Consider the following 57,671-nt stretch of genomic DNA (forward strand, 5'->3'; position numbering starts at 1 on the left):
ATTACGTAGCTTATTTATCTGTAATAAAAAAGCATGTTGTATGAGCTCATAGTTAGTATTTTATGACTGTATGAGTATAATGCACGCGGTATTATTTAATTTATACACTGAATTTTCTAACCAAATAGTTGTTACCGAGGAGGACACTAGATGCAAGTTGCATTAGTAGGGTTAGGCGTTATGGGAAAAAATCTTGCCCTAAACTTGATTGAAAAAGGGATAACGCTAGTCGCTTATGATAAAAACCCACATGCGGGTGAAGAGTTACTAAGTTGTGCCAAATCACAAGGCATGGCTGATAGGCTTCACATTGTCTCTGATTTAAGTGACATGGTAAGGCGTTTAGAGGCACCTCGTTCTATTTTATTACTTGTTCCTGCTGGTGAGTTAGTTGATACAGTTTGTAATGAACTTGTAGAGGCCGGCGTTAATTGTGACGATATGATAGTCGATTGCGGTAATAGTAATTATAAAGATGGTATAACGCGTAAACTCAAATACCAAAATAAATTTGAATTTGCCACTATGGGAATTTCTGGCGGTGCAGAAGGCGCTCGTCATGGTCCTGCAATGATGGCAAGTGGTTCTGAAGGTGGTTGGGAACGTATTGAGCCATGGTTTGAAAAAGTAGCTGCTAGCTATAATGGCGACTCATGTTTTGCACGTGTTGGCCAATCAGCAAGTGGTCATTTTGTAAAAATGGTTCACAACGGTATTGAATACGCACTGATGCAACTTATTGCAGAAGTGTACCAATTACTTCGTTTAGGTACTAATCGTTCTCCACAAGAAGTAGCTGAGATATTTAATGACTGGTCAGAAGGTCAATTAAATAGTTACTTACTGTCTATTTCTAGCCATATATTGTCACTTGAAAATCATAATAATGTACCGCTTGCGGACTTAATTGATAATAAAGTTGGCGCTAAAGGTACTGGTCTTTGGACTGCGCAAAATGCACTAGAGCTTGGTATTGCTGTCCCTTCACTTGTTGCTGCTGTTCAAGCTCGTCATTTAACTAATGCATGTAACACAACGGCTGCACAAGAGATGACATATGCATCTAAATCAACGAACAATGTTGAAATTGATTTAGAAGAGCTAAAAGACGCGTTCTTACTTGCAAGCTTACTTGCGTATCGTCAAGGTTTAGCGCTAATTAAAGGTGCATCACGTACTCATCAGTGGAAAGTAGATTTATCTAAAACGCTTCAAACATGGCGCGCTGGTTGTATAATCCGTGCTGATTACCTTGATAGCGTTGCACAAGGTGTTGAATTTATTGACACTCTTGAAAAAGAGTCTAACTCTTTGCGAAAAATTACCGGTCAAGCAATAATGACTGGTTTAGCATTCCCTGTATTGGGAGCTACACAAACGTATTTAGCAACATTAACTACACCGAGTAATGGGCATTTAGTTCAAGCCCAGCGTGATTACTTTGGTGAGCACGGCATAAAAACCCACAGTGGTGAAATGTGTCATTTAACTGATTTAGTAGATATAGACGCTAAAGTTAGATAAAAAACAGTTGTTTAAAACGATAAAGGCACGCTATTTAGCGTGCCTTTTGTATTTTTAGCCCGTAAAAATTAACGGCTTAACTCACCACGTAAGTTATCTTGCATTAAATGACGAATCGTTTCGACTTCAAGATTTTGGCTAAATAAATAATGTAACTTAGTTAAACATGCTTCAAGGGTCATATCATACCCACTTATTACACCAATATTTAATAGCGCATTACCTGTTGCATAGCCACCCATGTTTACATGACCTTTTAAACACTGAGTTAAGTTAACAATTACGACGCCACGTTTACTTGCTTCTTCGAGTATTGACAAAAAGCTCGGATCTTGTGGTGCATTACCTACACCAAAGCTCAGTAGCACCAGTGATTTAATATTGCCATTGACCAAGCTTTTAACTACCTCTTGGCTAATGCCAGGATACAAATAAAGCACCCCGATAGGTTGAGGTGTAATTGGTGTAACTTGCAGCTCATTTTCAACATATGGGCTAAGCTGACCCTTAATAAGTTGAATATTAATACCTGATAACGCTAAGGGGTCTAGATTAGGCGAGGCAAAAGCATTAAACCCATCCGCGTGTGCTTTAGTTGCTCTATTACCTCTAAACAGTTGGTTATTAAAGAAGAGACTTACTTCAGCAATAGGATAATTTGCAGCTAAATACATGGCATTAAGTAAGTTTACTTGGCCATCAGAACGTAATTGTGAGAGCGGAATTTGTGAGCCGGTTATAATCACAGGTTTAGTCAAATTTTCGAACATAAATGACAGCGCTGAGGCTGTATACGCCATAGTATCAGTGCCATGGAGCACCACAAAACCATCATAATCTTGGTATTTATCTTTGATATCATTAGCAATAAGTTGCCAATGCTCTGGAGACATGTCTGAAGAATCTATAAGAGGGCAGTATTCGTGAATATCAAACAAAGGCATTTCATCACGATTAAATTCTGCGTTATTAACTACGGTTTCTGTTAAAAAACCTTCAGCCGGAATATAGCCTCGACTCGATTTTTTCATACCTATAGTACCGCCAGTATAAGCGATATAAATGCGTTTACGTTTCATAAAAAAAGCCCAGTAAAAAAACTGGGCCTAGTATAACGTTAAGCAGCTTTAAATACAGCTGATTAGGTGAAGCTATGCACTTTTATTGTGCAACGTTACACACTAAACAGCGTGCGTATACACCTTGTGGATCGTTGTAATCCTTAAGGTTTTCAACTTCAGTACTTAATTGGTTAATAACACTTTGTAAATTAGCTTGTGTTGCTAACACAGATGTTTTTTGTGTTTGCAAACCAAGCATAGATTTAATAGACGCATTACCAAAAATGTTTTGAATCATTTTTTCTTGCGAGCTTAAATCTTGTTTAATAGTTTTAACTTCATAATGATTAAGCTTGGCAAGTGCAGCCGCGGCTTCAATCGCACCTTGTTTGTCGCCTAGCTTATCAACCAAACCTAGTTCAAGTGCTTGAGATGCAATCCATACACGGCCTTGGGCAATTTTGTCAACCTGCTCAGGCGTCATATTACGCGCATCAGCAACAACATTTAAAAAGCGACCGTATGCTTCCTCAACGTTCATTTGAATTACTTGACCCATCTTTTCATTTAGTGGACGAGTGATAGAAAAGCCAGCCATTTCGGTTGTTGCAACGCCATCTGAATAAACACCAATTTTCGATAAGGTTTTCTCAAATGTCATAAACGTACCAAATACACCAATTGAGCCTGTAATTGTACTTGGTGCTGCCCAAATTTCGTTTGCAGCAGAGGCAATCCAATAACCACCTGATGCAGCCACAGAACTCATTGAAGCAATAACAGGTTTACCAGCAGCCTTAAGGGCTAATACTTCAGCACGAATAACTTCAGAGGCAAACATACTACCGCCACCAGAGTCTATACGTAGTACAACCGCTTTAACTTTATCATCCAGGCGTGCTTTACGAAGTAGGGCAGCTGTAGAGTCACCCCCAATTTCGCCCGCTTTACGCTCACCATCAACAATCGTACCTTTAGCAACAACTACCGCTACTTTTTCGGTAATAGGGTTATCAATTTCAATAGGCGGTTTAATTAAGCTTAAGTATTCACGAAATGAAACTTGCTTAAATGTCTTACCATCTTCTTGTGTGCCCACTAAATCAATTAATTGTTTGCGAACTTGCTGATTTGTTTTTAAAGAGTCAACCCACTGGTGATCAAGTGCATATTTACCTGCATCGCCATCGGCAGCTTTCATTTTTTCTAGATATACGTCCATTGTTTCGTCAAAATTTGACTCATCAAACGGGCGAACAGCGGCAACATCTTGTTTGTATTCGCTCCAAAGAGCGCCTAACCAAACGCGGTTAGCTTCTTTAGCTGCATCGGACATGTCGTTACGAATAAAAGGTTCTACTGCTGACTTAAATGTACCAACACGGAAAATATGCTGCGTTACTTCAAGCTTTTCAAGTGCATCTTTAAAGTAAAGCGGGTACATGCCATAACCTTCAATACCTACGCTGCCGTATGGGTGCATAGCTATTTCGTCAGCATGCGATGCAATATAGTATTGTGCTTGAGTATAGTAATAACCCGATGCAATTACTTTTTTGCCAGCTTGCTTGAAGGCATCAATAGCCTTTGTAATTTGCTTAAGTTTATTTAAATGTGCTTTAGGCATCTCTTGTAAATCAAGCAATATCACCGTGATACGATCGTCTTTAGTCGCTTCGTTTATTACTTCAACAATATCGTCGAGTAATATTTCGCTTGGTGCTTCAGAACCAGAAGTTGCATCACTAATTGCGGCTTCAACTGGGTCTATATATGTTTTCTCTTCAACAATAGGGCCATTTAAGTTAAGCCTAAGTACAGAGCCATTTTCAACTATTATTTGATCATCGTCACTTGAGAGTGACACAAAGAAAACAATTACCAGTAATAAAAACAAAATGTTTAGTATTAAGCGACGAGAAAAATTAATTCCAGCCCAAATACCTTTAAATACCTTTGCTATCAAAATAGCTCCTTAATTTGGTACAGTTAATACATTAGTCCCATCTTAGCCTAGAATAAAAATAAATTTAACTGCTAAATCGTAACGAAGTGTTTATGAACCTATATAAACGTAAGTTTTTACTGCTATTTTTAATTAAATGCATGCACATATTGCTTATTACTTGCCATTAAAGCAGAATTAGCTAATGTATACAGGTTAGACCAGTTAACGGGGCACAAGATGTTAGAACAACAATTACAACTAAAACACACACAATTACGTAACCGCTTGGTTATGGGCTCAATGCATACAGGTCTTGAAGAGGGCTGGCATAATCGCAAACGCTTACGCGCATTTTATGAAGCACGTGCAAAAGGTGGCACCGCAATGTTAATTACAGGCGGATACAGCCCTAATTTACGTGGCAAGCTAACACCTATTTCTTCCTCATTTAATAGCTATTACGATGTGTTTAAGCATCGGGCTTACACAGATGCTGTGCATAAACACGGTGGAAAAATTTGTTTGCAATTATTACATGCTGGACGTTATGCATACCATCCTTTCAATCAAGCACCAAGTGCAATAAAAGCACCTATTAATCCTTATAAACCTAAAGCGATGTCGCTTGGCTCGATTAAAAAAACAATTAAAGACTTTGCGCATTCTGCCTATATGGCTGAAAAAGCCGGCTACGATGGCGTAGAAGTCATGGGTTCTGAAGGGTATTTGATTAATGAGTTTATGGCGCCGCACACCAATAAACGTGATGATGAGTTTGGTGGCAGCTTAGAAAATAGAATGCGACTTGCACTTGAAATAGTTAAAGCTGTAAGAGCAAAAGTATCTGAAAAATTCTTAATTATTTTTAGATTGTCGGTCATTGATTTGATTCCAAACGGTTCAACACCAGAGGAAGTTGTTATTCAAGCTACCGAACTTGAAAAAGCGGGTGTTGATATATTTAACACTGGTATTGGTTGGCACGAAGCGCGTGTACCGACTATTGCGAGTATGGTGCCACCGGGTGCATTTAAAGAAGCATCAAAGCGTTTAAAAGACGTAGTTAATGCCCCTGTGATTGCTGTTAACCGAATTAATACTCCAGAAATTGCTAACGATATTTTAAATGCAGGCGAGGCTGATTTAATTTCGATGGCACGTCCATTATTAGCTGATCCTGAGTTTTTTAATAAGTACGTAAACAATCAATCTAAACAAATCAATATTTGTATTGGCTGTAACCAGGGTTGTCTAGATCACGTATTTAAAAATAAACGTGCTACGTGTTTAGTTAATCCACAAGCTGCATTTGAGCTAGATTACCCGCTAGAGCAAGCAGCTAAAGCTAAAAATGTATTAGTTGTCGGTGCAGGTCCTGCTGGTTTATCAGCAAGTTGTTACTTGGCTCAAAAAGGGCATAACGTCACGTTAATTGATCAAAAATCGCAAATGGGCGGCCAATTTAATTTAGCCATGCAGATACCGGGTAAAGAAGACTTTAACCATACACTTACTTACTTCACTAATGAGCTCGAGCGATTAAAAGTAACTGTGGAGCTTAGTAAAGCTTACGACGATTCAATGCTTAAAGATTATGATGATATTGTTTTTGCAACAGGCGTTAGGCCGCGTGAAGCCTCTATTAAATGTAGTGATGATAAGCGTGTGTTTGCTTATGACGAAGTCATACGCGGCGAAGTTGAATTGGGCAAATCAATCGCTATTTTAGGTGCTGGCGGTATTGGTTTTGATATGGTTGCTTTTTTAAGTGAACATAAATCACAATCTATTAGCGAGTTTAAAACGCAATGGGGGATTGAGTGTGAAGCACAACCTCATAAAGATGAGCGCCAATTGTATATGTTAAAACGCAGTTCGGGTCGTTTTGGTAGTGAGCTTGGTAAAACCACTGGTTGGATACATCGCCAAGTTGCTAAACAGCATGGTGTTAAACAAATTGCTGAGTGCCAATATCAAAGTTTTGATAAAAATGGGTTAACAATTAATGTTGCTGGAGAAGTTCAAGTACTGCCGGTAGATACTGTTATTGCGTGTATTGGTCAGGTTTCCAATAGCGAAGTGCTAGAAGGTTACACAGATATCGCAAAAGTGCATGTGATAGGCGGAGCCAAATTGGCTGCTGCAATTGATGCTAAACGCGCTATTTTTGAAGCCCTACAAGTGGCGAGAAGTATTTAACCTTTGTAAATAAATTGAAATGGTTTATCAATTTATACGGTCTTTGTTGTTTGTAGTCTATAACTTAATAAACATTGAACACACAGGATACGCATGAATAAACTAATCAGTTTTTATAACATAATATTGGGTAAACTATCGTTTTTAGATGGTTTACCTGCTTTACTATTTCGCTTGATTTTAGCTCCTGTTATGATCATCGCAGGTTATAACAAACTTGCTATAAGCACTGAAACAGAAGGCTTTCTAAATAATTTTTTAGCATCGCCTGATGTCGTTCAATGGTTTGGTAATAGTGAATGGGGTTTAGGCTTACCGTTTCCTGATTTACTAGCTTTCTTAGCTGGATGGAGTGAATTTTTAGGTGGTTGGTTGTTATTATTTGGCCTTTTAACTCGCTTAGTCAGTATCCCGCTTATGTTCACAATGGTTGTAGCGGCTACTTCAGTACATTGGCATAACGGGTGGTTTGCAATAGCGCCGACTAATCCAGAAACAAGTGCTGCGCAAGTACTTGATTGGCTATCTATCCCTGGTGCAAAAGAAAGCCTCGAAAACTCATTAGAAGTACAAGACAGGATAGGGAAAATTCGAGGCTTAGTTGAAGAGCACGGCTTTCCTGATTACCTATACGAAAAAGGTAAACCATCTATTTTAAATAATGGCATAGAATTTTCGGCAATTTATTTTGCTATGCTCCTAAGTTTATTTTTTATGGGCGGTGGGCGTTTTGTTAGTATTGATTACTGGTTAAAGCGAAACGTTATAAAAAAATAACGCATTAAATGTATTTTATTAACGGCTGCATAGTTGACCCTTTGCGGCCGTTTTGCATTTTTAATTTCTCGGTATTTATTATTTAAGGTTTTAAATGTTACTCTATCGTTTTGAATTTTGAGGAATCGTTATGAACGCTATCGAGCTTTTACTTACCCGCCAATCAGACTCTAAACTAACAGAGCCGGGTCCTACGCCTGAGCAGCTCGACATAATTAAGCAAGCAGCATTACGTGTTCCTGATCATGGATGTATAGCACCGTGGCAGTTCATCATTGCTCAAGGTGATGCACGCAATAAACTGGGTGAAATTTACCATCAAAGTGCAGTGGCAGAGCAACAGACAGAAAAAGTAATTAACCGTGCTAAAGAGCTTCCCCTTCGTGCGCCTATGATTGTAATAGCAATCGCTAAATATCAAGAACACCCAAAAGTTCCTCGTATCGAGCAAGTACAAAGTGCAGGCTGTAGTGTATTAGCAATGCAACAAGCTGCATTTGCTCAAGGTTTAGGTGGTGTTTGGCGCACAGGTTACTTTGCACAAAGTAGAGCAGTCAAAAAAGCGCTTAACTTACATGAGCAAGATGAAATTGTAGGGTACTTATACATAGGTACTCCTCAAGTCGAGTGTAAAAAGTCACCTCGCCATAAACCAGAACATTATTTTAGTAATTTGTGAATAGTATGAACTTTATGCAATTTGTATAGTCATAATTCATTAAGGTTACCAAGAGTAATATAAAAGAGTTAGTGGTTTGGCTGTGAGAAGCGCTTGGAAGCACAAAAGTTAATAATTCTTCTTCAGTTTGTTTTTTAATCGGTTGTTTTTTGATACATTATGGAAAGTCTTAATAAAAATAACGATAAAGAAGACGAAAACAATGGGAAATTTATTTTTACAGGAAAAAGAAAACTGGCTTGCGTGGTCAATTTGGGGAATTGTTGGTGCTTTTGTAACCTTGTATGTTGCAATGAGTACAAATGCAGCGCATTTTATAGCAGGCTCTGCAATAGGAATGCTAATACTGTTAACTTTGTGGATGCAACAGTCTAAACGTTTTGACTTTGGACGGGCATTTAAAGTGTGTTGTTATGTTCTAGCGCTAAGTGTACTCCCCGCTTTTATGTTTGTAATAGTGCCAAGTGATGATTTAAATCGGTTTGACTTAATTTTTCAAAGTGTAACATTCACGGCACTGAGTTTATTGGCTTGTTTGATTTGTTCTTGGATTGCTCGCAGGCCCAAACAATATTACTGAGTATTGAATTAATAAGCGTGTTGCAGTAAATAGCTTAACAAAAGAGCAATGTGACTTGTTTTTAATCGTTTAATTATTATTTATGATTAATTTATATTTAGCTCTTTACAAGTAACACGTTTAACCATATTATTCGCGCCGTACGGAGAGATGGCAGAGTGGTCGAATGCACCGGTCTTGAAAACCGGCATGGGTTTATAGCCCATCTAGGGTTCAAATCCCTATCTCTCCACCATTATTTAAAAAAACCGCCTTATAGGCGGTTTTTTGCTTTGTGGAGTTTAATTAATGACTAAAGCAACGAACCTATCAACCTCACAGCAATTAATAAAACATCTTTTATTATGGGTGGTATTTGGTTACTGCTATCAAAGTGCTATTAGCTTGTTGGCAAAAATGGCGGTCGACGCACAACCAGAATATCCATTAATTACCGCTTTTGCTTATGGTCTTGGTTTTAATATTTTGGCTGCCCATCTTATTACTAAATATGATAAACATTGGCCAGTAATTGGCTCTGCTTTTATTGGTTTAGTAGGCTTAGTTGCAGTGCCATTTTTATTGTCTGGTGAATCTGGATTATTAGCTATTCCTTTACTTGTTGGAATTTTATTCACTTTACCGCTTTGTAGTTATATTGTTGGCCTAATTAAGCTAAAACTCAGCAAAAACTAGCCCCAAACGGGGTTTATTTTGTGATAGCATATACGTGTCTTTTAACTAACAAAACGTGAAAAACACATTATGTCAGATAATTTTACTACAGATGCTGAAAAAGCAAGTTACGGTATTGGCTTACAAATGGGTGAGCAACTTAAGTCTAATCCTTTTGAAGGCTTAAACCTAAATTCAGTATTTGAAGGCATGAAAGATGCGTACGCTGGTAGCGCATTTCAAGTTGAGATCCCTGAGATTCAAGCTGCATTCGAAAAGATTAACGAAGAGATCCAAGCTCGTCGTGAAGAAGAATCTAAAGTACTTTCTGCCGAAGGTATTGCATTCTTAGAAGAAAACGCAAAACGTCCTGAAATCACAGTAACTGAGTCTGGTCTTCAATACGAAGTACTAGCGACTGGCGAAGGCGAAAAGCCAACAGCTGAGTCTACAGTACGTGTTGATTACCACGGTACACTAATTAACGGTACTGTGTTTGATAGCTCATACGAGCGCGGTCAACCAGCTGAATTTCCAGTTGGTGGCGTGATCAAAGGCTGGACTGAAGCATTACAAATGATGCCTGTAGGTACTAAATGGCGTATCTACGTTCCTCATGAGCTTGCTTATGGTGAACGTGGCGCAGGTGCTGCAATCGCACCTTTCTCAACGCTTGTATTTGATGTTGAACTACACGAAATCATTTCTTAATTTAAATAAACTTTAAAATTAAGAGTTTAAAAAGCCGTATTCAATCTGAATACGGCTTTTTTGTGTCTGTAATCTAAGTGTTTTATACCAATTCGATTAATTAAGTGATCTACTTTACGCTCAGAAAATTGGGTTGATAACAAGGCAAAAGCTTTTTTAACTAATTGTTATCACTAATTGCTCCTGCATTGCTCTACCTTTTGCATCCATGCAGTCGTATATCATAATTTTTACGCAGTTAGTGCAAAGTTTAATCCCTTGAATTGATCAAGTATTATTGCCGATCGATATTATATATTCTAAAAATAAAAAAACCGCATTAATAAAATGCGGTTTATAAACTAAAACTACTTTTAATTATTAAAAATAGCCACGAACACCAAAGCGGAAGTTTCTGCCTGGTAGTGGTGCTTTATCTTTAATAAATGAGCTATGTACAAAACCTAACTCATCAGTAATGTTATCAACGTTTATATACAGCTGTGCATCGATACTGCCTAAACCTAATTGGTAATTAGCTTGTGCATCAAATAACGTATAGCCATCAGTTTGAGTTTCAAAGGCAGTTACATCGTTTTGATCAAAGTAATGAGTACCCGTTAATGTTAGTTGTAAGTCACCTAAATCGTACTGTAACTCAGAGCCTAATTTATTGGCAGGGATACGTGGTAAATTACCTTCGTCGTCTTTTAGTTTTGCACGAGTTGAGTCACCAAATACTTTAACCATAGCGCTTGGTGTTACTTGGTAATGCGCGTCAAACTCAATTCCATAAAGCTCTGCGTCTTTACTTGTAAACTGATAAACCGCAACAGCATCGTCATGTGCACCAATAGCTGATTCTAAACCATCTTCTTCATCGTAAACTAAACCCGTATTTTCTTGAAAATAAAAGTTTTTGATATCGTTATAGAAAAAGTTAACGGTGTAACCAAAATCACCGCTAAAGCGTCTAAAGCTTAAATCTAAGTTTGTTGAAGTTTCCTGCTTGATATTTTCTGGCTCAAAATGCGCTTCATTATCTTCAATATTGTAACCAAGGCCTAGCTCGTACGTGCCAGTTGCAATGTGTAGACCGTTAGATAAAAGTTCTGCCGAAAGCGGTGCTCGTTCTGAATGAGAAATACTCGTAGCGATACTATGACCCGGCTTGTATTGCCAAATGGCACCAGCAGAGGCACTTAAATTGGTAAAACTTTCATTATACCCAATGGTTTCTTCGTCGCTGTGATCTATTTCTACTTCATCGTGGCTATGCTCGTGTGCCGTGATTTGGCTTTCAATTTTGTAATCTTCAACACGTGCGCCAAGTTCAATTGTAACGTCGCCAAATTCACGCTCTTCTAGTAAATATAATGCGTTAGTTGTAGTTACACTCGCGGGTGTAAATGCTTCTTCACCAATTGCATCGTAGTCAGAATCGCTGTAGTGATAGCCCATCATTCCGTGCCAATCAGCAAATTTATGCTCTACATTTAAACGTGCTTCAGTCGTTTTATTTTTAAAAGTAGTACCAATTTCGCCATCTTCAATTTCGCTGTGCGAGTAATCTGTATAGCCAACACGTAGGTTGATGGTTTCAATCCAGTTATTATGAAGGGCGTAACTTACAAGCCCTTGCCAGCGGTCTTGCTCTAAATGTGCGTAAACTGGCTCTTCAGCTGCTTCATCTTCATGTTCTGCATGCTCTTCTTCAGTTTCACCTTCGTGATCGTGATCGTGATGATGCTCATGCCCAGGAATACCGTAATCAGTATCAATGCTACCGTATGAAAAACCAATCGTTAAATGATCGCCAACATAGCTGGTACCAAAGTTAAGTGTTTCGCTATCAATAAATGTGTTTTCTACAGAATTCTCTGTTTCTACATCGCCATCATCGTCGGCAATAGTAAAGGTAGGTGTTTGGTAATCATCGCCACTGCGCTTAGTGCCATCAAAATGAAAGTTAAAGCCTTCATTACCTGTTTCAAGTTTTGCAGCTACTGTGTTTGAGTTTGACACTGTATCGTGGCTGTATTCAGCAGCACCCGTAAGCTCGTCGATATTGTCTGTAGGGATGCGGTTATCAACCACGTTAACAACACCACCAATTGCACCAGAGCCATAAAGTAGGGTACTTGGGCCACGTAATACTTCAATTTGTTCTGCTGCTAGGCTATCGCTTGATGTTGCGTGGTCTGGGCCAATGCGTGATGCATCGCTGGCATCTAATCCATTTTGTGTGATTTTAACGCGAGGGCCATCTAAACCACGAATAATTGGGCTTGATGATACAGGGCCAAAGTAACTGGCATTTACGCCAGGTAAACCTTTTAGAGTTTCACCAAGAGTTGGTTTTGATTTATTTCTTAATTCATCACCTGAGAGCACGCTTACTGGCGATATCATCTCGAGGCTATTTTTATGAAGTGCAGAGGCATAAACAACCACTGTCTCAACTGATGTTGGTTTAAGTGACACAGACAGATTATTTGAAGATTCGCTTACAGCTATACGAGAGTCTACGTAGTTGTCTTTACTAATATGTAATTGGCTATTTGCATCGATTTCTATAGCAAATTCGCCTAAATCATTACTTTTAACGCTTTGGTTTTTGCCATGCACATGAATTGAGGCATTTTTAATTGGTTGATTTTTATCATCCATTACTTTACCAGTAACAGTGGCAGCCAAAGCTGATTGAGAACATAAAACAGAAAAAATAGCAGAGGAGATTAATGTTAACTTTGTCATGGATATATTGGTTCGCGGTTATTATGTTGTGATATAATATAACACCGCAAAATCAGTGAATCAACAATGTTATAGTATAACTTTGTGTTTTGCGATGAATGATCTAAAAATGACGATTAAACCAATTTTATAAAAATTATAATAATAGGTATGTTAATTGAAATACCTATTTATTTAAGTGCGAGACTCATAGCGCTGCAGGTTTATCTGGGTATTTAAGAGCGGCTATCTATCATTATCAAATCTAGTTTATGCTGCGCTCTTGTCTGGTTTGTTATATCTATAGATTCAATCATTTCGCATTCGTCGCGGATCATCTCTGAAATAAGGCTAGGGTAGTGACGGCAGTCTTCTGGACGGTCAAGGTAAATACTGCAGGTATACATATTTTTAGCGAGAGGCTCCTTTTTAGGCGTAATTTCTAAAAATGGGCACACTTGAAGTCTTAAGCCTGTTTTTGGGTCAAACCAAATTTCGTTGTTTTTAACGTACTCATAAATTTCGGGGTTAAAGAGCTCCCATAAATCTATTTCCTCTTTCGTTGCGCTTAAATCGCCGCCGCCATATTTAATACAGCATTTACCACACTGGTTGCATTCTTTCATAATTTGCTAATTTAGTTGGCTGTTAACGAGTTTAAGTTAGTTATTAGTGTAGCACCAAATTTATTATTAACGCTCTACTGAATTTACCCATCCTTTAATTTTTGGGTGTGTAAACAATAGTTAGATACAATAACTTAAGTTAAAACCCTTTGTTACATTTTATATAGTACAGGCTTTATTTAATGCTTTACTCTAAGGTGGCGAAAAATATTATGAAACCTAATTGGCAGCTATGTAGTTATTAAATGTTGCTGAGCGGGATCCCTAAGTAGGATGTAATTATGAAAGAAGCTGTTACTAAGTTAAAAACGGAATTTAATGCAAAGTTATTATATTGGAACAACCTCAAAAGTAGCAAAGCCAAAGCGGCAATCATCTTATTATTTATAGTTGTCATTGCACTTAAAGTGTTTACGACCATCTTTACGTTGGATTGGGTTTCGAGTTTATTCGGTGTATGAGGTTACCAAGAGTAATTGCGATAAAGTTTAATCACAGAGTGTTTAACGCCTACGCGATGTTCATTATTAATGTATTATTACGCTATACACCAAATTAAATAAATCAGTTGTTTAAATACGTTTTATAATGACTGTAATGATACATTTTAGCTAAATTGAGTGAGTAAATGAGTTTAGCTGCATTAAAGGATAACCAGTGATGATGAATACAAAAGTATATAAAGCGGTACATGATCTAGCAGAAGATTTAATGGCGGCGGCTAACAAAAATAACCGTGAAAAGTTTGAGTCGTTATTTGCTCAATTAAAAGCTATTTGTATTGAAAACGAAAACACCTCAAAAGATCACCCTGTACAATGGGAAACTTTAGCTGATTTTACCGAAGAGTTAGAAGAGGCAATTACTACTTACGAAAAAGCATTAGAAAAGTCGATTGCGATTAATAACAAAGATCACATGTCGTCGGTTTCTTTTTCAATGGCTACATTACAGCTTGAGCTTGGACAAAAAGATGAAGCTATTAAAAACCTTCAAAATGCTAAAGTCAGCGCCAATAAAATTGAAGACAAAGAGCTTAAAGCTGAAATACACGACCTACTAGAGTCGCTTATTGAAGAAGAAGGTTAAATACATAAAAGCATAACTTATCCATATTAAATGTGATTTTTGTGGATTTAGCTTGAGCTTAATAAAGCGCTGATGGTTTCTAGCCTCAGCGCTTTTTTATGTTCGCTATAAATACTAAACCAAAAGGAAAGGCTTATTATTGAGCTAGCTTATTCATAAAATCGACAATGTACTTTGCAATTTCTACTGGTTTTTCTTCAACGCTAAAGTGCCCTGAATCGAGTAAATGCAGTTCAGCGTTCGGTACATCTTTTAAGTATGCTTTAGCGCCTTCGGCTATAAACGCAGGGTCGTTTTTACCCCATATGATTAACGTTGGTGGTTGGTACTTGCGTAAATAAGCTTGCCACTTTGGATAGTCGAGAAGGTTGTTGTAGTAATCTTGTAGCAATTGCACTTGAATTACTCTATCGGCTTTGGTTTGTAAAAAGTGAAGATCATGCGTCCAGCTATCTGGGCTCATCACTTCTGGGTTACTTTGTACGTCTCGTAAATACTGCTTATTAATAATGGCTTGTTCAGACGTGAACGAATAAATTTTATCTTGCTGAGCTTTCGAACTATCTTCATTCGCGGCTTTAAAAAATGCTTGCCTCGGTAGGGTTAGCCCCTCTAAATACGCATTACCATTTTGTACAATAAGTGCATCAAGTTTATTAGGATTATTTAACAACATTCTAAAGCCTACAGGTGCTCCAAAGTCTTGTATATATAGGCTGTAGCGCTTTATTTTAAGCGTTGTTAGTAACCCTTCAACGTATTGAGCTAGTAATTCAAAAGTATATTTTTGAGTTTCTGGGTTTGGGCGTTCGCTGTATCCTGAGCCTAAATAATCGGGTGCAATTACATGATAACGACCTGATAAAAGCGGGATCAATTCTCGGTAGCTGTGTGAAGACGACGGATAGCCATGTAAAAGCACAATGGTTTGCTTATGCTGCGCGCCAGCTTCTCGGTAAAATATCTTTTTACCGTTTACATTTGCATATTTGTAAGCGGTTTTTGAAGGCCATACAGCATCAGCGGCATATACCTGAGCGGTAAGCGTAGACATTGAAACTAATAAAAACACAATAAATGAGACGATGTGAGCAGGTTTTACTTTAAGGCTTTTTTGTATATCTGGGGGCATAAGTAAACTCGTTATTTTTGGTAATGACGCTTTATTAATTTACTAGACCTATTATTTACACATTTATATTCAGATAATAACGTTGTAGTTTCACAGCAAAGAAGTGTACAGCAGGAGTAAGTGAAGCTTTGGACCTTACAAGATACTGATGAGCCAACAGTGGGCTAGGGCGTTAGCTCTTATTGGCCGCTTTTTTGTATTTGAAATAGCTTATTAAATAAACGGCTATTGGAATCGTTGGGCTTAAAAATATGTGAGGATGGAAATAGATACCACGTTCGTCATATAGAAACACATATAACACGAGCGCAAACGTTGAAGGTAAGGGGAAGATTATTGCACCGTGCCCAACAGCAGCAAATAGTGTCCACGAGAAAACACTAGGCCAAATCACTGCTCTGATGTAAGCACCTTTATTAGTCGCTTTAGCCTTTTTAGCGTAATTACGTGAAACAAAATAAGATATTACCGTTGGAAACAAAGTTAAAATGATACTTAGCAGTATAAGCATAGTGATTCAATTCCTTTTGATATTATTTGCATAACTCAGTTTTTCACAATGTGTTAATTGGTTTGAGTTAATAGCGTTTTTAAAGCAGCAATTTGCTTAATTTCATCAGCTGTTAATGCTTGATATAACCTAGGATAGGGCCAACCATAGCCCCATCTGAAAGTCGATGCTATATAAGGACTGCCACCAAATCGAACTCCAACAAGCATAAGGTTTGCTATACTCGTTTCGCCGGCTTCAATAACACACTGTTGCAAGGCTTTATCTGCTTCTAAACGTTGCCAATAAGTGCCACCTTGCCAGTAGGCGTAGTCGTGCGCTTTGCAACATGCAAGCCACAACTTTTTATCTTTTGTGGTGCCATCCGGAAAAGCACTACAGCCATCTGATGTGAACGGTTTTATATTTTCAGCATTTACTGTATTACTTAATATGACCAGTAAGACAATAAGACTGAAACGTATTACTTTCATGTGAAAGAGTGTATTAATAAAATTATACATGATTTTAAGTGTTACTATTTTAGTTACAAATAATAACACTTTAAAAAGTATATAAAAGGTTTTTACTGTTTATAGACCGCTGATGCCTATATGATAATTTTGATTAAGCGCTTTTTGTTTAGATATTCTATGCGTTCTATTTTCTTAGCTAGTTGCGAGGTGTTAATAGTAAAAGTGCTAGTTAAAAGATTTACTGCAATATTAGGTTACTGTTTACACATGGTGTGTTGCATTTGTACTTTAGGAGATAAGCTGTGCTAAAACAGATAGAAAATTGGATTGACGCTACAAATTTAAAATACACCAGTCAAAAAGTGAGTTGTGATAAATTCAGTAATGAATTTTATGGGTTTTATTCTAGCGAGTTTTTAAAAAACGCGTATTACGTTGTTGTAGACCAAATACCAAAGCCAGACTTTGCGGGTCTGCGAGAAATGGGTCTAGGTGATTTTGTCGATATGGACGCGGCGGGTATAACGTATAAAAATACCTATTATCTACTTCCTGAGGTTGCAAAAGATTTGAGGGTTCATTTTCATGAGCTTGTGCATGTAGCGCAGTGGCTTAAACTTGGTCCAGACGCGTTTATGATGCGTTACATTAGTGAAATCTAACATGTAGGATACAATGACGCTCCGCTTGAAAAAATGGCATATGCCCTGGATACGCAATTTGCAAGTAAAGGCAATAAAATAGACGTGCTTAGGCACGTAGCCCAAACGCTGTAACTCAATTTTAGGTTTAAAGGAGTTTATATGTACAGAATTATTGGGTGCTTACTTACTTTAGCGTGTATTAATAGTAATGCAGCATCGTTTGAAGAAGATATTGTTTCAGCTCTGCTTGAGCGTACAACTCATGATGTGACTTACGACGGCGCTTATCGCTCTATTGGCTACCCTGGTGGGGATGTACCTAAAAATATAGGTGTGTGCACCGATGTAATAATTAGAAGTTATAGAAAGTTAGGTGTTGATTTACAGAAACTCGTACATGAAGACATGCAAAAAAACTTTGCGCTGTATCCATCTAAACGTATTTGGGGCTTAACTAAGCCTGATAAAAATATAGATCACCGACGTGTTCCAAATTTACAAGCTTACTTTGAGCGCCATGCAAACGTATTGAGTATATCCAACAAAGTGAGTGATTATAAAACCGGCGATATAATAACGTGGATGTTACCAGGTAATTTACCTCATATAGGTATGGTGATCAATGAGTTATCTCAAGATACGGGTAACCCACTTATTGTGCATAATATAGGGCGTGGTCCGCAAAAAAGCGATATGCTTTTTGATTATAAAATTACCGGACATTACCGGTTCGTTCCACACTATTGATAAGTTTAATAAACGATAGATGTAAGTATTGATTTTTATTTCAGATCAATACTTACATTGCCATTGGGTTTACAGCAGCACAACAGTATTTCGCCTTCGCGTACAAACGCAAGTGGCTCTTCGTTATACTCAACACTGCCTGACACTAAAGTTGCTCTACAAGCGCCGCAATAGCCTTCACGGCATTGAAATGCGACATCTATTTTCATGGATTCTAAGCAGTGTAAAAGAGAAGGGCAGCCAGCGGTAAATTCTATACACTGGCTGTTTTCTGCAAGCGTTATGCTTGCAGTAGACTTGTCACTCATTATAAATCAAAATCACCAAATTCTGATGCATCAACTTGAGAGTCTATTTGACCAACAAGGTATGAGCTTATTTCTGCTTCTTGTGGTGCTACTTGCACGTTATCAGACACTAACCACGAGTTTATCCACGGGATAGGGTTACTGTTATTTTCAAACTGTGCTGGCAAACCAATTGCAGTCATACGTGCATTGGTAATGTATTCAACGTACTGACATAAAATATGTTTATTTAAGCCAATCATCGAACCATCTTTAAATAAATACTCAGCCCACTCTTTTTCTTGCTCTGCAGCATCAACAAACATTTTAATTGCTTCGTCGCGGCACTGGGCAGCAACAATCGCCATTTCTGGATCGTCCTTACCATCTTGCATAATGTTTAAAATATGCTGAGTACCAGAAAGGTGAAGCGCTTCATCGCGTGCAATTAGCTTGATGATTTTAGCGTTACCTTCCATTAGCTCGCGCTCAGCAAATGCAAACGAACATGCAAAGCTTACGTAAAAGCGAATCGCTTCAAGAATATTTACCGACATCATAGCCAGGTAAAGTTTCTTTTTAAGCTCAAATAAATTAATGATAACTGTTTTACCGTTAATCTCGTGTTTGCCTTCACCGTATAAGTTGTAAAGCGATACAGAGTTAATTAAGTCATCGTAGTATTTAGTTACGGCATCAGCACGTTCGCTAATTTTATCGTTGCTAACAATGTCATCAAAAATAAGCTCAGGTGCTTGTGTTACGTTACGGATAATATGCGTATATGAGCGGCTGTGAATTGTTTCACTGAACGCCCACGTTTCTATCCATGTTTCAAGCTCTGGTAGCGATACAATTGGAAGTAGAGCCACGTTTGGCGAACGACCTTGTACACTATCAAGCAGTGTTTGGTATTTTAAGTTGCTTAAAAATATATGCTTTTCGTGATCTGGTAATGCTTGAAAGTCTAAACGGTCTTTACTTACATCTACTTCCTCAGGACGCCAAAAGAAAGACAGTTGCTTTTCAATTAACTTTTCAAAAATTGGGTATTTTTGTTGGTCGTAACGAGATACGTTTACAGTTTGGCCAAAAAACATTGGCTCTTGCATTTGGTTATTATGGTTTCGGCTAAAAGTAGTATAAGACATGTTTATCACTCAAAAAACTATCAGAAAAAGCGGGCTAAATGCCCGCTTAAAATAAAAATCAGCAGTTATATTTTACACGCGCCGCCTTCACAATCGTCATCTTCCACTTCTGGAGCATCTTCTTGTGAGTCTGAGGCGCCATCGCGAGTATTGTGGTAATACAAGGTTTTAACACCTAGTTTGTACGCGCTTAGTAAGTCTTTTAATAAGACTTGCATAGGTACTTTACCGCCTTCGAACTTGTTTGGATCATAATTTGTATTTGCAGAAATTGTTTGGTCAACAAATTTTTGCATTATGCCAACAAGCTGTAAATAACCATCGTTTGATGGAATGTCCCATAGTAGCTCGTACTGATCTTTTAAACGCTCATACTCAGGAACAACTTGTTTTAAAATACCGTCTTTACTTGCTTTAACGCTAATATGTCCACGTGGTGGCTCAATACCGTTAGTTGCGTTAGAGATTTGCGACGATGTTTCTGATGGCATTAATGCACTTAGTGTTGAGTTACGCATACCGTGCTCTTTAATACTTGCACGTAGTGTATCCCAATCAAGATGAAGTGGCTCATCACAAATTTTATCTAAATCACGTTTATACGTATCTGTTGGCATAATACCTTGTGAATACGTTGTTTCGTTAAACTTAGGACATGCGCCACGCTCTTTAGCAAGCTCGTTTGATGCTTTCATTAAGTAATATTGAATAGCTTCAAAGGTTTTATGCGTTAATGCATTAGCGCTGCCATCAGAATAACGTTTACCGTTTTTAGCTAGGTAGTATGCGTAGTTAATTACGCCTATTCCTAGTGTACGACGACCCATAGTTGCATTTTTAGCAGCCGGTACAGGGTAGTCTTGGAAATCAAGTAAGTTATCAAGTGCGCGTACTGCAAGTTCAGCTAGCTCTTCAAGCTCATCAAGTGACTCTATTGCACCTAAGTTAAACGCAGAAAGTGTACAAAGGGCAATTTCGCCTTCTTCGTCATTCACGTTATTAAGTGGCTTAGTTGGCAATGCAATTTCTAAACATAAGTTAGATTGGCGAATTGGGGCAACTTTAGAAATAAATGGGCTGTGCGTATTACAGTGATCCACATTTTGTAAATAAATACGACCAGTACTTGCACGCTCTTGCGCAAACATAGAGAAAAGCTCAATGGCTTTAATGCGTTTTTTACGAATAGACTCGTCTTGTTCGTATTTAACGTAAAGTGCGTCAAACTCAGCTTGGTCTTCAAAAAATGCATCATAAAGGCCAGGCACATCTGATGGGCTAAATAATGTAATGTAATCATCTTTAATTAAACGAGAGTACATTAATTTATTAAACTGTACGCCGTAATCTAGGTGGCGAACGCGGTTGTCATCTACACCACGGTTATTTTTAAGTACAAGTAGGTTCTCTACTTCTAAATGCCAAAGCGGGTAGAATAATGTTGCTGCGCCGCCACGTACACCACCTTGTGAACAACTTTTAACCGCTGTTTGAAAGTGCTTATAAAAAGGGATACAACCTGTGTGATACGCTTCGCCGTTACGAATATGGCTACCTAGCGCACGTATTCTACCTGCATTAATACCAATTCCCGCACGTTGTGAAACGTATTTAACAATAGCTGACGACGTTGCATTGATTGAATCAAGGCTGTCGCCACATTCAATTAATACACACGAGCTAAACTGGCGAGTAGGCGTACGTACACCCGACATAATTGGCGTTGGTAGAGATATTTTAAATAAAGATACTGCATCGTAAAAACGTTTAATGTAATCAGTACGTGTTTCACGTGGGTAATCTGAAAATAAGCTTGCCGCAACTAAAATATATAAAAACTGTGCACTTTCGTATATTTCACCCGATACACGGTTTTGAACGAGATACTTACCTTCAAGTTGCTTTACAGCAGCGTAGCTAAAGTTAAGATCGCGAGAATGATCAAGGTATGCATCAAGCTCATCTAACTCTTGCTCTGTGTAATCTACTAGTAAATGAGCATCGTAGCGTTTATCGCCAACCATTTTTGTTACGTGGTCAAATAAACGTGGTGGCTCAAATTGACCGTACGCTTTTTTACGTAAATGGAATACAGCTAAACGTGCAGCTAAGTATTGGTAATCAGGCGATTCTTTTGAAATCTGATCCGCTGCTGCTTTAATGATGGTTTCGTGAATGTCTTTAGTACGAATACCGTCGTAAAACTGAATGTGCGACTTTAATTCAACTTGCGAAACCGAAACGTTGTTTAAACCTTCGGCGGCCCACTCAATAACGCGATGGATCTTATCCAGATCAAGAGGCTCTTTACGCCCGTCACGTTTGCTTACAGATAACTGTTGGTTCATTTGCCTGTATTCCTTGGGAATTATGTATTTTGACCAATGCTTTATACCTCGCCGAGGCAAGGTATATACTCATTTATTATAAGTTTCGCCATATTTGCGAATTTAATTGAATAACATTTGGCCACAATATCTGGTGTTGTTCAATTTAGAGATCACAAGATAGTGTGGTCTGAGTTGTTTTGCAAGGGACATAATTGCCCCTATTTGTGGATAACTTCGGGATAACGTATTTGTGTTAGTAGACACTCACCTTCGAACAATCATTTAAGTTGAAATATGCAAAAATCAACTAATGATCTGCTAAATTTACGCATTTTAAAAATAAATTTTGACTGCTTTTTTTATCAGCAAGCTTTGCGTAAAAACTAACACAATCACAATATATAGTGTTTATTGATTAACATGGCACTATATATGGTTAAAACCATCAATTGGACTTTGCCAGTTAAAATCAGCATCCCAGCTGTTGGCTTCATCAATACTTGGTACGTAACCCCAAAGTGCCGTTGCTGTGTGCATACCTGCGGCTTTGCCTGCTTGTATGTCTCGCTGTGCATCACCAATGTACAAACAGCGTTTTGGTTGCACTCCCATAAGCTTTGCACAATGTAGCAGCGGTAAAGGGGATGGCTTAGCTTCAGCTAAGGTGTCGCCACTTATTACTACACTGGCATTTTTTAATGCGGGAATTGCTGCCACTAAAGGATCGGTTAAAAACCCAGGTTTGTTAGTCATGATCCCCCATTTGATCTTTTTTTGATCAAGGGCAATAAGCAACGATTCAATACCGCTGAAGCAACGTGTGTGATTTGCTATGTTTGCAGCGTATTCGTCAACTAATTGCTTAATAAGCTCGCTTTTGGGCTGTGCTTCCCATAACTCTTTATAACCAACCTCTAATAATGCGCCTGCGCCGTTAGATGCCGCAGGGCGGTATACATCACTACTAACTGGTCCTATTTTATTGTTAATAAGGACTGCGTTTAAAGCGGCACCTAAATCATCTGCGGTGTCGAGTAGAGTGCCGTCTAAATCAAATAAAAATGCATCGTACTCTATAAAGGGGTGGGGGGGTTGAGAGTTAGCCATTAAGCTAACTTCTCAAAATAAAGTATATAATTTACGCTAACGTCACTATTGAGCGTATATTGCTTTGATAGTGGATTATAAGAAAGCCCTGTACTTGCACGAACTTTTAAACCCGCTTGCTCTGCCCATGCAATAAGTTGTGCAGGTTTTATAAACTTTTTATGGTCGTGTGTACCTTCAGGCACCATTTTTAAAAGTTTTTCAGCGCCAACAATGGCGTATAAATATGCCTTAGGTGTTTTGTTCAGGGTTGAAAAAAACACATGCGCGCCTGGTTTTGCAAGTGCAGCTACAGCATGAATGATAGATGCTGGGTCGGGAACGTGCTCAAGCATTTCCATACAGGTTATTACATCAAAGCGCTCTGGGTGTTGCGATGCAAACTCTTCTGCTGGCACTTTTATGTAATCTACATTTACGCCAGTTTCTAAACTGTGCAACTTAGCAACAGTTAAAGGCTCTTGCCCCATGTCGATGCCAGTTACTTTTGCGCCCATGCGCGCCATACTTTGGCTTAAAATACCGCCACCACAGCCAACATCGAGTGTTTCTTTATCGAATAAACCTTGCGTTTTGTTTGCTATAAAGTCTAAACGTAACGGGTTAATTTCGTGAAGAGGTTTGAATTCTCCGTCTAGGTCCCACCAGCGCTCGGCGATGGCTTCAAATTTTGCTATTTCTACGTGATCTACATTTTGATGTTCGGTCATAAAATACTTCCTCGTCAATCTGAGGCCATTATATAGGGCTAAATTGATAAATCGCAAAGTTTTGCGCCTGTAAATTAAAATTAATTGTGATAGCATGGCTGTTAGAAATAATAACAATACTCTTAATACCCAATACCGGGTTGTTGAGAGCTGATACTGAAGGAATGTGATATCAAATGACTGATCTCGCCAATGAAATTCTGCCAGTCAATATTGAAGACGAGTTAAAAAACTCCTACTTAGATTACGCAATGAGCGTAATTGTAGGACGTGCATTACCAGACGTACGTGACGGCTTAAAACCTGTTCATCGCCGCGTTTTGTTTGCAATGAACGAGCTTAGTAATGACTGGAACAAGCCTTACAAAAAATCGGCCCGTGTGGTCGGTGACGTAATCGGTAAATACCACCCACACGGCGACAGTGCAGTTTATGACACGATAGTTCGTATGGCTCAGCCATTCTCACTGCGTTATATGCTAGTAGATGGCCAAGGTAACTTCGGTTCGGTTGATGGTGATTCAGCAGCGGCAATGCGTTATACAGAAGTACGTATGGCTAAAATGTCGCATGAGTTATTAGCCGATCTTGAAAAAGAAACGGTTGATTTCGTTCCTAACTACGACGGCACTGAGTTCATCCCTGATGTTTTACCAACGAAAGTTCCTAATTTATTAGTGAATGGTTCGTCAGGTATTGCAGTAGGTATGGCTACAAATATACCACCACATAACTTAACTGAAGTTGTAAATGGTTGTTTGGCACTTATTCAAAACCCAGATTTAACTATTTTAGAGTTAATGGATTATATTCCTGGTCCTGATTTCCCAACGGCTGCAATTATCAACGGTAAGAAGGGTATTGAACAAGCCTACTTAACTGGCCGTGGTAAAGTGTACATGCGTGCACGCGCCGACATCGAAACCGATGAAAAAACAGGCCGTGAAACAATCATCGTTCACGAAATTCCTTATCAAGTTAATAAAGCTCGTTTAATTGAAAAAATTGCTGAGCTGGTTAAAGATAAGAAAATTGAAGGTATTAGTGCGCTACGTGATGAATCAGATAAAGACGGTATGCGTATCGTTATTGAAATTAAACGTGGTGACGTAGGCGAAGTTATTTTAAACAACTTGTATTCACAAACTCAGTTACAAACTGTGTTTGGTATGAATATGGTTGCGCTAATTAATAACCAACCTAAATGTTTCAATTTAAAAGAAATGTTAGAAGAGTTTATTATTCACCGTCGTGAAGTAGTAACTCGTCGTACAGTATTTGATTTACGTAAAGCCCGTGACCGTGCACACACGCTTGAAGGCTTAGCGATTGCGCTTGCAAACATTGACCCAATTATCGAACTTATTCGTAAATCCCCTACACCTGCTGAAGCTAAAATTGCTTTAACAGCGCGTCCGTGGGAATTAGGTAATGTACAAGGTATGCTTGAAAAAGCAGGTGAAGATAATGTTGCTCGTCCAGATTGGTTAGCAAGCGAACTTGGTATTCGCGATGGTCAATATTATATCTCTGAGCAACAAGCTCAAGCAATTCTTGATTTGCGTTTACATAAGCTAACAGGTCTTGAACACGAAAAAATCTTGACCGAATACCAAGCGTTATTAGAACTAATTGCTGAACTACTTTATATTTTGGCAACTCCTGAGCGTTTAATGGAAGTTATTCGTGACGAGCTAGTTGAAATTAAAGAGCAATATGGTGATGAGCGTCGCACTGAAATTAATGCAGCTGCTCACGATATCAGCCTTGAAGACTTAATTACTGAAGAAAACGTAGTCGTAACGCTTTCTCACGAAGGTTATGTGAAGTATCAGGCATTGTCTGATTACGAAGCACAGCGTCGTGGTGGTAAAGGTAAGTCAGCAACGAAGATGAAAGATGAAGATTTCATCGAGCGTCTATTAGTTGCAAATACACACGATACTATATTGTGTTTCTCTACGGCCGGTCGTTTATATTGGCTTAAAGTGTATCAGTTACCACTAGCGAGTCGTGCAGCGCGCGGTAAGCCAATTGTTAACTTGTTACCACTTGAAGCTGATGAACGTATTACTGCTATATTGCCAGTACGCGAGTACGCAGAAGATAAATACATCTTTATGGCAACAGCATTTGGTACAGTTAAGAAAACACCATTAACGGCTTACAGTCGTCAACGTGCAAGCGGTATTATTGCTGTTAACTTAAATGATGGCGATAGCCTGATTGGGGTGGATATTACCGATGGTAGCAACGAAATTATGTTGTTCACTGATGCAGGTAAAGTTGTACGCTTTAAAGAAGCTGAAGAAACAACAGTTGTTGATGAAAACGGTAACCCAGTATTAGACGAAGAAGGTAACCCTGAGATTCGCTTCAAAGGTGTTCGCCCAATGGGTCGTACTGCTACAGGTGTTCGTGGTATTAAAATGGCCGATGATCAACGCGTAGTATCGTTAATTGTACCAAAAACTGACGGTGCTATTTTAACGGTTACTGAAAATGGTTACGGTAAGCGTACACAACTTGAAGATTACCCATCTAAGAGCCGTGCAACACAGGGTGTTGTATCTATCAAGGTGAGTGAGCGTAACGGTGCTGTTGTTGGTGCTGTACAAGTTGATGACAACGACGAAATCATGATTATTTCAAACCGTGGTACCTTAGTACGTACTCGCGTTAATGAAGTTTCTACGGTTGGACGTAACACCCAAGGTGTTATTTTGATCAGAACTATTGACGAAGAGCAAGTAGTTGGTTTACAACGTATAGAAGAAATTGAAGTTACAGAAAGTGACTTGATTGATATTGAAGACGTTGAAACTGTAGATACGGTTATTGATGAAGTAGCGGATGATAATCCTCCTTCAGAATAATTGATATTGAAAAAGCGGCCTTGGCCGCTTTTTTTAATGTTGTTGAAAAAAATTAATAGGGTGTGAAGTTATATTCATTCATTAAAACTCAAAGGTTTAATGGGTGGGTATTGAGCGTTCATGCTTAGTAGTTAAATTACTGGAATGAGGCAAAGGTAATGAGTAAATATAATTTTTGTGCGGGGCCAGCTATGCTTCCGCAAGCGGTTATGAAAAAAGCACAAAAAGAGTTTCTAGATTGGCAAGATTTAGGTGTGTCTGTGATGGAAATAAGCCATCGTAGCAAAGAGTTTTTAGCCCTTACAGCTAAATGTGAAGCCAGCCTTCGTCGCCTGATGAATATCAGTGATGAATTTGAAGTGCTGTTTATGCATGGTGGTGGTCGTGGTCAGTTTAGTGCTGTGCCGTTAAATTTACACCAAGAAGGCAAAGTTGCGGTTTATTGCGAAAACGGCGTGTGGTCAAAAAGTGCAACAGACGAGGCCAACAAGTTTACTCAAGCAACCTCTATTGATGTGCGTAATGACGCCAATGGCGAGTTTTCTATTAAACAGGTTGCTGATTGGGTTTTACCAGAAGATGCATCTTACATTCACTATTGCCCTAACGAAACGGTTGACGGCTTAGAAATTTTTGATGTACCAAGCCACCCAACAGCACCGATCGTTGCTGATATGTCGTCAACTATTTTATCACGCGAGATAGACGTTAATAAATTTGATTTAATTTACGCTGGTGCGCAAAAAAATATCGGTCCGTCGGGCATATCAATCGTTATTGTTCGTAAAGCATTACTTGAGCGTGAAGGCTTACCTAAGCCAGGCATTTTAGATTACGCATTAGAAGCAAAACAAGGCAGTATGTTTAACACGCCTCCTACATTTGCTTGGTATTTAGCTGCTGAAGTATTTCAATGGCTTGAAAGTAATGGTGGCGTAAAAGCGATGGAAGTTCAAAATATTGCTAAAGCGCAGCTACTTTATGACTTTATTGATGAATCGAGCTTTTATACCAATAAAGTAGCTAAACATTGCCGTTCACGTATGAATGTTCCGTTTTGGCTTAATGATGAAAGCTTAAATGATAAGTTTGTTGCTCAGTCTAAAGATGCAGGGTTACTAGCTCTTGAAGGCCACAGAATTGTGGGCGGTATGCGCGCAAGTATTTATAACGCAATGCCTATTGAAGGTGTTCAAGCACTTGTAGACTTTATGGCTGCTTTTGCAAAGGAGCACAGCTAATGGAGCAGCTTCGTTTAGAACCTATTTCTAGAGTAAATGGCACAGTAACCCTACCAGGTTCAAAGAGTCTATCGAACAGAATTTTATTATTAGCAGCACTTGCAAGCGGTACTACCGTTGTAGAAAACTTACTTGATAGTGACGATATACGCCATATGCTGGGCGCCTTAAAGTTATTAGGTGTAAATGTAACTTTAAATGATGACCGCACTGTAGCCACCGTAGAGGGTGTTAGTGGTGTGTTTAATACGCCGACTGAGCCATTGTTTTTAGGTAATGCGGGTACTGCTTATAGACCTTTAACGGCAGTACTTGCTGCCGTTGCTGGTAAGTACGAGCTAATAGGCGAGCCACGTATGGAAGAGCGCCCGATAGGGCACTTGGTTGACGCGCTGCAAGCATTGGGTGGTGATGTTACTTATACAAAGCACAAAGACTACCCACCACTTAAAATTGTGGGTGGCCAAATAAAAGGCGGTGAGGTTGAAATTGACGGCAGTATTTCAAGTCAATTTTTAACCGCTCTATTAATGGCAGCGCCATTATTTAACGGTGATACAACAATAACTATTAAAGGTACTTTAGTCTCTAAACCTTATATTGATATTACGCTTGATGTAATGGCACGTTTTGGGGTTAATGTTGAGCACAGTGATTATGCAACCTTTAAAGTTAAAGGTGGTCAACAGTATCAATCATTAGATCGCATAATGGTTGAAGGCGATGCATCTTCTGCCTCTTACTTTGTTGCTGCGGCTGCAATTGCAGGCGGTGAGATTGAAATTAAGGGCGTGGGTGCCAAGTCGGTGCAAGGTGATATAGGCTTTGCCAAAGTAATGGAGCAAGTAGGCGCAAGAATTGATTGGTATGATGAGCGTTTAGTTGTTCGCAAAGGCGAACTAAAAGGTGTGGATATTGACGCCAATGCAATTCCTGATGCAGCTATGACTCTTGCAACTGTTGCTCTTTTTGCCAAAGGCCCAACAGCCATTCGTAACATTTATAACTGGCGAGTAAAAGAGACAGACCGTTTATATGCAATGGCAACTGAGCTTCGTAAAGTAGGCGCACAGGTTGTAGAAGGTGAAGATTTTATAGAGATCACCCCACCTGAAACATTTAATGATGTTGCTGTTGATACTTACGACGATCACCGTATAGCCATGTGTTTTGCAATGGTTGCCGTTGGTGGAAAGCCAATAACAATTAATGATCCAAAGTGTACCTATAAAACATTTCCTACATTTTTCAATGTTTTAGGGTCAGTCAGTGAATAAGCTAATTAGAAGTAATTACAAAAGTTACACACTAATAGCAGATATATTTTAATAACTGACGTATAATGTCGCGGTTTATTTAGGTGTGCATTGCAGGAGGTTTTAAATGCAGGCGTTATTAATGCCCGTGATCACCGTTGATGGCCCAAGTGGTTCAGGTAAAGGAACTGTTTGTCGCTTGTTAGCCGACAAGTTAGGGTGGGATGTATTAGATAGCGGTGCGATTTATCGTGTTTTATCTTTAGCTGCACTTCATCACCAAATTGCATTAGACAATGAAGAAGGGCTTGTCCCGCTTGCTGCAAATTTAGATGTGCAGTTTTTGGTAGATAGCCAAACTAATGCAGGAAAAGTTATTTTAGAAGGCGAAGATGTAACCACTACTATTCGTAATGAAGAAGTAGGCGCTGCGGCTTCAAAAGTTGCAGCATTACCTCGCGTTCGTGAAGCGTTATTACGTCGCCAGCGTGCATTTCGTACTGAAAATGGCTTAATTGCCGACGGCCGTGATATGGGCACTGTGGTTTTTCAAGATGCGCCGTTAAAAATATATTTAACAGCCAGTGCACAAGAGCGTGCTCGTAGACGCTTTGTTGAGTTGAATACGCGCGGCCTTGATGTTACACTAAGTGGTCTATTACAGGACATTCAAGCTCGTGACGAGCGCGATATGAATCGCACCGTTGCTCCGCTTGTACCTGCAGAGGATGCTATTGAGATCGATACTAGCGATCTTAATGCACAGCAAGTGTTTGATAAGGTAATAACTTTATTGGATATTGCTATCTCTGAAGGTAAGCTTCCTAAACGAAGCTAAACACATTTTATGCGCCAGCAGGATGCCAGTGCTATTTTAACAACCCCATGCAGCATGGTTGCTTATTGGTATTAATATATGAGACGTATATTCGTATGTCAGAAAATTTTGCGCAGTTATTTGAAGAAAGCTTAAAGGGTTTTGAAGCAGAGCAAGGCTCTATCGTTAAAGGTACAGTAATCTCTATCGAGAATAACATTGTACTTGTAGATGCTGGTCTTAAATCAGAAAGTGCTATCCCTGCAGAGCAGTTCAAAAATGCTGCTGGTGAACTAGAAGTTGCTGTAGGCGACGAAGTAGATGTTGCACTAGATGCAATTGAAGACGGTTTCGGTGAAACTATCCTTTCTCGTGAGAAAGCTAAGCGTCACGAAGCATGGATCCGTCTTGAGAAAGCATGTGAAGAGCAAGAGACTGTTACTGGTGTTATCAACGGTAAAGTTAAAGGCGGTTTCACAGTTGAAGTTGATTCAATCCGTGCTTTCCTACCTGGTTCACTTGTTGATGTTCGTCCAGTACGTGACACAACTCACCTTGAAGGCAAAGAGCTTGAATTTAAAGTAATCAAGCTTGACCAAAAACGTAACAACGTTGTTGTTTCACGTCGTGCAGTTATCGAATCTGAAAACTCACAAGAACGTGAAGAGCTTCTTGCTAACCTTGTTGAAGGCCAAGAAGTTAAAGGTATCGTTAAGAACCTTACTGACTACGGTGCATTCGTTGACCTTGGTGGTGTTGATGGTCTACTACACATTACTGATATGGCTTGGAAGCGTGTTAAGCACCCTTCAGAAATCGTTAATGTTGGCGACGAAATCGCAGTTAAAGTTCTAAAATTCGACAAAGATAAAACTCGTGTTTCTCTAGGCCTTAAACAGCTTGGTGAAGATCCATGGGCTGCTATCGCTGGTCGTTACCCAGAAGGTTCTAAACTTTCTGGTCGTGTTACTAACCTTACAGATTACGGCTGTTTCGTGGAAATCGAAGAAGGCGTTGAAGGTTTAGTACACGTTTCTGAAATGGATTGGACTAACAAGAACATCCATCCTTCAAAAGTTGTAAGCCTTGGCGACACTGTTGAAGTTATGGTTTTAGAAATTGACGAAGAACGTCGTCGTATTTCTCTTGGTCTTAAGCAATGTATTGCTAATCCTTGGCAGGAATTTGCTCGTCTACAAAACAAAGGCGATCAAGTTACTGGTAAGATCAAATCAATCACTGACTTCGGTATCTTTATCGGTCTTGACGGTGGTATTGACGGTCTTGTACACCTTTCAGACATTTCTTGGAATACACCTGGCGAAGAAGCTGTACGTGAATTCAAGAAAGGCGACGAAATCACTGCTATCGTATTGCAAGTTGACCCAGAGCGTGAACGTATCTCTCTAGGTGTTAAGCAAATCGAAGCTGACCCATTCAATAACTACCTTGATGCAAACAAAAAAGGTGCTATTGTTAAAGGTAAAGTGACTGAAGTTGATGCGAAAGGCGCAACTGTTGAACTTATCGAAGGCGTTGAAGGTTACATCCGTGTAGCTGATATCGCTCAAGAGCGCGTTGAAGATGCAACTACTGTTGTTTCTGTAGGCGACGAGATTGAAGTTAAATACGTTGGTGTTGATCGTAAGAACCGCACTTTAAGCTTATCTGTAAAAGCTCTTTTCGAAGCAGAAGAGAAAGAAGTACTAGAGAAGCTTAAGAAAGAAGAGCCAGTGTTTGAAAACGCAATGGCAGCTGCTTTCGCAAATGCACAAAAAGACTAATATATAATTAGTTTTTAGTTGGAAGGGCATTTTTTGCCCTTCCTATATCTCTTTTTAAGGAAACGCTATGACTAAGTCAGAATTGATAGAAATACTTGCGGAACAACACGCACACGTTCCAGTGAAAGATGTTGAGAATGCTGTAAAAGAAATTCTTGAACAAATGGCCGGCTCATTATCTACTTCAGATCGTATTGAGATCAGAGGTTTTGGTAGTTTCTCTTTGCATTTCCGCGCTCCTCGCACAGGTCGTAATCCTAAGACTGGCGATACAGTTGAGCTTGAAGGAAAGCATGTACCTCATTTTAAACCAGGCAAAGAATTACGCGACCGCGTGAATGAAAGCATTGCCTAGTTAACTTAGTGGAGTAGTTACTTGTTCAAGGTATTAAAAATTATTCTGGCTGCACTATGCCTTATCAGTGCATTTGTATTAGGGTCACAAAACCCACAGTTAGTACAAGTAAATTACATTATAGCCAGTAATACGCTACCTTTAGCTGTAATAATAAGTATCTGCTTTTTATTAGGTGTTTTGATTGGTTGTTTTATTAGCTTTAAATTGTTTTCGCAATTAAAGTGGCAAAACTACCGCTTAAAAAAGCAATTAGCGCCTGAAAAAGATAAAAAAAAGCTTGCCGCGAATAAAGACACCTAACTATGATTGAGCTTTTGTTTTTACTATTACCCGTTGCCGCTGGTTACGGTTGGATTATGGGTAAAAACAGTGCTAAAAACCAAGCTCATCAACTTAATCGTCAGATCACTTCTGAATATAGCAAAGGCTTAAAATTTCTACTCGATAGAGAAGAAGATCAAGGCTTAGAGCATTTAATCAACTTACTTGAAGTTTCAGCCGACTCTGTTGAACACTATTCTACACTTGCCACCATGTTTCGCCGTAGAGGTGAATTAGACCGCGCAATAAAAATTCACGAACTTCTATTAAAACACCCAAGCTTAAATGAACAACAAGCTGCAACTAGCCGTTTAGAATTAGCCGAAGATTATATAATGGCCGGACTACTAGATAGTGCGGAAGAGCACTTAGTTTGGTTAGTTAAAGCAGGGCATGTAGAAGCGCTGGACCCTATTATCACTTTATATTCGCAAACCCGTGAGTGGGAAAAAGGCATCAATATGTTTGAAGCCCATAGCGAACTATTTTCAAAAGAACAGCAATTTAAAGCAATTGCTAATTTTTATTGTGAGTCAGCTTTAAGTGACAATACACCCCAACTAATGAGAAAAGCGATTAGCTTAAATTATAAAGCCGTGCGTCCGCTTTACGAGTTAGGGTTAGTTGCTTACGCAAAAGAAGATTACGTTAAAGCTATTTATTACTGGCGTGAACTTGTCTCTCAATTTACCTTGTTTGCTCCGTTGTTTATTGATGAACTTGCACACAGTTATAAACAATTGAATTTGACGCATCAATTTCACGAGTTAGTCAGTGACTTGTTAGAGAAGGGCGGTGTATTAATTAAAATAAAGCATTGCCAAGCATTACTTGAGCAAGGTCACACCAAGCAAGCCTTTGAATTTTTAACTGATAGCTTAAAACGTCAACCTACTATTCGTGGTTTTAGTTTTTTACTGCAATTAATGGGTGACCAAAATAAAAATACTAAGGAAGTACTTAACGAAATTGATAAGCTTGTAACCTCTTATATTGCTACAAAACCAGATTTTCAATGCCAGCATTGTGGTTTTACAAGCTACACCATATATTGGAACTGCCCTTCTTGTAAGCATTGGGAAACCATTGTTCCAAGTCGAGGCTTAGACGGATTTTAATAACCCCATAATTTATAACTTTACTGCCATTCACTAGGATAGTTATGTCTTTCGAACACTCAAAAAAAATTCTTATTGCATTAGATTACGATGATCAAGAAGTTGCTTTAAACTTTGTTAAACAACTTTCTCCTGATACTTGCCGTCTCAAGGTCGGCAAAGAAATGTTTACCTATTTTGGACCTGCATTTGTTAAAGAGTTAATTGATTTAGGTTTTGATGTTTTCTTAGATTTAAAGTTTCATGATATTCCTAATACAGTAGCTAAAGCGGTTACTGCAGCTGCTAAAATGGGGGTGTGGATGGTAAACGTTCATGCTTCTGGTGGCTTTGAAATGATGAGCAAAGCTAAATCGGCTCTAGAGCAATTTGGTGACAAAGCGCCATTACTTATCGCTGTGACTGTATTAACAAGTATGGATGAAACAGAACTTAAGCGTTTAGGTGTTGATAAATCAGCTCAAGAGCAAGTTATCTATTTAGCTAAGCTTGCAAAGGAAGCTGGGCTTGATGGTGTCGTGTGCTCTGCACAAGAAGCAAAAGCTTTAAAAACAGAGTTAGGTGATAGCTTTAAGCTTGTTACGCCTGGTATACGCCCTGAAGGGAGTGATGCCGGCGATCAAAAGCGTATAATGACTCCTAAGCAAGCTATAGATTCAGGAAGTGACTATTTAGTGATAGGCAGACCGATTACTCAAGCAGATAATCCTGTAAAAGTGCTTAGTGATGTTAATAACTCTATAGCTTAATTTAACAATAAGCAGTCATATAGTGCTAAAACCCCTTACCTTATGTGAGTTTTATGTTACATTAATAAAATCAAAATGTAGTAGGGGTTTGTTTTGAAGTTATTTTTTGGTTCTATAGTAATTGTTATTGCGGGTTTTTCAGTAAATAAGTACGTTTTTTCTAATAAAGCATACGATGGTGTAACAACCGTTACAGATATAATTCCAACGTACCCAGTCGATATGTTTGATTTTAAAAAAACAATGCAAGATTATGCTCATCATCTGTGTTACAAAAATGAAGATACACTCATATCTCAGCATGTAAGCGTTAGTGAATGTATATCAAAGCTTGATGATAAAAAAACAGAATGTGAAAAAAAGGTTTTTCGTTTGGCGCCGCTCAATCTTGAGTCGGAAGTTGAAGTGCTTGATTATTCAAGGCAATATACGCAATGTACATTGCCTTATAAATATATTTTAGGTTAATCACAAACAGGTATTATTAGTAATTACAGCCAATTATAATTAAGATCTTAAGCGAATGGATTTCGCTTCAATATCTATTAACTCTTGTTTAAATAAGCCACCAATTGCTTTTTTATAATTAGCCTTACTTGTAGAAAACATCTTTTTTATTGCTTCAGGATCAGACTTATCACCAAGTGGAATAACACCGCCTTCGTTTTTAAGCTTTTGCATAATAGTTTCACCAAGGTCACTTACTTTTCCCATACCTGGCTTTTCTAGTACAACATCAATTTTTCCGTCGTCACGTACTTTTTGAATATAGCCTTTAAGCTTTTGACCCACAAATAAGCTTTTAAATACCATATTGTAAAAAACAACACCGAAGTGCGACTCTTCAATTAATACTTTGTAGCCAATATCTGTTTTGCCAGCAACAATTAAATCCACTTCTTGTAAGTGAGTATATTGCGGCTCATCTTTTGATAAGAAACGATTAAAATTGTTTGAGGCACAAATACGTTGGCTTGCATTATCAAGGTACAGACGTACTAAATAAGAATGGCCTTCTTGCATGCGTGGCTTTTGTTCATTAAAAGGTGCAAGCACATCTTTCTCAAGCCCCCAATCTAAAAATGCCCCAATACTATTTATTTCTTTAACGCGTAGTAGGGCATACTCGCCAACTTGAGCATGTGGTTTCTTTATTGTTGCTGTGGCTAAATTAGCATTGTCTAAAAAGATAAATACACTAATACTATCGCCCGCTTCAAGCTCATGTTTTATTTCTTGTTTTGGTAAAAATACTTCACCTAAATCATGGCCGTCTAAGTAAGCACCTTCGTTACTCACTTCTTTTACAAATAATGTTTGTGTGGTTCCTAGGTAACTCATAATTATTCCTGCTCAGGCTTTTTTTTACGGCGCATTGGTGTATCGCCATCAATGTTCATCGGTGCTTTAATTGGTGCTGTAGGCTTTTTAGGTTTAGCTTTGCGCTTAAATGCAGGCTTTTTAACAGCGGCGGCTTTTTCTTTAGATTTGTCCCACGCTGCCTCAGGTTTTTTCTCTTTTAAACCTTTAAACTTAGCTTTTAAGCTCTCTACGCTCGCAAATTTTAATTCGTCATTTAAAAATGCTTTAATAGCTAAATAACTTGCCCAATCTTTTGGGCCAACTAATGAAATTGCATTTCCTTTAAAGCCAGCACGTCCTGTACGACCTATGCGGTGTACATACTCTTCAGCGTGTTTTGGTAAATCAAAGTTAATAACGTGCGTTACGCTTAACAAATCTAAACCACGAGATGCAACGTCGGTGGTAATCAATATTTTAAAGTTCTCGCGACTAAACGAATCCATGATATCTAAACGTTTGTTTTGCGTTAAATCACCAGCAAGCGCTACAGATTTGAAGCCTTTAGCATTAAGGGCTTCACTCAAACGGCTCGTGTCAGAACGCGTTGCTGTGAAGATAATACATTGACCAACATCATCTTGGTTTAAAAAATGCTCTAATAACGCTTCTTTATGATCAAGGTGATCTGCAAGGTATAACGTTTGTTTAATATCACTATGTTGCTCATTTGCTGCACTTAGCGTAATTTGCTTTGGTTTTTTTAATAGGTTACGTGATAGTGCATCTACTTGTGCATGGTCAAGTGTTGCAGAAAACAATAACGTTTGGCGTAATCGGTGATTAGCTTGCTCGTTAATCATTTTTAACTGCTCGGTAAAGCCTAAATCTAAAATACGATCGGCTTCATCAAAAATAAGCAGTTCTAGTCCACTCAATTGCAATGAGCGTTTTGTTATGTGATCAGCTAAACGCCCAGGTGTAGCAACTACGAATTGTGGGTCGTTTCTAAGTGCTTTTATTTGGTCATTAAAGTTTTCGCCGCCAAGTATTTTAACTGCCTTAATCGCTGTGCCAGCAATTAATAAACGCAGCTGAGTAAATACTTGCGTAGCAAGCTCACGCGTAGGAGCAACAATAAGTACACGGGGATCGCGTTTGCTGAGTGCTTTTTGTTTCATAACCCTTTGTACAGCAGGTAATAAAAACGCCAAGGTTTTGCCCGACCCAGTTTTAGACTGAGCGAAAATGTCATGCCCTGCAAGTGCGGTAGGCACTGCATGCGCTTGAATATCGGTGGGCTGGGTGATCCCTTGATGTGCTAATTGTGTTTCAAGGCGTGTATCAATCCCAAGATCAGTAAACTGCAATGTGTGTTTCTCCAAAATGAGCAAATTAACTCTATAAATTTATCAGCGCATTATAGCTTACACAGCTAGGTCGCTAACAGTAAAAACCAATCTATAGCGCTATTTTTTGCAATTAAACTAAAAAAGCGTAAAATACGCGCCCCATATGCGCCGGATTTACGATTCGGTAGACGCCAATATTGGCTAACAAGGCAAAATAGGAAATATAATGACTGTTGTTCATAAAGATAATGTAACGGGCGATCACTTTGTAGTGTGTGCGCTGTATAAGTTTGTAGGTTTACCTGAATTTGAAGCTATCCGTAAGCCATTACTAGAAGTGATGGAAGCAAATGAAGTACGCGGTACTTTATTGCTCGCTGCCGAAGGTATAAACGGCACTGTTTCTGCAAAACGAGAAGGGATAGACAACTTATTAGCATGGCTAGATGAGCAACCAAATTTAAAAAACATCGTTACAAAAGAATCTTACGACGATGAATGTCCGTTTTACCGCACTAAAGTAAAACTAAAAAAAGAAATTGTAACGATGGGCGTTGAAGGCGTAGATCCGCTTAAAGTTGTGGGTAGCTATGTTAAGCCAAATGAGTGGAACGCACTTATATCTGACCCTGAAGTAATTTTAATTGATACACGTAATGATTACGAAATTGAAATTGGTACATTTCAAAATGCGGTCGATCCAAATACCAAAACGTTCCGCGAATTTCCACAGTGGGCAAAAGAAAACTTAGACCCTGAAAAACACAAAAAAGTGGCGATGTTTTGTACCGGCGGTATCCGCTGCGAAAAATCGACAGCCTACATGAAAGAGCAAGGTTTTGATGAAGTTTATCACCTTGAAGGCGGTATCTTAAAATACCTAGAAGAAGTGCCAAAAGAAGAAACCATGTGGGAAGGCGAGTGTTTTGTATTTGATAATCGCGTTGCGGTTGATCATGACCTACAAAAAGGCTCTTATGATCAATGCCACGCGTGTCGTATGCCAATTACAGAAGACGAAAAGTTAAAGCCTGAATACATGGAAGGCGTCTCTTGTCATCATTGTATTGAAGAAGTTACGGATGAACAACGCGCACGTTTTGCAGAGCGCCAAAAGCAAATAGAATTAGCGCAAGCGCGTGGTGAGGGCCATATTGGTAATGAAGCACAAGCTGTTTTACAGCAACGTAAAGAAGCTAAAAAAGCCCAAAAAGACGCTCAGCGCGGTAAATAAATTTATACAATAAGTATCACATTTAAAGAGTCTATTTAGGCTCTTTTTTTGTGCCTAAATTTGTACAGTAATTGTTTTCACACCCCGATGATAGTGTTAATCTGCAAAACAGATTTAGTCATTTTAATGCGCATACAGGAAGGGATTTATGCAAGCCGAACAAGTTGAAATCGCACAATTTTTAGCACAACATCCTCCTTTTGATGACTTACCTCAAAAAGCGCTTAATGAGCTAGCTCAACAAGTAGAAGTGGCTTATTTTAGAGCAAAAACAGATATCTTGAGTTTTGGACAAGACATTTCTGATTTGTATGTAATTAGAAGTGGTTCTGTAGAAATGTATCGCCGAAATGGCGAGCTGTACAATCGTTTGGCTACCGCAGGTATATTTGGTCAAATGGGTTTATTGATGAACCGTAAGGTACGTTTTCCTGCAACTGCTCTGGAAGATACGTTAGTTTATTGCATAAATGTTGAGCTCTTTAATTGTTACTGTGATGAGTTTGATGCGTTTGCTGATTACTTCGAAACAGACGGTAACGTGCGTTTGCATCAAGCTATTGTCGAGCAAGCTGATGGCAATGACCTGACAACCGCGAAGGTAAAATCATTAATTCACAGAGATGTAGTTACCGTAGATGCAACCTCTACGATACAAGATATCGCTAAATTAATGACCGAAGAGGCGGTATCATCAGTGTTGGTAACCGATGTAAATAAACCCATAAATGATGACCCAGAAGAAGATGATGGACAAGTAGTTGGTATAATAACCGATAGGGATTTACGCACTAAAGTAGTGGCTAAAGGGCTTGCCTTTAACACGCAAGCAAAAGACATTATGTCCACTAACTTAGTACTATTAGATGCTAATGACTATATTTTCGAAGCTGTATTGGCCATGCTTAGAGATAACTTACATCATTTGCCAGTAGTACAAAAAAGACGCCCAATAGGCGTTATCTCCCTCTCTGATATTTTGCGTTATGAATCCCAAAGCAGCTTATTACTTGTACGTGGCATACTGGCTCAACAAACAATAGAGGATTTGGCGCATTATGCACGCCAATTGCCCAATGTGTTTGTTCGTATGGTGAATGAAGATGCAAACTCACACATGGTTGGTACAGCCATGGCTGTTATAGGGCGTACATTTAAACAAAGACTACTTGTATTAGCAGAAGAAAAGTTTGGGCCACCTCCTGTGCCTTACTGTTTTATTGCTCTGGGCTCAATGGCTCGAGACGAGCAACTTATTGTAACCGATCAAGACAACGCGCTTATTTTAGATGACAGTTATGACGACGAAAAACATAACGCGTATTTTCAAAATATTGCCGATTTTGTGTGTGATGGTTTAGCGCAGTGTGGTTACACCTACTGTGATGGAGAAATTATGGCGTCGTTTAAAAAATGGCGTAAAACTCGCTCACAGTGGTTCGATCAATTTGCAGATTGGATCGCGCAGCCAAAACCACAAGCTTTGCTTAATAGTTCTATATTTTTTGACTTAGACGGTGTGTGGGGTAAAACCAAGTGGGCCGACGAGCTTAAAATATTTATAGCAAAACAAAGTAAAGTAAATCGCGTATTTTTAGCTAATATGGCAGCAAATGCTAGAAATAGAACACCTCCACTAGGTTTCTTTAAAGGCTTTGTTATGGAGCATAATGGCCAACATAAGCGTTCAATGAACTTAAAGCGAAGAGGGACTGCACCTCTTTCTGATGTTATTCGCGTGCACGCATTGGCTATTGGTTCACGTAAACAAAATTCGTTTGAACGACTAGAAGATATTATTGAAGCGAAACTTTTACCACAGGGTAAAGCGCAAGATTTACGTGATGCACTTGAGTATATTGCCATGATGCGAATTCGCCATCAAGCGTGGCAAATAGAGAAGGGCGAAGAGCCCGATAACGACTTAGATCCGCATTTACTTTCTCCGTTCGAGCAACGAAACTTAAAAGAGGCATTCGCCATTTTAGAAAAAGCACAAAGCTATTTAAAATTTAGCTACACAGCAAACTCTGGTGTGAAGTAGCCTATGAATCCGCGTAATCATAAAGCAATTGATTGGCAAGCTAGGTATAACGAGCTTGCCAATAGCACCAAAAATAAACTCTTAAAACACTTTTATGCGGGTGCTTATAACCAAGACAAAGCTGCAATAAAAGACGTACCTTTTGTAGCAATGGATTTTGAAACAACAGGCTTAAATAGCCAAAACGACGATATAGTGAGTGTTGGTTTAGTGCCGTTCAATTTAGAGCGCATTTATTGTAAGCACAGTCGGCATTGGGTTGTGCAGCCTAGGCGCAACCTTCATGAAGAGTCTATTTTAATACATGGAATAACGCACTCTGAGGTGGACGACGCCCCCGACTTTAATCAAATTATAGAGCCTTTACTTGAAGCGCTCAGTGGTAAAGTTGTCGTGGTGCATTATGCCGCAATAGAACGTCACTTTTTAAATAATGCGTTATTGTTAAGGCTTAAAGAAGGTATTGAGTTTGCACTTGTTGATACAATGGAAATAGAAAAAAGAGCACTAAAAGCAAGGCAGGGTTTATTAGGCCGATTGTTTAACACAAAATTAGGTTCTCTTAGGCTAACAGATTGCCGTGCGCGTTATTCCCTACCAGCATATCAAAATCACAATGCGTTAACGGATGCACTTGCTACAGCAGAACTTTTACAAGCGCAACTGAGTTATCATTATCGTGTAGATACTCCAATCTCAGAGCTGTGGTTCTAGCTTTTAATGACCAAACAAAAAACGCCGCAAAAATTGCGGCGTTTTCGTTACTAATTAAAAGTGTTACTTACTAAAAGTATTATTTAACTGGGCGAGGCTCAGTTCGTAAACCTAAAACTAAACTTAAACACATAAATAATAATACAATAGTAAATGGCAAGCCTGTAGAGACAGCGCCTGCTTGTAGTGCTTCAATTGCTTGTGTGCCACCAATCCAAAGTAAAGCAGCTGCAATTGCGCCCTCAACCGATGCCCAAAATATACGTTGTGGTACCGGTGCATCAATTTTACCGCCAGCTGTAATTGAATCAATTACTAATGAACCAGAGTCAGATGACGTAATGAAAAATACCAACACTAATAAAATTGCAATAAACGATAAAATATTAGATAAAGGTAATTCATCAAGCATTTGGAACATAGCTAAAGGTACATCAGTTAAACCATTAGTGCCTAACGCACCAACACCATTAACTACTTGATCAATCGCAATACCACCGTAAATAGACATCCATAAAACAGTAACTAGAGTAGGAATAAGTAAAACCGCAATTAAGAATTCACGAATTGTACGACCACGTGATACACGCGCGATAAACATACCTACAAACGGTGACCAGGAAATCCACCAAGCCCAGTAAAACACAGTCCAACCATGCATCCATGTTTCGTCTTCACGACCGTGAGGATTACTCAATGGAATAATATTTTCTACATAGCCCATCACGGTAGTGGGTACATTACCCATTGCTACAGCAAAGCCTACTAAACATACAAACAATAATAATGAAAACGCAATTAACATATTTACATTACTTAGTAGTTTCACACCACCGTCAATACCACGAACCACAGAGACAATAGCTAAAAGTGTTACACCCGCAATAACTAGAATTTGAGAGCCAATGCCACCTTCTGTACCAAATACGTGGTTAATGCCTGCAGAAGCTTGCTGCGCACCTAAACCTAAAGATGTTGCAAGGCCAAATAACGTAGCAAGTACAGCTAAGATATCAATGATATGGCCAGGCCAACCCCACGCTCTATCACCTAATATAGGGTAAAAAATAGAACGAATTGAAAGCGGTAAACCTTTGTTATAGGTAAAAAACGCAAGAGATAAACCAACAACAGCGTAAATAGCCCAAGGGTGAAGACCCCAATGAAACATAGTTGCGCCCATTGCTAATTTTGCAGCTTCTGGTGTATTAGCGGCTACATTAAGCGGTGTTTCGTACCAACCAGTAAAGTAAGCAACTGGTTCAGCAACGCCCCAAAACATAAGGCCGATACCCATACCGGCAGCAAATAACATAGCAAGCCATGAAACGCGAGAGTGAGAAGGTTTAGCGTCATCACCACCAAGGCGAATATTACCGTAAGGAGAAACAATAAGTGCTAAACAAAAGAGTACAAAGAAGTTAGCAGCCCACATAAATAGGGCATCAAAATTATTAATAATATCGGTCTTGATACTATCAAGCGCTGTTTTTGCAGTTTGTGGGTCGGTAACAAGTATGGCGATTAAAAAGATGACAATCAGGCCCGCACTAGTTCCAAAAACAGGGTTGTGAATATCAAACCCCCATTTTTGTACGTTGTCCTGACCTACGGTGTAATCCGTGTTGTCAATACTATATTTGTCATGATTTTCCTTCATGCAATACCTCTTTAGTTGTCCTAACAAGCCAAAATAAATTCGGCGTCATGTCGAATTACATTAGTCTTTAAATATTAAGTAAAAAGTAATACCGTAATTATTTGAAGACTAACTAATTTGAAGCGTGATCATACAGCTAGTAGTGTATGAGTTAAATATTAAATGTAAATGAATTTGTATTTAAAACGCTGTTTATATGGCCGAATTCATTATTCTTTCATTTAAAAGCCCTAAATTTAAAAATTCAGTGAACGTTAAAATTTAGTTTGCTATTAAAAGTATTAATTTACTTGATTAAGTAAAAAAAGATCATTTTTAAGTAGCTTAATTAATGCTTAAATATTAGGACTTGTTAGTTTTTTAGGATTGAAATTTGTTTAATTTAGGCGCAATTTAATCGCTCCTAGTTTTATAGCTTAGTGGTTCGGTAACAGCTTATGCGTTATTTTTCATGTTTGCATGCACGTAGAAATAATCAAAAACCGGCTAGCAAAGAGCAAATTTCTCTTCAAGGCTATTATAAATTTATAAGCCGATAAGCATCTTTAATCAAGTTGTAATATGAATATGATTTAACATAACACTAAGCTATATTTTATAAATAGATAGGCAAAGGATTAATACTATTATGCGAGAAAGCGTTACAAACGATACCAATCAAAACGAACTTGTTAAACGCTTTTGCAGCGTTAGAGACGAAAGCCTAGCTATTATTGAACCACTCACTGTAGAAGATTGCCAATTACAAGCTATGGCTGATGCCAGTCCCACTAAATGGCATTTAGCGCATACCACGTGGTTTTTTGAAACGTTTTTACTTAGTGTTTATTGTAAACAGTACGCAGTGTTTAATCCTCACTACAAAATGCTTTTTAATTCTTACTACAATGGGATTGGAGAGCAATTTAAACGGGCAAATAGAGGAAGCTTATCTAGGCCAGGTTTAGACGAAGTGCTAGCTTACAGAGAACATGTAGATAGCCGCGTGATTGAATTACTTAAGACTGACGTTAACCCGCACATTAAAGATATTATTGAACTTGGGGTACACCACGAGCAACAGCATCAAGAACTGATGCTTATGGACATCAAATATAACTTTTCAGTAAATCCATTATTTCCTCAATATAAAACATCGCTTTTAAATAGCCAAAAAAAATCAGCTGATATTAAACCCCTTAACTTTATCAATTTTGAACAAGCTATTATTAATATTGGCACAAATGCCGACGATGAATTTGCATATGATAACGAGTGCCCCAAACACCAAGTACTAATTCATCCATTCAGTTTTGCTAATAGATTGGTCACTAATGGTGAATATTTAGACTTTATAAATGCCGGTGGATATAGCAATCCACAATATTGGTTAAGCGACGGTTGGGCGCATATTCAAAACACTCGTTTAACGCATCCATTATATTGGCATTGCATAAATAACGAATGGTTTGAGTTTACACACTATGGATTGCAGCCATTAAATTTAAGTGCCCCCATCAGCCATGTTAGTTATTTTGAGGCCAGCGCCTACGCTAATTTTGTAAAGGCTCGCTTGCCTACAGAGTTCGAGTGGGAATATGCAGCTAAAAATACACCTTTAACAGACACTAATAATAACTACCTAACACCACAACAAGCAAAAGATGATACTGAAATAAACCAGTTAACGGATTCATGTTGGCAATGGACAAACAGTGCATATTTGCCATACCCCGGTTTTAAGCCTATTGAAGGAGTAGCAGGGGAATACAATGGTAAATTTATGAATAACCAAATGGTGTTACGGGGCGGGTGTGTGTTTACCCCTCAAAACCATTTACGACAAACATACCGAAATTTTTATTACCCATATCAAGCGTGGATGTGCAGCGGGATAAGACTAGCTAAGGATATAGTATGAGCCAAGTAACAGCGATTAAACAAAGTAACATAACCGACACTGAATTTTTAAACGACGTGATAAGCGGATTAACTCAACAACAAAAAACGCTTCCGTGTAAGTATTTTTACGATGATAAAGGTGCTGCATTATTCGAGCAAATAACATCCTTACAAGAGTATTATGTTACACGTACGGAGTTGTCTATTTTAGAGGAATACTCGCAGTCAATTGCTCAAATGCTACCTGAAAACCTTTCTATTATTGAGCCTGGGTGTGGTTCGGGTAAAAAGGTCGCGTATTTATTAGCGCACATGGCAAACGTAAAAACCTTCGTACCGTTTGAAATTTCTGAGGAGATGCTCAGTTATTCACTTGCACATTTGTCACCGTTATTTCCAGATTTGGCAATTTCGCCATTGCTAGGAGACTTTACACATAGCCAAATGGTTAAACAGCTAACCAAAGACACCGCTTTAGATAGTCAAACCAATTTGGTGTATTTTCCAGGCTCTACTCTTGGTAATTTTGCCCCAGTTAAAGCTATAGAAATTATGAATAATTTCCATCGCTTATGTGGTGTAAACGGTTATGTATTAATTGGGGTTGATTTAGTAAAAGAGCGCCAAGTGTTACTCAATGCATATAACGATAAAGCGGGAATCACCGCTGCATTTAATAAAAATTTACTACAACGTATTAATAACGAGCTAAACGGCACATTTAATATAGATAACTTTAGCCACGAGTCACGCTTTAACGAGCAACATAGCCGTATTGAAATGCATTTAGTAAGTAACTGTAATCAAAGCGTGATTATAAATGATCAGCAAATAGACTTTATTGAAGGCGAAAGTATCCATACAGAAAACTCTCATAAGTACACGCTCGAATCGTTTAAGCAGCTTGCCGCGCAAGCTAATTTAAAGTTAGAGCAAACATGGCAAGACGATAGTAACTATTTTGCCCTGTGTTTATTAAGACCGCTTTAAGCATTACTTAAGTTATGTTTAGTAAATGACAACTTTAGCATTGCTAAACTCATAGCTTAGCAATGCACCATTATTTGATTGCTGTATAAGCTTAGCTTTATTTAAACCATGTAGTCTAAATAGCAGGGGGGCAATAACAGATACCGCAGAGCCCGTTGCACTGTCCTCATTTACTCCAAACTGGGGGGCAAAATATCTAAAATGCGCTATGGCATTTTTTTTGTCTATATTTTTTATACTAAGCGCTATAACTGCATTTTTATGGAGTTTATTTAACGCTTTAAAATCAACGTGTAAGCTTTTTAAATCGTCTTTTTCAACGTCTTTACTAAATTCTTCATTAAATAACACAACCGTATAACCGTTATTTTCGCCGGCACTGTAGGCTGCTTTTATTGCTAATGAAAACACACTTTGTAACTCACCTTTAGCTAATTCGCTTTTTTTAGGCTCTATACTTTTTAGTAACAACTGGGCGCGTTGTTTTTTTACTCTTATAGTAAAACGCTCATGACTCATTGATATAAATACTTCAGGACAATAACCAAAATACTTTATTAAAAAATTAGCGGCCGCTAAAGTACCATGCCCACAGCGTTTAATTTCACTTGTTTGGTTAAACCAGCGAATATTACAATGGCGTTTAGTTATCTCATTTTGATTTAAAAATACGGTAGCAGGGTGGTTTGATTGTGATGCAATATATTGCATTGTTTTTGATGTTAACCCAATTTTATAAATAACAATTAAAGCACTTGAGCCTTTTAAGTTATTTGCAGGGCTATAAAAAACAGATTCGGTGGAAGTGAGTTTTATAAAGCGAAGCGTAAGCCATTTGGGCTTACGCTTCGTTAAACAAAGAGTGTTATCCTTTGCTTGCATACGCGTCGTTATGAACGCCCGCAGCACGACCTGATGGATCTGCATTGTTTTGGAACGATGCGTCCCATGCAAGTGCTTCAGGAGTCGAACACGCTACCGATTTACCATGTGGCACACATTTAGCTGATGCATCACCAGGAAAGTGCGATTCAAAAATAGTACGGTAGTAGTAAGCTTCTTTTGAATCTGGCGTATTAATAGGGTATTTAAATTTAGCATTTGCAAGCTCTTGATCGCTCACTTGCTCATTTACAAACTCTTTTAACGTATCAATCCAACTGTAACCAACACCGTCTGAAAATTGCTCTTTTTGGCGCCATAAAACTTCATCAGGCAAGTAGCCATCAAAACCTTCACGTAAAATGTGTTTTTCGATTTTGCCATCTTTACACATTTTGGCTTCAGGGTTGATACGCATAGCAACATCAACAAATTCTTTATCAAGGAACGGTACACGTGCTTCAACGCCCCATGCTGCCATTGATTTATTAGCACGTAAACAGTCAAACATATGCAGTTTTGATACTTTACGGTTTAGCTCTTCATGAAACTCTTGTGCGTTAGGGGCTTTATGGAAGTATAAGTAACCACCAAATAGCTCATCAGCACCTTCGCCAGATAACACCATTTTAATGCCCATTGCTTTAATTTGGCGAGCCATTAAGTACATAGGTGTAGAGGCACGAATCGTTGTTACATCATACGTTTCAATGTGGTAAATCACTTCACGCAGTGCATCAATACCTTCTTGAATGGTAAAAATGATAGGGTGGTGAATAGTGCCAATCATGTCAGCTACTTTTTGGGCCGCGGCTAAATCAGGTGAGCCCTCAAGGCCTACTGAAAAAGAATGCAACTTAGGCCACCATGCATCGCTTTCGTCGTTATCTTCAATACGTTTTGCAGCAAAACGCTGGGTAATAGCAGAGATAACCGATGAGTCTAAACCACCAGAAAGTAATACACCGTATGGTACATCACACATTAGCTGGCGTTTAACGGCCGCTTCTAATGCATCTTTAACGTCTTGCGCTTGTGCGCTGTTATCTTTAACTGCATCAAATGTTTCCCAATCACGCTTGTAATAAGGCGTCATTTTGCCATCTTTGCTGTACAGGTAATGCCCTGGTGGAAATTCTTCAATATGCTTACAAATTGGAGAAAGAGCTTTTAGCTCAGAAGCAACGTAAAAGTTACCGTGCTCGTCATGACCGGTGTAAAGCGGGATAATACCAATATGGTCACGGCCAATTAAGTAAGCGTCATTTTCTTCATCGTATAAACAAAATGCAAAAATGCCATTTAGATCATCTAAAAAGTCAGGCCCTTTTTGTTTATAAAGCGCTAAAATAACTTCACAGTCTGATTGAGTTTGAAAAGTAAAATCAACATCTAGCTCTGCTGCAAGTTCTTTATGATTATAAATCTCGCCATTAACCGCTAAAATATTTGTTTTTTCAGGATTGTATAAAGGCTGTGCACCGCTTGATACACCAACAATAGCTAAACGCTCATGTACTAAAATAGCTTTTTCAGATGCATATACGCCAGACCAATCTGGGCCACGGTGTCTAAGCAGCTTGGACATTTCAATTGCTTGGGTACGCAATTGAGCGGGATCAGATTTAATATCTAATACCCCAAAAATTGAACACATAGTAACTCCTCATTCCTATTATGTGTGCAGCAAAGCCAATTTGCTGTGCTGCGAAACCTTGTTTTATCAGAAAAAATTACTCAAGTCACATAGCTTTTACAATTAATTAAGAATAATTTATGCACCAACTTACATGCAACCGCACCAAAGTGGTTAATGCGTAGTGCCTGCTGCTATTTTTACGTCGTTATTATTGTTCAAAGCTTGTGCAATCATCACTTTTAGCGCGTTAATAACAGTGTCTTCACACATGCTAGGTGCGCCATTGTGGTGCACAGCTTGGCTTGGTAAATAAGGAATATGCACAAAGCCACCTTTCATTACAGCGCAGTGATCATTTATGTAATGCATAAGGCCATACATAACGTGATTGCATACATACGTACCTGCCGTATTGGAAATGGCAGCAGGTATATTGCTGTTGTGCAGTGCTTGTAACATACGCTTTATTGGCAAGTTAGTGAAATAGGCATCAGGGCCATTTTTTTCTATTGGTGTATCGACAGGTTGCTTACCTGCATTGTCTTTAATGTGTGCATCATCAACGTTTATTGCAATACGCTCAATTGATATTTCGCTGCGCCCACCGGCTTGGCCTATACATAAAACAACCGTCGGATTGTGCGACTCAATGGCGTTTATAAGCTGACTAATAGACGTATTAAACTCAAAGGAAAGTTCTAGTGTACTTATTTTGTGTTTCATGATGATAGTTTCATCAAGTTTTTGCACTGCTTGCCAAGAAGGATTGATAGTTTCGCTACCAAAAGGCGCAAAGCCGGTTATTAATACACACGCCATAGAAGAAGTTGATTTAGTCATTACACACCAAGCTATACATAAAAATAATATTAACGGCGAGTAAGGTAACTGCCGTCTGAATTTGAACCTTTATTACATAGTACTTATCTTTTAAGTCTAAAAGAGCTGCAGGAAGAATATTAAATTTGCTGCCATAGGCGTCATTAACATACTGCAATAGTCGCTATACATGACGAGCGCAACTAATGGAGCAGGGCTTGCGCCATGACCTTCAATTAAAAATGCCATACCTACACAATACAAAACAACCATCATAAACGATTATCAGGGCCAATAATTTAAGTCGAACATAGCTTTCCTATTTATTTTTAGAATATTTTTATAGGTTATTTTTAAGTGCAAGGCTCAATTGATGTAGGTGTCCGTCAAGTTTCTGCTTCGCATTTGCTGCTTCTTCAAACGTTACAAATTTAAACTCAACAGTATCTAAAGGTCTAAACTGTGCAAATTGACGTAAGTCGGCTTCAATAACAGTCCCTAGCAGAGGGTAGCCCCCTGTAGTTTGGCCATCATTTAGTAACACAATTGGCTCTCCACTTGGTGGCAGTTGAATACTCCCAGGGCTCACCCCTAATGATGGCAAAGAGTGCGAATGCCCCAAATTATTTTTATGCTCAAGCCTTACACCCATTCGGTTACTATTATTGCTGACTTTAAAAGCGGTAGACACAAAGTTGCTAAGTATAGTCTCGCCTAATAAGTCGGCATGAGGACTTGGATGCAGGCGTATAAGTTTGCGCTGGGCGGGAGCAATTGCGCCTACCTTTATAAACTCTCCATAATAAGGAGTAATAGGTATTTCATCACCAGTGGTGAGAGATCTACCTTCAAAACCACCAAAACATGCGTTTAAATCTGTAGATTTAGAACCCATAACCTCAGCATTTTGTATACCGCCTTTCACTGCTAAATAAGCTCTTAAGCCCGCTCTACCAGTAGCAAAACTTAGGACTTGTTTGTTTTTTACTGCGTATGTCCAACCAGGATAAATTGCATGTCCATCAAGGGTTGCTTGCAAATCTGCACCATGAAGCGCTATTACTGTGTCGCAGGTAAATTCCAGTTCGCACAAACCTACAGTTATTTCTAAAACGGCATCATTGTCGTTATTGTTAAGTAATCTATTAGCAATGATTTGTGCAATAGGGTCTAGGCTGCCCGCTTTGCTTACACCTAAATGGCGGTAGCCTTCACGGCCAAAATCTTGAATTGTAAGTAATACACCACTTTTAAGTACTTTAATCATGATTTGCTCCTTTATTAACGAGCGGAACAAATTCAAGCGTATCGCCTGGTTGAATTAAACAAGGTTGCTCAGAGGTCGAATCAAACAAAGCAGTATCTGTATGACCTATTATATGCCAACCACCTGGGGTATCTGCGGGGTAAATGCCGGTTTGTGCAGCACCTATCGCAACAGAGCCTTTAGGAACCCTAGTGCGTGGCTCATCACGTCTTGGTGTATGTAATTGCTCATTTAAGCCATGTAGGTAAGCAAAACCGGGCTGAAAGCCTAAAAATAAAACGTGGTACTTGGTTTTACTATGAATATTAATAACTTCATCGGCACTTAAATTATGATAGCGAGCCACGTAATTAATGTCCTCACCCTTGTATGAGGTTTTGATTAAGTGATGCTGCCCCTTAAAAGTACTCGTTTTAATCTCATTCCACAGCGAAGGTAGCACTTGTAACCACTTATTTAAGTGTTTATCTGATTTTAAATAGAGAGTGAGCGAGTTCATGGCGGGCACCAAATCGCTAAATTCATCAGTGCTTTTACAGTGGCTAGCTAGAGCCCAAATTTTCTTTTGAATAGAGAGTCTATCTGTAGCGTCTAAATGCGATGCATCAAACAGTAAACTACTGTTTGTTAATGCATAAATATGAGGAGCTGGCTTCATTAAATAAACCTATTTGTACAACATTATTTAAACGTAACACAGTTTTATTAATTTATTTACACCATTGCGACTAAGTGGTTATGTTTATTGCCCAACTTACTTTAAGAGTAGTTTTATATTCAATTAATCGTATTTAACTTATTGAAGACCAAAACTTAATACGCTTCGTACTAAATAAGTAATTAGGTTGAAATGAAAATTAGGATAAGGAGGTCTTAGTTAGCACGCACTTGTTTAAGAGGTACTTTATGAAACACCAGCATTTATTATATTTATCAGGCGCTGCTATTATATTTAGCGCAGGCAGCTTTGCATTATCTATGGAAAAGGTTGAGCACAGTAATGTAGAAGCCACCATGCATGTAGAAACCATTGTACTTGGATCGGGTTGTTTTTGGGGAGCCGAAAAACGCTACGAAGCGCTTAATGGCGTTATTGATGCTGAATCGGGGTACGCTGACGGCAATGGCTTTAAAGCTACCTACAGAAATATTACTGATCAGTCTCGTCGTTTTGACGAGAACAATTATGCTGAAGTTGTACAAGTTATGTATAACAGCAATATAATTTCAGCAGAAGATCTCTTAAAAAACTATTTTGAAAGTCACGACCCTACACAAAAAAATCGCCAAGGTAACGACATTGGTACTCAATATCGCTCAATTGTATTAACGACTACTGATGCACAAGCTAAAGTAGCTGAGCAAGTTAAATCGCAATATCAGCAGCTTTTAACTGATGCAAGCTATGGCAAAATTGAAACAGTTATTAAACCGCTTCAAGGTTTTGTATCGGCAGAAGAGTATCATCAAAATTATTTAGAAAAGAACCCTAATGGCTATTGCCCAGATCATTCTACCGGTGTTGTTTTTAATAAAACACCTGTAGAAAAAGTAGATAACATGGCTTTATTATCAGGAAAGCAAATAGTGGTACTTGATTCACGTGAATACTGCCCATATTGTGAAAAGTTTAAAAAAGCAGTCGCAAATGATTACAAAGGGACAATACCAATGTCGTTTCGCCATGCTGACCAACTTGATGATTTAACTATTAAGTCAGCCACGTGGGCAACACCAACCATTTTGTTTTTAGAAAATGGTATTGAGGTATATGGCCGTCAAGGTTATGCAACGCCTGAAGAGTTTTATAAAGCATTAGGCGCTTTTAAATTAGGTAACAGTGATGCTTATAAAGTTGCATTTGATGCACGAACAGATAGACCTTACTGTAAAGAGTACAAAGAGTTTAAAAACACACCAGACGGCACTTTTGTTGATAAATTAAGTGGCGAGCCACTATTTGATACAAGCGATAGGTTTAACTCAGGTACTGGTTGGTTGTCGTTTACTCATCCTGTAAAAAACAACGTAACACAGCACGACGATAGCAGCTGGGGCATGACACGCATTGAGCTTCGCTCTAAAAGTACAGGCATACACCTAGGTCATTTATTTCCTGGTGAAGGTCCAAGAGGTCGCGATCGTTACTGTATTAATGCAACAGTCCTTGATTTTGTACCGAGAGATAAAAGCTAAACCCTTTCTTTGCTAAGCCTGATTTTAATCAGGCTTTTTTTTGCATAAAACAAAATAGGTTTATCATAATCTTTGCAAATTTGTTAAAATTAAAGCGTGCAGCTAATTGTCAATAATATTACTTAGGTTATTAATGAATCAATTTAAAAAAATAGCAACGCAGTTAATATATTTGCCATTCGCTTTACTGCTTTTAATAAACAACGCTAAATCAGCGACTCATTACGTAGTAGGCGTAGAGAATATAGAATACCTTCCATACTACGATGGTAGTGGGGCTGATAACCGCGACTATTATGGTTTCAGTCAAAAGTTACTTACCTTGTTTGCCCAGCAGCATGACTTTGAGTTTGAGTTTTACACACTACCTATTAATCGACTTTACAAAGAATTTGTGGAACATCGCCATGTCGACTTTAAGTATCCAGATAACCCTAGCTGGAAACCAAGCTACAAAGCTTCATTTATTGATGTAAATAAAATTATTTATTCGCAGCCAACCGTTGTGACTAAAACGGGGATTGCGAGTTTAAATAAAAATATCACTATTGATGAATGCATTAGTTTTGCAACGGTAAGAGGGTTTACGCCTCAAAGCTTTAAACCGTTAATGAATAATGAAAACGTTGAGTTAATAGAAACAGCTAACGTAATTGAATTAATAGAGTTGCTTTTAAAAGAGCGGGTGGAGTGTATTTACATATCTAACGATGTATTAAATTATAACCTCCTAAAATACTTTAAATTAACCCGACCTGTTTATTTTCAAAACGAATTGCCGACAGATTTACAAGCCTTTTTATTATCGTCGATTGACTACCCTGACATAATCAAGAAATTTAATACCTTCTTGATTTCACATAAAGTGCAAATAAGTAAATTAAAAAAAGAATATCAAATTAAAAATTAACTAAAAAAGCCCCGTAAGTTATAACTTACGGGGCTTTTAAAAGTATTAAACTTATATTGCATATCATGTGGTTTGCGCCAAAAATAAAAACAGTTCAAGCCAAGTCACCACCTAACTTGAACCGCTTTTTCACACTGACAACATCTTCACACACAATATAAAGATTCTGTCTACTACACGTTGGTAGCTTTTTATTACATATCATGTGGTTTGTGCCAAAAATAAAAACAGTTCAAGCCAAGTCACCACCTAACTTGAACCGCTTTTTCACACTGACAACATCTTCACACACAATATAAAGATTCTGTTTACTACGCATTGGTAGCTTTGTATTGCATACCATGTGGTTTGCGCCAAAAATAAAAACAGTTCAAGCCAAGTCACCACCTAACTTGAACCGCTTTTTCACACTGACAACATCTTACACACACAATATAAGATTCTTTTCACTGCTACGTTTGAGTTACTAGAACTCTAAAGGTTGCATTTATTGCTCTTAAGAAACAATTTAACTAAGTTGTTTTGAGCTGATAAAGCAACTTTAATATTTAACTTTATTTTCGACAAACGATAAAAACGAAACCAATGAGTGAAAAAAATTAAACTATAGACTTTAGTCTAATGTGTGGCGCTAAGTTTATGTATTTAATTAAAAAACATTATTAAAGTTTGCAGGGAGTTATACCAATCTGCTTATATACGGGGTCTATTTAACGTTAAGAAAATTACGCTAGAACTAGGCAAAAATTTTTGTATCTAGTTGTTCTCGGCAATTGCTCCCTGCATTGCTCTACCTCCTGCATCCATGCAGTTGTAAATAAAAAATTTTTAACGACGTAATAGTGCAATTTAATTCGTTAAATTGATCAAAGATTTATGCAGGTTGGTATTAGACGAGTTCAGTAATACAACACAGAGTAGGTTGTATTACTGAACTCGCCTAATAGGGGATTATTCTTGAATTTTTCTAAACGTATTTACAACCCACTTCGCAAATAAATCAAGCGGGTGATTAGGCGTGCTTGATTCGTGCTGCACTAAATAGTATTTATCTTTAGTTGTTAAAGGCTGTTCGAATAATTTGTAAAGCCATTGCTCATCTAGCCAGCTTTGGCTAATAGGCAGTGGAATAAGTGCAATGCCCATGCCTTGCTGCGCTGCACGCGCTACACCAAACATGCTATCTATTTGAATAATCTGCGAAGGAGAAAAATCATCAATCCCTGCTTTTTCGGCCCACTGATGCCAAGCCCAAGGGCGAGCTTTGTGCAAGATTAGCGGAACTTGGTTAAGGGCTTGACGATGATCGTCCCTCCACTGATCGAGCAATTTTTTATTACATGCAGGAATATATTCAAGGTTAAACAACTCAGTCGCTAACCCTTCAGTAGGTTTACCAGAGGACAATACAATAGATAAATCGCTATGACGCGTTAATTCTTTGCGTGTTTTAAGCGTGTCCATTTGCAGGTTTATATTAGGGTGTTCTGACGTCCACTCACTTAATTTAGGCATGAGTAGTTCGCTGGCAAAAAATTCAGGCAGGGTAATCGTCAAATTTGTATTTTGCTGCATCTGACTAAACTCATTAATGGTGCTCTCTAACATTGTGATGATAGGAGACACAGCATCAAAAAAGTTTTTACCCGCTGTGGTTAAGCTAATTGAACGCGTTTTACGTTGAAAAAGCTCAATACCAAGTTGTTCTTCAAGTTGTTTTATTTGATGGCTTACCGCAGACGGCGTTAAGTACAGCTCATTAGCTGCATGCTTAAAACTTAGGCTTCTTGCGGCAAAGCAAAAAGAGCGAAGGCCACGAATAGGAGTTTGCATGTTTTCCAGAATTATTTAATTTATTGAGACGCCTTACTTAGGCAAAATTTAAACCAACTATTTAATACATAAATATCAGTAGGTTAAAAATAAATTTAGCGCTAGTTCACAAAAAGGGTGCAGGCTATCCACAAAATAGTGCAAAGAATCTAAGCGCTTACATTTAATTTATATTTGTATTATAGATAAAATTTACTACAGATGTATGAATGACGGTAAAAATAATGACAAAAGATAAAAAAAATCCCTCGTGAGAGGGATTTTGGGTAACTCAGCGCCATTGGCACTGGGAATGAGGTCGGTACAGGGTAAAGCGTTATTTTAAGCTAAAGCCTAAAAAACCATTTCTGGAACTTCACCGTCAACAAGTAATTTACCTGCTGTTTTACTAATGATTTCATCAACAGATACGCCCGGAGCACGCTCTAATAGATGAAATGCGCCGTCTTTAACTTCTAATACGGCTAAATCTGTCACTATTTTTTTAACGCAATTAACGCCAGTAAGCGGTAAAGAGCAGGCTTCTAATAGTTTAGAGTCACCATGCTTACTTGCATGGGTCATAGTAACAATAATGTTTTTCGCGCCAGCGACTAAATCCATCGCGCCACCCATGCCTTTAATCAGCTTTTTAGGGATCATCCACGATGCGATGTTGCCGTTCTGGTCAACTTCAAATGCACCCAGAACGGTTAAGTCTACATGACCACCCCGTATCATGGCAAAACTATCTGCACTATTAAATATGGCTGCACCTGTGGCTGCTGTCACGGTTTCTTTACCCGCGTTAATCATATCGGCGTCTAGCTCTGCTTTAGTCGGGTACGGGCCCATGCCTAAAAGGCCATTTTCGGACTGTAACATAACTTCAATATCATCTGGTACATAGTTTGCGACGAGTGTCGGAATTCCTATGCCCAAATTTACGTAGTAACCATCTTGAAGTTCTTGTGCAACCCGCATTGCAACTTGTTCACGTGATAATGCCATAATTATGCTCCTGCTTAATCTCGTGTTGTTACACGTTCAATGCGTTTTTCAAAGCTGCCTTTAATAACGCGATTTACAAAAATACCCGGGGTATGAATTTGGCTTGGCTCAAGCTCACCCGGCTCTACAATTTCTTCTACTTCGGCAACGGTAATTTTGCCTGCTGTTGCTGCCATTGGATTAAAGTTCATGGCGGTGTGTCTAAACACTAAATTACCAAAGCGATCGGCTTTCCATGCTTTTACTATGGCAAATTCACCTGTTATAGACTCTTCTAAAATATACGGGCGACCATTAAACTCTTTTACATCTTTACCCTCAGCCACAGGAGTACCGTAACCGGTGGCGGTGTAAAACGCAGGTATACCCGCGCCACCAGCACGCATTTTTTCAGCTAATGTACCTTGAGGCGTAAGCTCTACATCAATTTCGCCACTTAATAACTGCTGCTCGAATAGGGCATTTTCGCCAACGTACGAGGCAACTACTTTTTTAATTTGTTTGTCTTGTAATAAAATACCTAAACCAAAGTCATCAACACCACAGTTATTAGATACTACGGTTAAGTTTTTTGTTTGCATGTGCTTAATTTGTTTAATTAAGCCCTCAGGAATACCACATAAACCAAAACCACCGGCAATAATGGTATCGCCGTCTTTTAATCCTTCCATTGCAGCTTCGTAACTAGAAACTACCTTATCAAAACCGGCCATGAGTCTCTCCTCATTGTGTGCTATTTGTTGTTAACTATCTTTAATCATCATTTCATAAGATAGCTATTTAACCTGAACTCTGGTTAATAGATTTACTAACATATGAATCAGGGTGATATTTAAGTTTATTTTCTCTAGCCAGAGATTTTCAGTGAAAACAAGGCGAATTTACGCGTCAATAGCTGGCCTATTGCAAGTAAATTCAACGCAGTTAGTGCTGAAAATAGCTGCTCGAGATAGATTTATTATCCAGAGCTCAGGTTATTTTGTGTGCAGTGCCACAGATACTTTGCTCACAGGTTGCTTACCAAGTGCTTTGGTTATCTCCCAGCCAGCGTCACTTAACCTTTGTAAATCAATTGAGTGTTCAATGCCAAGCCCTTGCAGTAAGTAAACTACATCTTCGGTGGCAACATTTCCTGACGCCCCCTTAGCATAAGGACAGCCACCAAGGCCCGCAACTGCCGCGTCAACCGTTGCAATACCTAGGCTTAAAGCTGCGTAAATATTTGTGAGCGCTTGGCCGTATGTATCATGAAAATGCACGGCCAACTTGGCTTTATCAATGTGCGTTAAAAGTAACTCGATTAATTGCGTTACTTTTTTTGCGGTGCCAACACCTATGGTATCGCCAAGGCTTACTTCGTAACAGCCTAAATCTAATAGCTTTTGCGATACACTTAATACTGCTTGCGGGTCAATATCACCCTCATAGGGGCAACCGAGTACACAGCTTACATAACCACGTACACGAATATTATTAGCTTTAGCAAACGCCATTACTTCGCTAAAACGTTCAATACTTTCGTCTATTGAGCAGTTGATATTTTTTTGACAAAACGACTCACTCGCAGCTGTAAATATAGCAAACTCTTTAATACCAACAGCGTGCGCTGCTTGTGCACCTTTTAAGTTAGGTGTAAGGGCGCTTAAATTTACATTGGGTAAATCTAGCGCTGATATTACATCCGCTGAGTCTGCCATTTGTGGCACCCACTTAGGGGAAACAAACGCGCCAGCTTCAATATCTTTTAAGCCAGCAGCACTTAGGGCGTTAATAAGCGCTACTTTATCGGCTGTGCTTACTG

The 57,671-nt window shown here is 38.6% G+C and carries 50 protein-coding genes, 1 tRNA gene and 2 pseudogenes (1 of these 53 running past the window's edge); 29 read left to right on the forward strand and 24 right to left on the reverse strand.

The genetic code is table 11. The annotated features are described in order from the left end of the window. Window positions 1–150 precede the first annotated feature (150 nt). Window positions 151–1,524 carry an NADP-dependent phosphogluconate dehydrogenase gene (gene gndA / locus H5120_RS16990; protein ID WP_039489817.1) on the forward strand — a complete coding sequence of 458 codons (1,374 nt, stop codon included), beginning with the start codon at window positions 151–153 and terminating at the stop codon, window positions 1,522–1,524. Between the two features lie 68 nt (window positions 1,525–1,592). Here the strand turns inward: gndA and ansA are convergent, their stop codons facing one another. Further along, a complete protein-coding gene (ansA, locus tag H5120_RS16995; protein ID WP_182675584.1) occupies window positions 1,593–2,603 on the reverse strand; it encodes an asparaginase in 1,011 nt (336 codons plus the stop codon). A gap of 82 nt (window positions 2,604–2,685) precedes the next feature. After that, window positions 2,686–4,551 carry a signal peptide peptidase SppA gene (gene sppA / locus H5120_RS17000; protein ID WP_039489813.1) on the reverse strand — a complete coding sequence of 622 codons (1,866 nt, stop codon included), beginning with the start codon at window positions 4,549–4,551 and terminating at the stop codon, window positions 2,686–2,688. 219 nt (window positions 4,552–4,770) lie between these two features. On the opposite strand from sppA, the gene H5120_RS17005 reads away from it, so the two are divergent. The 7 genes from H5120_RS17005 (at window position 4,771) to H5120_RS17035 (ending at window position 10,133) form a co-directional block, all read left to right on the forward strand. Continuing rightward, window positions 4,771–6,732, forward strand: a complete 1,962-nt coding sequence (locus tag H5120_RS17005) for an FAD-dependent oxidoreductase (protein ID WP_182675585.1) — start codon at window positions 4,771–4,773, stop codon at window positions 6,730–6,732. 93 nt (window positions 6,733–6,825) lie between these two features. Beyond that, window positions 6,826–7,509 carry a DoxX family protein gene (locus H5120_RS17010; protein ID WP_182675586.1) on the forward strand — a complete coding sequence of 228 codons (684 nt, stop codon included), beginning with the start codon at window positions 6,826–6,828 and terminating at the stop codon, window positions 7,507–7,509. A gap of 130 nt (window positions 7,510–7,639) precedes the next feature. Continuing rightward, window positions 7,640–8,188, forward strand: a complete 549-nt coding sequence (locus H5120_RS17015) for an NAD(P)H nitroreductase (protein WP_138489000.1) — start codon at window positions 7,640–7,642, stop codon at window positions 8,186–8,188. Between the two features lie 202 nt (window positions 8,189–8,390). After that, window positions 8,391–8,768 (forward strand): hypothetical protein, encoded by a 378-nt coding sequence (locus H5120_RS17020; RefSeq protein WP_002962892.1) that lies wholly within the window; start codon window positions 8,391–8,393, stop codon window positions 8,766–8,768. A 144-nt stretch (window positions 8,769–8,912) separates the two neighbouring features. Continuing rightward, window positions 8,913–9,003 (forward strand) — tRNA-Ser (locus H5120_RS17025). 53 nt (window positions 9,004–9,056) lie between these two features. Further along, entirely contained in the window at window positions 9,057–9,443 is a 387-nt protein-coding gene (locus H5120_RS17030; RefSeq protein ID WP_002962891.1) for a hypothetical protein, read from the forward strand. 69 nt (window positions 9,444–9,512) lie between these two features. Continuing rightward, window positions 9,513–10,133 carry an FKBP-type peptidyl-prolyl cis-trans isomerase gene (locus tag H5120_RS17035; protein WP_002962890.1) on the forward strand — a complete coding sequence of 207 codons (621 nt, stop codon included), beginning with the start codon at window positions 9,513–9,515 and terminating at the stop codon, window positions 10,131–10,133. A 360-nt stretch (window positions 10,134–10,493) separates the two neighbouring features. On the opposite strand, the gene H5120_RS17040 is transcribed toward H5120_RS17035, so the two are convergent. Together H5120_RS17040 and H5120_RS17045 are read right to left on the reverse strand one after the other, a co-directional pair. Further along, window positions 10,494–12,869, reverse strand: coding sequence for a TonB-dependent receptor (locus tag H5120_RS17040; RefSeq protein WP_182675587.1), 2,376 nt, complete (start codon window positions 12,867–12,869; stop codon window positions 10,494–10,496). A gap of 215 nt (window positions 12,870–13,084) precedes the next feature. Beyond that, window positions 13,085–13,474: a YkgJ family cysteine cluster protein gene (locus H5120_RS17045; RefSeq protein WP_182675588.1), complete on the reverse strand. Its 390-nt coding sequence runs from the start codon at window positions 13,472–13,474 to the stop codon at window positions 13,085–13,087. Window positions 13,475–13,755: 281 nt separating this feature from the next. On the opposite strand from H5120_RS17045, the gene H5120_RS17050 reads away from it, so the two are divergent. Next, entirely contained in the window at window positions 13,756–13,935 is a 180-nt protein-coding gene (locus H5120_RS17050) for a hypothetical protein (protein WP_182675589.1), read from the forward strand. Between the two features lie 199 nt (window positions 13,936–14,134). After that, window positions 14,135–14,563: a hypothetical protein gene (locus tag H5120_RS17055; protein WP_007586178.1), complete on the forward strand. Its 429-nt coding sequence runs from the start codon at window positions 14,135–14,137 to the stop codon at window positions 14,561–14,563. Window positions 14,564–14,699: 136 nt separating this feature from the next. Here H5120_RS17055 and H5120_RS17060 read toward each other — a convergent pair whose 3' ends face one another. Together H5120_RS17060 and H5120_RS17065 are read right to left on the reverse strand one after the other, a co-directional pair. Further along, window positions 14,700–15,695, reverse strand: a complete 996-nt coding sequence (locus tag H5120_RS17060) for an alpha/beta fold hydrolase (RefSeq protein ID WP_182675590.1) — start codon at window positions 15,693–15,695, stop codon at window positions 14,700–14,702. 564 nt (window positions 15,696–16,259) lie between these two features. Further along, window positions 16,260–16,679, reverse strand: a complete 420-nt coding sequence (locus H5120_RS17065; protein ID WP_182675591.1) for a hypothetical protein — start codon at window positions 16,677–16,679, stop codon at window positions 16,260–16,262. A gap of 284 nt (window positions 16,680–16,963) precedes the next feature. Between H5120_RS17065 and H5120_RS20250 the strand changes: the two are divergent. Together H5120_RS20250 and H5120_RS17075 are read left to right on the forward strand one after the other, a co-directional pair. Then, window positions 16,964–17,437 (forward strand): annotated as a pseudogene (locus tag H5120_RS20250) (hypothetical protein). A gap of 27 nt (window positions 17,438–17,464) precedes the next feature. Next, on the forward strand, window positions 17,465–18,052 hold the full coding sequence (locus H5120_RS17075; protein ID WP_182675592.1) for a DUF1287 domain-containing protein: 588 nt from the start codon (window positions 17,465–17,467) through the stop codon (window positions 18,050–18,052). Between the two features lie 35 nt (window positions 18,053–18,087). On the opposite strand, the gene yfaE is transcribed toward H5120_RS17075, so the two are convergent. From yfaE to ubiG, 5 genes are all read right to left on the reverse strand, one after another. Then, a complete protein-coding gene (gene yfaE / locus H5120_RS17080) occupies window positions 18,088–18,360 on the reverse strand; it encodes a class I ribonucleotide reductase maintenance protein YfaE (protein WP_182672601.1) in 273 nt (90 codons plus the stop codon). Further along, the gene (gene nrdB, locus H5120_RS17085; protein ID WP_002961159.1) at window positions 18,360–19,490 is read right to left on the reverse strand and encodes a class Ia ribonucleoside-diphosphate reductase subunit beta; all 1,131 of its coding nucleotides are present in this window, start codon (window positions 19,488–19,490) and stop codon (window positions 18,360–18,362) included. The genes yfaE and nrdB overlap by 1 nt, the downstream gene beginning before the upstream one ends. A 65-nt stretch (window positions 19,491–19,555) precedes the next feature. Further along, a complete protein-coding gene (gene nrdA, locus H5120_RS17090; RefSeq protein ID WP_002961160.1) occupies window positions 19,556–21,838 on the reverse strand; it encodes a class 1a ribonucleoside-diphosphate reductase subunit alpha in 2,283 nt (760 codons plus the stop codon). A gap of 408 nt (window positions 21,839–22,246) precedes the next feature. Continuing rightward, window positions 22,247–22,927: an HAD-IA family hydrolase gene (locus tag H5120_RS17095; RefSeq protein WP_182675593.1), complete on the reverse strand. Its 681-nt coding sequence runs from the start codon at window positions 22,925–22,927 to the stop codon at window positions 22,247–22,249. Beyond that, the gene (ubiG, locus tag H5120_RS17100; RefSeq protein WP_182675594.1) at window positions 22,927–23,637 is read right to left on the reverse strand and encodes a bifunctional 2-polyprenyl-6-hydroxyphenol methylase/3-demethylubiquinol 3-O-methyltransferase UbiG; all 711 of its coding nucleotides are present in this window, start codon (window positions 23,635–23,637) and stop codon (window positions 22,927–22,929) included. Before ubiG ends, H5120_RS17095 begins: the two co-directional genes overlap by 1 nt. Window positions 23,638–23,813: 176 nt before the next feature. On the opposite strand from ubiG, the gene gyrA reads away from it, so the two are divergent. The 10 genes from gyrA to H5120_RS17150 all read left to right on the forward strand — a co-directional run bounded on the left by gyrA (window position 23,814) and on the right by H5120_RS17150 (window position 34,625). Then, complete coding sequence (gene gyrA, locus H5120_RS17105; RefSeq protein WP_002961163.1) at window positions 23,814–26,513, forward strand: DNA topoisomerase (ATP-hydrolyzing) subunit A; 2,700 nt, start codon at window positions 23,814–23,816, stop codon at window positions 26,511–26,513. Between the two features lie 158 nt (window positions 26,514–26,671). After that, on the forward strand, window positions 26,672–27,754 hold the full coding sequence (gene serC / locus H5120_RS17110; protein WP_182675595.1) for a 3-phosphoserine/phosphohydroxythreonine transaminase: 1,083 nt from the start codon (window positions 26,672–26,674) through the stop codon (window positions 27,752–27,754). Next, a complete protein-coding gene (gene aroA, locus H5120_RS17115; RefSeq protein WP_182675596.1) occupies window positions 27,754–29,031 on the forward strand; it encodes a 3-phosphoshikimate 1-carboxyvinyltransferase in 1,278 nt (425 codons plus the stop codon). The genes serC and aroA overlap by 1 nt, the downstream gene beginning before the upstream one ends. A gap of 106 nt (window positions 29,032–29,137) precedes the next feature. Next, entirely contained in the window at window positions 29,138–29,848 is a 711-nt protein-coding gene (cmk, locus tag H5120_RS17120) for a (d)CMP kinase (RefSeq protein ID WP_002961166.1), read from the forward strand. 95 nt (window positions 29,849–29,943) lie between these two features. Next, window positions 29,944–31,611, forward strand: a complete 1,668-nt coding sequence (rpsA, locus tag H5120_RS17125) for a 30S ribosomal protein S1 (RefSeq protein WP_002961176.1) — start codon at window positions 29,944–29,946, stop codon at window positions 31,609–31,611. Window positions 31,612–31,678: 67 nt separating this feature from the next. Next, entirely contained in the window at window positions 31,679–31,966 is a 288-nt protein-coding gene (gene ihfB, locus H5120_RS17130) for an integration host factor subunit beta (RefSeq protein ID WP_002961178.1), read from the forward strand. 21 nt (window positions 31,967–31,987) lie between these two features. After that, window positions 31,988–32,269, forward strand: a complete 282-nt coding sequence (locus H5120_RS17135; RefSeq protein ID WP_024595025.1) for a lipopolysaccharide assembly protein LapA domain-containing protein — start codon at window positions 31,988–31,990, stop codon at window positions 32,267–32,269. Window positions 32,270–32,271: 2 nt separating this feature from the next. Continuing rightward, the gene (lapB, locus tag H5120_RS17140) at window positions 32,272–33,408 is read left to right on the forward strand and encodes a lipopolysaccharide assembly protein LapB (protein WP_002961182.1); all 1,137 of its coding nucleotides are present in this window, start codon (window positions 32,272–32,274) and stop codon (window positions 33,406–33,408) included. A 44-nt stretch (window positions 33,409–33,452) separates the two neighbouring features. Then, a complete protein-coding gene (gene pyrF / locus H5120_RS17145) occupies window positions 33,453–34,157 on the forward strand; it encodes an orotidine-5'-phosphate decarboxylase (protein ID WP_002961184.1) in 705 nt (234 codons plus the stop codon). 93 nt (window positions 34,158–34,250) lie between these two features. Beyond that, a complete protein-coding gene (locus tag H5120_RS17150; RefSeq protein ID WP_024595713.1) occupies window positions 34,251–34,625 on the forward strand; it encodes a hypothetical protein in 375 nt (124 codons plus the stop codon). A gap of 39 nt (window positions 34,626–34,664) precedes the next feature. Here the strand turns inward: H5120_RS17150 and H5120_RS17155 are convergent, their stop codons facing one another. Next, window positions 34,665–35,498 (reverse strand): S1 RNA-binding domain-containing protein, encoded by an 834-nt coding sequence (locus H5120_RS17155; protein ID WP_002961188.1) that lies wholly within the window; start codon window positions 35,496–35,498, stop codon window positions 34,665–34,667. A gap of 2 nt (window positions 35,499–35,500) precedes the next feature. Then, a complete protein-coding gene (locus H5120_RS17160; protein ID WP_002961190.1) occupies window positions 35,501–36,829 on the reverse strand; it encodes a DEAD/DEAH box helicase in 1,329 nt (442 codons plus the stop codon). 208 nt (window positions 36,830–37,037) lie between these two features. Between H5120_RS17160 and H5120_RS17165 the strand changes: the two genes are divergently transcribed. The 3 genes from H5120_RS17165 (at window position 37,038) to H5120_RS17175 (ending at window position 40,803) form a co-directional block, all read left to right on the forward strand. Continuing rightward, the gene (locus tag H5120_RS17165) at window positions 37,038–38,045 is read left to right on the forward strand and encodes a rhodanese-related sulfurtransferase (RefSeq protein WP_002961191.1); all 1,008 of its coding nucleotides are present in this window, start codon (window positions 37,038–37,040) and stop codon (window positions 38,043–38,045) included. A gap of 148 nt (window positions 38,046–38,193) precedes the next feature. Continuing rightward, complete coding sequence (locus H5120_RS17170) at window positions 38,194–40,089, forward strand: DUF294 nucleotidyltransferase-like domain-containing protein (RefSeq protein ID WP_182675597.1); 1,896 nt, start codon at window positions 38,194–38,196, stop codon at window positions 40,087–40,089. A 3-nt stretch (window positions 40,090–40,092) separates the two neighbouring features. Next, complete coding sequence (locus H5120_RS17175; RefSeq protein ID WP_033039579.1) at window positions 40,093–40,803, forward strand: 3'-5' exonuclease; 711 nt, start codon at window positions 40,093–40,095, stop codon at window positions 40,801–40,803. A gap of 79 nt (window positions 40,804–40,882) precedes the next feature. Here the strand turns inward: H5120_RS17175 and H5120_RS17180 are convergent, their stop codons facing one another. Continuing rightward, window positions 40,883–42,463 carry a BCCT family transporter gene (locus H5120_RS17180; protein ID WP_002961195.1) on the reverse strand — a complete coding sequence of 527 codons (1,581 nt, stop codon included), beginning with the start codon at window positions 42,461–42,463 and terminating at the stop codon, window positions 40,883–40,885. 628 nt (window positions 42,464–43,091) lie between these two features. Here H5120_RS17180 and egtB point away from each other — a divergent pair. Together egtB and egtD are read left to right on the forward strand one after the other, a co-directional pair. After that, window positions 43,092–44,363 carry an ergothioneine biosynthesis protein EgtB gene (egtB, locus tag H5120_RS17185; RefSeq protein ID WP_182675598.1) on the forward strand — a complete coding sequence of 424 codons (1,272 nt, stop codon included), beginning with the start codon at window positions 43,092–43,094 and terminating at the stop codon, window positions 44,361–44,363. Next, window positions 44,360–45,334, forward strand: coding sequence for an L-histidine N(alpha)-methyltransferase (gene egtD, locus H5120_RS17190; RefSeq protein WP_182675599.1), 975 nt, complete (start codon window positions 44,360–44,362; stop codon window positions 45,332–45,334). The genes egtB and egtD overlap by 4 nt, the downstream gene beginning before the upstream one ends. Before the next feature lie 18 nt (window positions 45,335–45,352). Here the strand turns inward: egtD and H5120_RS17195 are convergent, their stop codons facing one another. The 6 genes and pseudogenes from H5120_RS17195 to pxpB all read right to left on the reverse strand — a co-directional run bounded on the left by H5120_RS17195 (window position 45,353) and on the right by pxpB (window position 50,599). Continuing rightward, window positions 45,353–46,216 (reverse strand): PhzF family phenazine biosynthesis protein, encoded by an 864-nt coding sequence (locus H5120_RS17195; RefSeq protein WP_182675600.1) that lies wholly within the window; start codon window positions 46,214–46,216, stop codon window positions 45,353–45,355. Beyond that, complete coding sequence (gene asnB, locus H5120_RS17200; protein WP_138489011.1) at window positions 46,200–47,873, reverse strand: asparagine synthase B; 1,674 nt, start codon at window positions 47,871–47,873, stop codon at window positions 46,200–46,202. The genes H5120_RS17195 and asnB overlap by 17 nt, the downstream gene beginning before the upstream one ends. Before the next feature lie 153 nt (window positions 47,874–48,026). Next, the gene (gene pcp, locus H5120_RS17205; RefSeq protein WP_182675601.1) at window positions 48,027–48,695 is read right to left on the reverse strand and encodes a pyroglutamyl-peptidase I; all 669 of its coding nucleotides are present in this window, start codon (window positions 48,693–48,695) and stop codon (window positions 48,027–48,029) included. Beyond that, window positions 48,688–48,953: pseudogene (locus H5120_RS20285) on the reverse strand (5-oxoproline transporter, DUF979 family subunit); the annotation flags it as partial. The gene pcp and the pseudogene H5120_RS20285, both read right to left, overlap by 8 nt. Window positions 48,954–49,014: 61 nt before the next feature. Further along, window positions 49,015–49,941 carry a biotin-dependent carboxyltransferase family protein gene (locus H5120_RS17215; protein WP_182675602.1) on the reverse strand — a complete coding sequence of 309 codons (927 nt, stop codon included), beginning with the start codon at window positions 49,939–49,941 and terminating at the stop codon, window positions 49,015–49,017. Further along, on the reverse strand, window positions 49,934–50,599 hold the full coding sequence (pxpB, locus tag H5120_RS17220; protein ID WP_182675603.1) for a 5-oxoprolinase subunit PxpB: 666 nt from the start codon (window positions 50,597–50,599) through the stop codon (window positions 49,934–49,936). Before pxpB ends, H5120_RS17215 begins: the two co-directional genes overlap by 8 nt. A gap of 248 nt (window positions 50,600–50,847) precedes the next feature. Between pxpB and msrA the strand changes: the two genes are divergently transcribed. Both msrA and H5120_RS17230 read left to right on the forward strand, forming a co-directional pair. Further along, a complete protein-coding gene (gene msrA, locus H5120_RS17225; protein WP_182675604.1) occupies window positions 50,848–52,137 on the forward strand; it encodes a peptide-methionine (S)-S-oxide reductase MsrA in 1,290 nt (429 codons plus the stop codon). A 133-nt stretch (window positions 52,138–52,270) separates the two neighbouring features. After that, complete coding sequence (locus H5120_RS17230) at window positions 52,271–53,047, forward strand: amino acid ABC transporter substrate-binding protein (protein ID WP_182675605.1); 777 nt, start codon at window positions 52,271–52,273, stop codon at window positions 53,045–53,047. Between the two features lie 951 nt (window positions 53,048–53,998). Here the strand turns inward: H5120_RS17230 and H5120_RS17235 are convergent. From H5120_RS17235 to H5120_RS17250, 4 genes are all read right to left on the reverse strand, one after another. Continuing rightward, on the reverse strand, window positions 53,999–54,880 hold the full coding sequence (locus H5120_RS17235; protein ID WP_002961883.1) for a LysR family transcriptional regulator: 882 nt from the start codon (window positions 54,878–54,880) through the stop codon (window positions 53,999–54,001). Window positions 54,881–55,213: 333 nt separating this feature from the next. Beyond that, complete coding sequence (locus H5120_RS17240) at window positions 55,214–55,870, reverse strand: CoA transferase subunit B (RefSeq protein ID WP_039489749.1); 657 nt, start codon at window positions 55,868–55,870, stop codon at window positions 55,214–55,216. Window positions 55,871–55,884: 14 nt separating this feature from the next. Beyond that, window positions 55,885–56,583: a CoA transferase subunit A gene (locus tag H5120_RS17245; protein WP_008135270.1), complete on the reverse strand. Its 699-nt coding sequence runs from the start codon at window positions 56,581–56,583 to the stop codon at window positions 55,885–55,887. 261 nt (window positions 56,584–56,844) lie between these two features. Then, on the reverse strand, window positions 56,845–57,671 hold the 3' portion of the coding sequence (locus H5120_RS17250; RefSeq protein WP_165723427.1) for a hydroxymethylglutaryl-CoA lyase. Its footprint extends 70 nt past the window's final position; 827 of the gene's 897 nt are visible here — the last part of the coding sequence; its start codon lies beyond the right edge, outside the window; the stop codon is at window positions 56,845–56,847.

Origin of the sequence: Pseudoalteromonas sp. SR43-2 (assembly GCF_014163885.1) — a bacterium.
GTDB lineage: Bacteria > Pseudomonadota > Gammaproteobacteria > Enterobacterales > Alteromonadaceae > Pseudoalteromonas > Pseudoalteromonas distincta.

Coding starts and splice junctions, on each gene's coding strand:
- msrA (WP_182675604.1), top strand. CDS start 50,848: ATGAAACACCAGCATTTATTATATTTATCAGGCGCTGCTATTATATTT.
- ubiG (WP_182675594.1), bottom strand. CDS start 23,637: ATGACCGAACATCAAAATGTAGATCACGTAGAAATAGCAAAATTTGAA.
- H5120_RS17170 (WP_182675597.1), top strand. CDS start 38,194: ATGCAAGCCGAACAAGTTGAAATCGCACAATTTTTAGCACAACATCCT.
- asnB (WP_138489011.1), bottom strand. CDS start 47,873: ATGTGTTCAATTTTTGGGGTATTAGATATTAAATCTGATCCCGCTCAA.
- H5120_RS17075 (WP_182675592.1), top strand. CDS start 17,465: ATGTACAGAATTATTGGGTGCTTACTTACTTTAGCGTGTATTAATAGT.
- nrdA (WP_002961160.1), bottom strand. CDS start 21,838: ATGAACCAACAGTTATCTGTAAGCAAACGTGACGGGCGTAAAGAGCCT.
- H5120_RS17195 (WP_182675600.1), bottom strand. CDS start 46,216: ATGCAAGCAAAGGATAACACTCTTTGTTTAACGAAGCGTAAGCCCAAA.
- H5120_RS17010 (WP_182675586.1), top strand. CDS start 6,826: ATGAATAAACTAATCAGTTTTTATAACATAATATTGGGTAAACTATCG.
- H5120_RS17045 (WP_182675588.1), bottom strand. CDS start 13,474: ATGAAAGAATGCAACCAGTGTGGTAAATGCTGTATTAAATATGGCGGC.
- H5120_RS17245 (WP_008135270.1), bottom strand. CDS start 56,583: ATGGCCGGTTTTGATAAGGTAGTTTCTAGTTACGAAGCTGCAATGGAA.
- H5120_RS17040 (WP_182675587.1), bottom strand. CDS start 12,869: ATGACAAAGTTAACATTAATCTCCTCTGCTATTTTTTCTGTTTTATGT.
- H5120_RS17005 (WP_182675585.1), top strand. CDS start 4,771: ATGTTAGAACAACAATTACAACTAAAACACACACAATTACGTAACCGC.
- egtD (WP_182675599.1), top strand. CDS start 44,360: ATGAGCCAAGTAACAGCGATTAAACAAAGTAACATAACCGACACTGAA.
- H5120_RS17030 (WP_002962891.1), top strand. CDS start 9,057: ATGACTAAAGCAACGAACCTATCAACCTCACAGCAATTAATAAAACAT.
- pxpB (WP_182675603.1), bottom strand. CDS start 50,599: ATGAAGCCAGCTCCTCATATTTATGCATTAACAAACAGTAGTTTACTG.
- gndA (WP_039489817.1), top strand. CDS start 151: ATGCAAGTTGCATTAGTAGGGTTAGGCGTTATGGGAAAAAATCTTGCC.
- H5120_RS17175 (WP_033039579.1), top strand. CDS start 40,093: ATGAATCCGCGTAATCATAAAGCAATTGATTGGCAAGCTAGGTATAAC.
- H5120_RS17035 (WP_002962890.1), top strand. CDS start 9,513: ATGTCAGATAATTTTACTACAGATGCTGAAAAAGCAAGTTACGGTATT.
- nrdB (WP_002961159.1), bottom strand. CDS start 19,490: ATGTCTTATACTACTTTTAGCCGAAACCATAATAACCAAATGCAAGAG.
- H5120_RS17015 (WP_138489000.1), top strand. CDS start 7,640: ATGAACGCTATCGAGCTTTTACTTACCCGCCAATCAGACTCTAAACTA.
- H5120_RS17235 (WP_002961883.1), bottom strand. CDS start 54,880: ATGCAAACTCCTATTCGTGGCCTTCGCTCTTTTTGCTTTGCCGCAAGA.
- H5120_RS17055 (WP_007586178.1), top strand. CDS start 14,135: ATGATGAATACAAAAGTATATAAAGCGGTACATGATCTAGCAGAAGAT.
- H5120_RS17065 (WP_182675591.1), bottom strand. CDS start 16,679: ATGAAAGTAATACGTTTCAGTCTTATTGTCTTACTGGTCATATTAAGT.
- rpsA (WP_002961176.1), top strand. CDS start 29,944: ATGTCAGAAAATTTTGCGCAGTTATTTGAAGAAAGCTTAAAGGGTTTT.
- H5120_RS17165 (WP_002961191.1), top strand. CDS start 37,038: ATGACTGTTGTTCATAAAGATAATGTAACGGGCGATCACTTTGTAGTG.
- egtB (WP_182675598.1), top strand. CDS start 43,092: ATGCGAGAAAGCGTTACAAACGATACCAATCAAAACGAACTTGTTAAA.
- H5120_RS17095 (WP_182675593.1), bottom strand. CDS start 22,927: ATGGCTAACTCTCAACCCCCCCACCCCTTTATAGAGTACGATGCATTT.
- H5120_RS17215 (WP_182675602.1), bottom strand. CDS start 49,941: ATGATTAAAGTACTTAAAAGTGGTGTATTACTTACAATTCAAGATTTT.
- H5120_RS17230 (WP_182675605.1), top strand. CDS start 52,271: ATGAATCAATTTAAAAAAATAGCAACGCAGTTAATATATTTGCCATTC.
- aroA (WP_182675596.1), top strand. CDS start 27,754: ATGGAGCAGCTTCGTTTAGAACCTATTTCTAGAGTAAATGGCACAGTA.
- lapB (WP_002961182.1), top strand. CDS start 32,272: ATGATTGAGCTTTTGTTTTTACTATTACCCGTTGCCGCTGGTTACGGT.
- H5120_RS17060 (WP_182675590.1), bottom strand. CDS start 15,695: ATGCCCCCAGATATACAAAAAAGCCTTAAAGTAAAACCTGCTCACATC.
- ansA (WP_182675584.1), bottom strand. CDS start 2,603: ATGAAACGTAAACGCATTTATATCGCTTATACTGGCGGTACTATAGGT.
- H5120_RS17240 (WP_039489749.1), bottom strand. CDS start 55,870: ATGGCATTATCACGTGAACAAGTTGCAATGCGGGTTGCACAAGAACTT.
- serC (WP_182675595.1), top strand. CDS start 26,672: ATGAGTAAATATAATTTTTGTGCGGGGCCAGCTATGCTTCCGCAAGCG.
- H5120_RS17155 (WP_002961188.1), bottom strand. CDS start 35,498: ATGAGTTACCTAGGAACCACACAAACATTATTTGTAAAAGAAGTGAGT.
- gyrA (WP_002961163.1), top strand. CDS start 23,814: ATGACTGATCTCGCCAATGAAATTCTGCCAGTCAATATTGAAGACGAG.
- ihfB (WP_002961178.1), top strand. CDS start 31,679: ATGACTAAGTCAGAATTGATAGAAATACTTGCGGAACAACACGCACAC.
- H5120_RS17020 (WP_002962892.1), top strand. CDS start 8,391: ATGGGAAATTTATTTTTACAGGAAAAAGAAAACTGGCTTGCGTGGTCA.
- H5120_RS17180 (WP_002961195.1), bottom strand. CDS start 42,463: ATGAAGGAAAATCATGACAAATATAGTATTGACAACACGGATTACACC.
- yfaE (WP_182672601.1), bottom strand. CDS start 18,360: ATGAGTGACAAGTCTACTGCAAGCATAACGCTTGCAGAAAACAGCCAG.
- pyrF (WP_002961184.1), top strand. CDS start 33,453: ATGTCTTTCGAACACTCAAAAAAAATTCTTATTGCATTAGATTACGAT.
- cmk (WP_002961166.1), top strand. CDS start 29,138: ATGCAGGCGTTATTAATGCCCGTGATCACCGTTGATGGCCCAAGTGGT.
- H5120_RS17050 (WP_182675589.1), top strand. CDS start 13,756: ATGAAAGAAGCTGTTACTAAGTTAAAAACGGAATTTAATGCAAAGTTA.
- pcp (WP_182675601.1), bottom strand. CDS start 48,695: ATGACTAAATCAACTTCTTCTATGGCGTGTGTATTAATAACCGGCTTT.